Source organism: Pseudomonas sp. Sample_11 (assembly GCF_004307505.1).
Lineage (GTDB): Bacteria > Pseudomonadota > Gammaproteobacteria > Pseudomonadales > Pseudomonadaceae > Aquipseudomonas > Aquipseudomonas atacamensis.
Genome location: NZ_RCOD01000021.1, coordinates 1 through 57,671, shown reverse-complemented (window position 1 = coordinate 57,671; position 57,671 = coordinate 1). Strand labels below are relative to the sequence as shown.

Here is a 57,671-nt window from a genome sequence, read left to right as displayed (position 1 = left end):
ATGTAGATGATTTGAATATCATTGCACCGGATCGCGAAGCCAAAGACATTCTGAAGAAGTATCGAACGGCATTTTCGCAACCGAATATTCAACGATTGATGTCCAATACATCGACTTACATGATGCTCGACGATCATGAAATAGAAGATAACTGGCCCGCCAATGCAAAAGATGCGGACAAGGACTTGTATCGCAACGCCATGGCCGCTTATGAACTTTATCAAGCCAGCCACAGCCCGGTTTACGCATATAACAGCGAGGGCCAGATAGACCGGAATACCTTGAAGCATTATTGGTATCAGTTCGGCGACAGCGATATCGCCTGGTTCGTCACCGACAGCCGCACCCGACGCAACTTGTCTGAGGATGACCGGCGCATTCTCGACATCGAGCAGGAACAGGCCCTGCTGCAATGGCTGATCCATAGCCCGGCACGGGTGAAATTCGTGGTGACCAGCGTGATGTTCTATCCCGATCGCAAGTTCAACGGTGACGATGCCTGGAAAGCTTTTCCCGAGCAGCGTCTGCGGCTGCTGGAAACCATCCGCACTCACCGGATCAAGAACGTGGTGTTCGTCTCCGGCGACGTCCATGGCTCGCTGACCAGTCGCTTGAGTCACAGCGAGGACACCGATTTCGAAGTGCACACCATCGTGTCCTCGCCGTTGCACAACAGCAAATTGCTGCCGTATGCCAAGGCTTCAACGTTCATCCTCGATCAACCGCTGATGCGCACGGCAGCCGGGGATTATCGGCACGAGCTCACCAGTGCCGTGGTGAGTCAGGACAATTTTGCGCATGTGGTCGTTGAGGCTGACCGGATTCTGGTCGAGTATCACGATCGTGACGGCAAATTGCTGCAATCGATCAGCATGAAATTGCGTTGAGACCCCAAAAGATCGCAGCCTTCGGCAGCTCCTACATGAGGCGCATTCCCTTGTTGGAGCGTTGCAAGGCAGCGATCTTTTGTTCTTTTGCCCCAGACGCTGGAGAAATGTTCACTGCAGCCGACATATTCTTATAGCACTTGGCCTTCATCTCTCTTGTCAGTCGGTGCCGCAATGATGCAACCTTGCCGCAGCCAACAGACAAGAGGGCGAGAGCCCGGCGCATTCAGCATATTTCCAAGCGAGTTTCCTTCATGAAGAGCCAGCCCGATGCCGCCAGCCGTATGGCGGCCGAGGTAGTGACGCAGTTGCCGGTGCCCTCGCGGCTCGGCATGCTGCGTTTCGAGCGCTTGAATGAAGCCAGTTGGGCAATGCTGTTCCTCGATCCCAACTGCGAACGCCAGTTTGGCCAGCCGGCCGTCGAGCTCTGCGCACTGGTCGGCTCGCCCTACGCCAGCCTGATGGAGCCCGAAGCGCGCTATCAACTGCATGACGCGATCCAGCAACAACTGAGCAAAAGCGCGCATTACGTGGTGCGCTACACCCTGCACACCGCCGCCGGCGCGTTGAACATGCTCGAGCTGGGCGAAGCCTACAAACAGCACAACCGGCATTTGCTGCGCGGCTACCTGCTGGCCGTCGACGAGGTGTTCGACGAAACCCAGGCGCTGCCTTCGGTGGATCTGGAAACCCAGAACTCGCGCCTGCAAATCGCCCTTGAGCTGAACCAGCGTGCCCAGCAGGAACAACTGCAGCATCTGGAACGCGTGCGTGCCCAGCAGGATCTGATTCTGCTGCTCGCACGCCAGCGCTACAGCACGCACAACTCGCTGCAGGAAGCCGCCGAGCTGATCACCCGCTGCGCCTGCGATATCTACGAAATCGACTGCGCCAGCCTGTGGAACCTCGAAGGCCAGCGCTTGCTGCCGATCTCCGCCTACCACCGCGCGACCCAGGAATACATCCTGCCAGAGCCGATCGATATCAGCGGCTTCCCCGATTACATGGAAGCGCTGCACAGCAGCCGCGCCATCGATGCGCACAACGCCATGCACGACCCGCGCACCCGCGAGATGGCCGAGGCGATGCGTCCGCGTGACGTCAACGCCATGCTCGATGCCAGCATTCGCGTCGACGGCCAGGTAGTCGGCGTGTTGTGCCTGGAACAGACCGGCGTCACCCGCGCCTGGCAGTCCGACGAAATCGCCTTTGCCGGCGAACTGGCCGACCAGTTCGCACAAGTGATCAACAACCACAACCGCCGCACTGCCACCAGCGCCCTGCACCTGTTTCAGCGCGCGGTCGAGCAAAGCGCCAACGCCTTCTTGCTGGTCAACTGCGACGGCGTGGTCGAGTACGTCAACCCGAGCTTCACCGCGATCACCCAGTACACCACCGAGGAAGTCCACGGTCAGCGCCTGTCGGAACTGCCCGCCCTGGAAAATCTCAGCGAGCTGCTGTTCGATGCGCCCTCGGCGCTGGCCCAGAGCAACAGCTGGCAGGGCGAATTCAAGAGCCGACGCAAGAACCTCGAACCGTACTGGGGCCAGCTGTCGATCTCCAAGGTCTATGGCGATAACCGTGAGCTGACGCATTACATCGGCATCTACGAAGACATCACTCAGACCAAACTCGCGCAGCAACGTATCGAGCGCCTGGCCTACACCGACAACCTGACCAACCTCGGCAACCGTCCGGCCTTCATCCGCAATCTCGATGAGCGCTTCGCCCGCGACAGCGACACGCCGATCAGCCTGTTGCTGGTGGACATCGACAATTTCAAGCGGATCAACGACAGCCTCGGCCACCAGACTGGCGACAAACTGTTGATCAGCCTCGCCCGGCGCCTGCGCAACAGCCTCAGCCCGAGTGGCAGCCTGGCGCGTTTTGCCAGTAACGAATTCGCCGTGTTGCTCGACGACACCGACCTTGAAGCCGGGCAGCAGATCGCCAGTCAGTTGCTGATGACCCTCGACAAGCCGATGTTCGTCGATAACCAATTGATCAGCGTCACCGGCTCCGTCGGCCTGGCCTGCGCGCCGCTACACGGGCGCGATCCGCAAACCCTGATGCGCAACGCCGGCCTGGCACTGCACAAGGCCAAGGCCAACGGCAAACACCAGTTGCAGGTGTTCACTGAAGCGCTGAACGCCGAAGCCAGTTACAAACTGTTCGTCGAGAACAACCTGCGCCGCGCCCTCACGCAGAACGAACTGGACGTGTTCTACCAGCCCAAGCTGTGCCTGCGCAGCGGTCGCCTGCTGGGCATGGAAGCGCTGTTGCGCTGGAACCACCCGGAACGCGGCATGATTCGCCCGGACCAGTTCATCAGCGTCGCCGAGGAAACCGGCCTGATCATTCCGATCGGCAAATGGATCGCCCGTCAGGCCTGCCGCATGAGCAAATCCCTGACCGCTGCCGGCCTGGGCAATCTGCAAGTGGCAATCAATCTGTCACCGAAACAGTTCTCCGATCCGGATCTGGTCGCCTCGATCGCCAACATCCTCAGGGAAGAAGCGCTGCCGGCCAGTCTGCTCGAACTCGAGCTGACCGAAGGCTTGTTGCTGGAAGCCACCGAAGACACGCATTTGCAGCTCGACCAGCTCAAACGCCTGGGCCTGACCCTGGCCATGGATGACTTCGGCACCGGGTACTCGTCGCTGAGCTATCTGAAGAAATTCCCGATCGACATCATCAAGATCGATCGCAGCTTCATCCACGAAATCCCGGACAACCAGGACGACATGGAAATCACCTCCGCCGTGATCGCCATGGCCCACAACCTGAAACTCAAGGTCGTCGCCGAAGGCATCGAAACCGCCGAGCAACTGGCGTTCCTGCGTCGGCATCGTTGCGACGTCGGTCAGGGTTATCTGTTCGACCGTCCGATTCCGGGTGATGAGCTGATCAAAGCGCTCAAACGCTATCCGCGCGGCCCGCTCTGTCTCTAACCCCTCTACCCCATTCTCGCCATAACATGCCGCCCCCTGTAGGAGCTGCCGAAGGCTGCGATCTTTTGATCTGGTTTTTAAAAAGCAAAATCAAAAGATCGCAGCCTTCGGCAGCTCCTACATTGGGTAGTGATTAACTCGGCATCATTCGGCACACTGGCGGTCTGGCTTTTTACCTCCAACCTGACTGAGAGGAACGCTCATGGTTCTGCGCTCGGAAATTCTGGTGAACAAAAACGTGCTTCCAACCAAAGAACAAGCCCTGCCCGGCCGCGAAACCCCGATGACCCTGCCGGAAAAACACTTCGTCTTCGAAGACACCCCGCTGCTCGGTCCATTCTTTCAGGACGTCGACTTCGCGATTTTCGGTCTGGGTTGCTTCTGGGGCGCGGAACGACGCTTCTGGCAGCGCGAAGGCGTGGTCAGCACCGTGGTCGGTTACGCCGGCGGCTTCACGCCAAACCCGACGTACGAAGAAGTCTGCTCGGGCCTGACCGGCCACGCCGAAGTGGTCTTGGTGGTGTATGACAAGGCCCAAGTCAGCTATGAAGAGCTGCTGGCGATGTTCTGGGAACTGCACAACCCGACTCAGGGCATGCGTCAGGGCAACGACATCGGCACTCAGTACCGCTCAGTGATCTACGCGACCACCCCGGAGCAACTGGATGCGGCACTGAAAAGCAAAGACGTGTATCAGGCGGAACTGGCCAAGGCCGGTCTGGGTGAAATCAGCACCGAGATCGACCAGGCCCCGCCCGTGTACTTTGCCGAGGCGTATCACCAGCAGTATCTGGCGAAGAACCCTGAAGGTTACTGCGGGATTGGCGGCACCGGTGTGTGCATGCCGAACTAAAAGCTGCTAGCGGCAAGCTTCAAGCTGCAAGCGCTGTTTTCGCTTCAGCTTGTAGCTTGTAGCTTGTAGCTTCATTCCGCAATCAACCAATCCATCTGCCAGCCACCCTGAGTCTGCCCCAGCTTCTTCGACAACCACGGCAGCAACTCACGCAATTCTTCTTCCAGCCCCCACGGCGGATTGGCGATCGCCAGCCCGGAACCGTTCAGGCTGTTCGGCGTATCCAGCGGATGCACCAGCAACTCGACGCGCAGTAACTTCGGCGCACCGGTGCCTGCCAGGTCCTGATAGAAACGCCGCAGTGCACGCTGATCCTTCACCGGATACCAGATCGCAGCCACGGTCTGGCGCATGCGGCCGATGGCTTCTTTCATCGACGCCGCGCAACGCTGCATCTCGTCCAGTTGCTCGAACGGCGGATCGATCAGCATCACCGCGCGCTTTTCCTGCACCGGCAACATCGCCCGCGCCACGTGCCAGCCCTCGCCCAGATGCACTTTTACCCGACGATCGCCGGCCATGTTGTCCTTGAGCAACACGCCATCTTCGGGGTGCTTCTCGTTGAGCATCACCCGATCCTGCGGCCGCGTCAGGCGCCGCGCCAGCTCCGGCGAACCCGGGTAATAGCGCAACTGGCCATCCGGGTTCATCTCGTGCAGCACCTTCATATAGTCGGCAGTCAGCGCCGGCAGGTCCGGCTGATCCCACAACCGCGCAATGCCTTCCAGGTACTCGCCGGTGCGATTGGCCTGATCGCCCTGCAAGTCATACAGACCGATGCCGGCGTGCGTGTCGAGATAGGCAAACGGCTGCTCCTTGCGCGACATCAGGGCTATGAGGCGGGTCAAGGTCAGGTGTTTGAACACATCGGCGTGATTGCCGGCATGGAAGGCGTGACGATAATTCATGGCTGCTCCTGCGAGGGCCGCAAAGTTTACCTTTTACCGGGCGGCAAGTCAGGGGTTCGCAGCCGAGTGGACAAAAGCCTGCCCTCACTCCAACCCTCTCCGGAGGGAGAGGGGACTGATGGTGGTGATCTTGCGAGTTACATCGACCTGAATGATCGACGTGATCTCAGGCTTGGCCAAGCGTAGATAAGCGCCCAAGTCGCAAGTCGTCACACGACCAGTCCCCAGAAAGAACACCACCATCCAGGCTTGGCCAAGCGAAGTTCACCACTGAAGTCGCAGGTCGGCGTACATCACCCAGACAACTCGGTCAGTCCCCTCTCCCTCTGGGAGAGGGCCAGGGTGAGGGGCTTTGCTTTTATGGCGTTAAACTGGCTAACCATGAACGACAGGAAGTCAAAAACTCATGCGGTATCTCATCATCTGTTCACTCAGCCTTCTAAGTCCATACCTCGCCCTTGCCGACGAAACTCACGTTGAACAGGCACGCCAGACACTAAAGAACTACGGGCTGAGCCACTGCATTCTGAAGCCATTCAACGAACGCTCAGCGCTGGAAAAAGACATTGCGCTGTCCGCCAATGCCTATTCATTCATGGGCAACGGCCTACATTCCATCCTGCAAGATGAAGACACGCTGCAAGTGCTGCACGATCCCTATAAAGAAACACTGAGCTACATATCGGCGGCTTACCAGCAGACACCTTCACGCAGCAAACACTCAAATGAAAAAGTGGTGTTCCTGGCGTGCCTGAAGATCTACAACTCCGAAGCGTTCAACCGCTTTATCAAAACCCAAGATGCCTACATCTCTGACTGACCCCCCGATTTCAGTCAATCAAAAGATCGCAGCCTTCGGCGGCTCCTACATGGGATAGGCGCTCACTCTGCCGAAGGCTGCGGCCTTTCGATCTTCAGGCGGGCAAGCTGCGCAGGCGCTTGCCGATGACATCGAGCACATCACAGCCATCACGCAATGGGATGGCGCACAGCAGGGCGAAGTCGCTGAGGATCACGGAGTCGCATTCGATCGAGCCGCGCATGCACATGTTTTCCAGGACCTGGACCACGGCGCGGATGCGATAGTTGGCGGCGTCCATGAGGATGTCGAGGGGCACATGGGTGTCGACGAACAGGCTGGGCATGTCGCTGCAATTGCCGGTAAGGGCCATGAAGCGGTTGTCGGGGTGAGGGGTGATTTTTTCGTAGGGTGAATCAGTATGCTTATTGGTCATTTTCCGGGTCCCATGATTGATAAACGTGAGCCGCCATCACACCTTCCTACGGGTTAGGGTGGCAGCTGTGCGCGGGAGTAGGAACCGAGCAATCATGGACCTCGGCCACGCCGAAGCGTGCCCCACGCACAGCCGCCGCGAACGATCTTACGGACTTGAACCAAGTGCCGCAAAAAGCCAACGAACTGTAACGTCATGAATGCGGGGATCCTTCACCCTGCCACCGCTCTCGTGGCGACAACGAAAAGACTATCCCTGCAACTCACCGCGCACCAGTTCATGAAAACCGCCGCGATTCGAAGGAAACGTCCGAAGCGTTTGCCCCGAAATTTCACTCTGCCTCTGCCAGCAAAAACTCCAGAAGCGCCGATCGTGACGAATCTTCCGACATCGATAATTTGAAAAACTGCCCGACCTTGCAGCGCAAAACAGCCTCGGGAAACGCCTCGAACACGGCCGGTTGCTCCTCGCTCAGCCATTGCAAAGCATTGGCGATGCGTACGCTTGCATCAGTCTGCGCCAACAGCGATTGCGGCACGCTCCACCACGGAAAGACCCGCCCCGAAACCAGCGCACGGCCCCCGATTTCAATGGCCTGGCCATTGATCAAGGCTCGTGAAACGACTGGCAGCCATTGCGCGGGAATGACCTCGTCAGAGTGCAAAAGAGGCAGCAGAAACCGACCATCCCAAAAGCGGAAAAACACCGCTTTACCGTCCGGCATCAGCACTTGAGTCAGGCTGCGGAAATGTTCGACCAGCACTTCCAAATCTGCCGAAGACACCGCCAACCATCCCCAATCCCGGGATTCTGTTTCCGCCACCCAACGTAAAAACTCACTGTCTGCAGCGACAATTCCCACATAGGGCATCACCGCGTCCCACTCGGCATAAATGGTCTCGGCCCAGACTGGATTCGCTGTGCCCTGCCAAGCTTTGAATGCATTGGCGTCGCTGGCGCGGCTGAAAATGGCGAACAGTTGCTCCGACGCATGCAGCGGCTGCCGTGCCAGCCATTGTTCGGGTGTCAATTCCTCACGCTGCACAAACACCATCCTTACACCGCTCACACTCTTCGCAGAAAGGCGCATCACCTTTGAGACTCATGATCTGTGCAGCAGTGAGAATCGCCGCTGGCGCAGCGGCCAGTTTCTCCGGCAACCCCGGCACCACCGGCGCAGCACTGGTCGCCACCATTGGCGCGCCGCCCACAACAATCGGCACGCTGCTGAAAATTCCGCCGGGACCAATGTTGATCCACTGTCCCCCGGCCTGAATCGTCGCGCTCGCGCCGCCATCAATGACCACTTGCTGGCCTGCGCTGATATGGATCTGCGCCGAGGCGCTGGTGGCCTGGCTGTTCACCCGCACCTGCCGGTCGCCGAGCACGGACAAATGATCATCCTGCCTGACTTCGGTCTGGCGCTGGCCGTGGGTGATGCGTTGCTCGTCGGCCTTGAGTTCATGGCGAGCGGTGCCGGTGACCACCACATTGCGCTGATTATCGACCTGCAGCTGCTGGTCGTTGAGCACATGCTGGGTCCAGTTGCGCTGGGCACGCAGGTAGATTTCCTCGGCGCCTTTTTTATCCTCGATGCGCAGTTCGTTATAACCGCCACCGCCAGGGCTGCTCTGGCTGCGGAAGATACTGCGGGTCTTGTCTGCCGGCAGATCCAGCGGCACCGGGGTCGCCGCATTCGGCAGGCAACCCATGACCAGCGGCTTATCGGCATCGCCATCAATGAAGCCGACCAGCACTTCCATGCCGACTCGCGGAATCAACACGCTGCCGTAGTGATCGTGAGCCCAACCGGTCGCGACGCGCAGCCAGCAACTGGAGTGCTCGTTGAGTTCGCCATCACGATCCCAGGCCAGTTGCACTTTGACCCGTCCGTATTCATCGCAATGGATTTCCAGGTCTTTCGGGCCGGTGACCACGGCAGGTTGGTAGCCCGACATGCGCGGTTTTTCCGGGCACAGTGCCGGACGAAAGACCACGTCCCACGGCGTGGCGACGAAAGTATTGCGGTAGCCCTGGAAGGATTCGCCATCGCTGGTCACCGATTCCTCCAGCACCTGCGGCTGACGGCCGCGATGCTCGACACAGGTGAGCAACCACAGATCATTCCAGTCGCTGCGCGGATGCTCGGTGAGTTGCAGGAAATGCCCGCAGACCAATGAAGACTCGTCGCTGCTGCCCTCGGCCTGACGGTAATCGGCGACGTGCCGTTCCAGCGCTCGCCGAGTCAGCTGTTTGCCGGTTTCACGATCACTGAATTGGCCGGGGAAGTGATAGTCCTCCAGCACCGGACGCTGCTCGCCGTCACTGCGACTTTCCAGTGACAGCCGTGGTTTCTCGAAATTGTAGTCGCGCCGGGTGACAACGCTGGTGCGGGTTTCCACGCGCACGTTGAACCGTTGAATCGCCGGCGCGCCCGCCGACATGCCGCTGCCCGGCAGATACAGCGTTGGCGCGGGCAGCTTGGGGAACACGGTCTGGTCGTCGCCGAACACCAGCAAATGGCCTTCGGGGCTGTGTTGAAAATGGTAATGAATGCCGACTTCGGCACACAGACGCTGGATGAAGGCCAGATCGCTTTCGGCGTATTGCACGCAGTATTCGCGCTCCGGGTATTCGCTGCCCAGGCGAAATTCAAAGGCATCGCGCAGGATCGAATGATCCTTGAGGATCTGCGTGATGATCTGCGGCACGCTCTGATGCTGAAAAATCCGCTGGTTGATGCGATGCCCCAGATACGTCAGACGCGGGACAAGGCTGAGGTGATAGCGTGTCAGACGTTTCCCGGAATCGCCCTGCCCGACCTGATAAATCTGACCATGAATACCGCAACCCTGAGCATCGAAACTCAGAAACGCCTGACCATGCAGCAGGCTTTCCAGATCCAGGTCCGGCCGCTCGCTGACCAGTTCCAGCTCGAAGCGAAAGGGTTGGCTGATGGCTTCCCTGCCCGTGAACTCAAGGACCTTGAGGTCATGCCGGGCGCCTTCGAGGGTCAACGTGAAACGCGGTTGATTGGCAGGCGCGAACATCCGATGTCTCTCTGCAGTGTGAGGGCGGGCGATTCTGCATGAGGGGCAAGGGGTGCCGAGCAGGTGACGGGAAATTCAGATTTGCCCTACGTGGATTGCTGAAAGGACCTTTAGAAATTAGCACTTTGACTACAGACATTTCTTCAAGCCGGTCAGTGTCCCTGTGGGAGCTGGCTTGCCAGCGATGAGGTCGGCACATTCAACTTATCGCTGACTGACACACCGTCATCGCTGGCAAGCCAGCTCCCACAGGGTTCTTCAGTGTTCTTGAAGAACCACAGGCAACAAAAAACGGCCCGCTTCCTCTAGGAAGCGGGCCGTTTTCATGTGAGCCGAAGCTCAGTCCATCACTTGTTAAGATGGAAGTCTTTTTCCGCTGCCTCGAAACGCTCAACCATGCCGCGAGTCGGTTCACCCGCCTTGCTGACAAAGTAGATGGCCAGGCTGGCGAAGATGAAGCCCGGAATGATTTCGTACAGACCCAGCAGTTCGAAATGCTTCCAGACCACCACGGTGATCGCGCCGACCAGAATACCGGCCAGTGCGCCGTTGCGGGTCATGTCTTTCCAGACCACCGAAATCAGCACCACCGGACCGAATGCAGCACCGAAACCGGCCCAGGCGTAGGACACCAGGCCCAGTACGCGGTTTTCCGGGTTGGCAGCCAATGCGATAGCGATCAGGGCTACCAGCAGCACCATGGCACGACCGACCCAGACCAGCTCCAGTTGCGAAGCGGACTTGCGCAGGAAGGCTTTATAGAAGTCTTCGGTCAGGGCGCTCGAGCACACCAGCAACTGGCAGCTCAGGGTGCTCATCACCGCAGCCAGAATGGCCGACAGCAGTACACCGGCAACCCATGGGTTGAAGAGGATTTTCGCCAGTTCGATGAACACGCGCTCCGGGTTCTCGGTCACAGGACCGGCGACTTCCGGGTGCGCCGAGAAGTAAGCGATACCGAAGAAGCCCACCGCAACGGTGCCGCCCAGGCACAGGATCATCCAGGCCATGGAAATGCGACGAGCCTTGGCGATCGACTTCACCGAATCCGCCGCCATGAAACGCGCGAGGATGTGCGGCTGGCCGAAGTAGCCCAGACCCCAGCCCATCAGCGAGATGATGCCGATGAAGGTTGTGCCTTTGAGCATGTCGAAGTTGCTTGGATCTTGCGCTTCGATGGCGAGGAACGTGGTGTCAACGCCGCCTGTGGCCAGCAGGACGATGATCGGCGTAAGGATCAGCGCGAAGATCATCAGCGTGGCTTGTACGGTGTCGGTCCAGCTCACCGCGAGGAAACCGCCGATGAAGGTGTAGGCAATCGTCGCCGCAGCACCGGCCCACAGCGCCGTTTCATAGGTCATGCCAAACGTGCTTTCGAACAGACGGGCACCAGCGACGATGCCGGAAGCGCAGTAGATGGTAAAGAACACCAGAATCACGATCGCCGAGATAATCCGCAGCAAGCCGCTTTTATCTTCGAAACGGCTGGAAAAGTAATCCGGCAGAGTCAGGGCATCGCCGTTGTGCTCGGTCTGCACACGCAGACGGCCGGCGACAAACAGCCAGTTCAGGTAGGCACCGACGATCAGGCCGATGGCGATCCAGCTTTCGGACAGACCGGACATGTAGATAGCGCCCGGCAGGCCCATCAGCAACCAGCCGCTCATGTCGGAGGCACCGGCAGACAGCGCGGTGACGACGCTGCCGAGGCTGCGACCACCGAGAATATAGTCGGAAAGGTTGTTGGTGGAGCGATAGGCCATCAAGCCGATCAGCACCATTGCTGCGATGTAGATCACGAACGTGATCAGGGTTGGATTGCTTACGCTCATTGAGTTACGCCCTGGCTTTGTTTTTATGTAGCGGCGGTGGTGAACCGCTCGCAAACGACGACGTTTGGCAGACGATCCGGGATCCCGCGCATTTAAGACTGATGTTTCCCCAGGAAAGCCATCAGCCGATGCACCGGGTTATTCCCGGTTGCACCTTGGCGGCGAATGCTATGCAACAAAGCAAATAAGGTGCAACCAGTTTCGCGAGAATTAGTTGCACCCAGTCGAATTAATCGACGATCGCCCCGTTTTTGCTCCCTTTTGTGGCAGTCATGGCTCTTTGCTAGAAGCAAAAGCACCAAGCAGGAGCAGCACTTTCGTACCAGAAATTATTTCCTGACGAGCTGCGTATTATTCCGGCAAAAAAAGGGTTGCACCCGGTTGCACCTCATTCAACGCACGGCTAATCTTGCGGCCAGCTGATGCCACGCAACTGTGGCAACCATGAGGATAAAAATATGGCTACCACCACCCTTGGGGTCAAACTCGATGACCCGACCCGCGAGCGCCTGAAGGCTGCCGCAACCTCGATTGATCGCACGCCGCACTGGCTGATCAAGCAGGCAATTTTCAATTACCTGGAAAAACTCGAGGGTGGTGCAACCCTGACCGAGTTGAACGGTTTGACCGCCAAAGACGCCGATGACGCAGGCGAAGTGCAGACCGATCACGCTCACCAATGCTTCCTCGAATTCGCTGAAAGCATCCTGCCGCAATCGGTTCTGCGTGCTTCGATCACCGCCGCCTACCGCCGCCCTGAGCCGGAAGTGGTGCCGATGCTGATCGAGCAGGCGCGCCTGCCGGCACCGATGGCCGAAGCCACCAACAAACTCGCCGCGACCATCGCCGAAAAACTGCGTAACCAGAAAAGTGCCGGCGGTCGTGCGGGCATTGTTCAGGGTCTGTTGCAGGAATTCTCCCTGTCGTCCCAGGAAGGCGTGGCGCTGATGTGCCTGGCCGAAGCGCTGCTGCGCATCCCGGACAAAGGCACCCGCGATGCGCTGATCCGCGACAAGATCAGCACCGGCAACTGGCATCCGCACCTGGGCAACAGCCCTTCGCTGTTCGTCAACGCTGCGACCTGGGGCCTGCTGCTGACTGGCAAGCTGGTTTCCACCCACAACGAAGCCGGCCTGACCTCGTCGCTGAGCCGCATCATCGGCAAGAGCGGCGAGCCGATGATCCGCAAGGGCGTCGACATGGCCATGCGCCTGATGGGCGAGCAGTTTGTCACCGGCGAAACCATCGCCGAAGCACTGGCCAATGCGAGCAAGTTCGAAGCCAAGGGCTTCCGCTATTCCTACGACATGCTCGGTGAAGCGGCACTCACCGAAGTCGACGCGCAGAAATACCTGGCGTCGTACGAACAAGCGATCCATTCGATCGGCAAAGCGTCCCACGGCCGTGGGATTTATGAAGGCCCGGGCATTTCCATCAAGCTCTCGGCACTGCACCCGCGCTACAGCCGTGCGCAGTACGAGCGGGTGATGGACGAGCTGTACCCGCGTCTGCTGTCGCTGACCCTGCTGGCCAAGCAATACGACATCGGCCTGAATATCGACGCCGAAGAAGCCGACCGCCTCGAGCTGTCGCTGGATCTGCTCGAGCGTCTGTGCTTCGAGCCGCAACTGACCGGCTGGAACGGCATCGGTTTCGTCATCCAGGCTTACCAGAAGCGTTGCCCGTACGTGATCGACTACGTGATTGATCTGGCTCGCCGCAGCCGTCATCGCCTGATGATCCGCCTGGTGAAAGGCGCGTACTGGGACAGCGAAATCAAGCGCGCCCAGGTCGAAGGTCTGGAAGGCTATCCGGTCTACACCCGCAAGGTGTACACCGACGTTTCCTACATTGCTTGCGCACGCAAACTGCTGTCGGTGCCGGAAGTCATCTACCCGCAATTCGCCACGCACAACGCCCACACCCTGTCGGCCATTTACCACATCGCCGGTCAGAACTATTACCCGGGCCAGTACGAATTCCAGTGCCTGCACGGCATGGGCGAACCGCTCTACGAGCAGGTTGTCGGCAAGGTTTCCGAGGGCAAGCTGAACCGTCCGTGCCGCGTGTACGCACCGGTCGGCACTCACGAAACCCTGCTGGCTTACCTCGTACGTCGCTTGCTGGAAAACGGCGCGAACACTTCGTTCGTCAACCGCATCGCCGACCAGTCGATTTCGATTCAGGAACTGGTGGCCGATCCGGTGGCACAGATCGAGCAGATGGCCACCGTGGAAGGCGGTTTCGGCCTGCCGCACCCGCGCATTCCGCTGCCGCGTGATCTGTACGGTGCCGAGCGCGCCAACTCCAGCGGCATCGACATGGCTAACGAACATCGTCTGGCCTCGCTGTCCTGCGCCCTGCTCGCCACTGCACACAACGACTGGAAAGCCGCGCCGATGCTCGGTTGCGCCTCCAGCAACGAAACGCCGGTTGCCGTTCTGAACCCGTCCGATCACCGCGATGTGGTCGGTCACGTTCAAGAAGCTACCGTCGAAGACGTCGACAACGCCATTCAATGCGCGCTGAACGCCGCGCCGATCTGGCAGGCCACCCCGCCGGCCGAACGTGCTGCGATCCTGGAACGTGCCGCTGACTTGATGGAAGGCGAGATCCAGCCGCTGATGGGCCTGTTGGCTCGCGAAGCCGGCAAGACCTACGCCAACGCCATCGCCGAAGTCCGCGAAGCCGTCGACTTCCTGCGTTACTACGCAGTGCAGGCGCGCAACGATTTCAGCAATGACGCCCACCGCCCACTCGGTCCGGTGGTGTGCATCAGCCCGTGGAACTTCCCGCTGGCAATCTTCAGCGGCCAGGTCGCTGCGGCATTGGCCGCCGGTAACCCGGTACTGGCCAAACCGGCCGAGCAGACTCCGCTGGTCGCCGCTCAAGCCGTGCGCCTGATGCTCGAAGCCGGCATCCCGGAAGGCGTGCTGCAACTGCTGCCGGGCCGTGGTGAAACCGTCGGCGCCGGTCTGGTCGGTGACGAACGCGTCAAAGGCGTGATGTTCACCGGTTCCACCGAAGTCGCGCGCTTGCTGCAACGCAACATCGCTGGCCGTCTCGACAGTCAGGGCCGTCCGATTCCGCTGATCGCCGAAACCGGTGGCCAGAACGCGATGATCGTCGATTCCTCGGCACTGACTGAACAAGTGGTGATCGACGTGGTGTCGTCGGCCTTCGACAGCGCCGGCCAGCGTTGCTCGGCACTGCGCGTGCTGTGCCTGCAGGAAGATTCCGCCGATCGCGTCATCGAAATGCTCAAAGGTGCCATGGCTGAAAGCCGTCTCGGCAACCCCGAGCGTCTGTCCGTGGACATCGGCCCGGTGATCGACGCCGAAGCCAAGGCCGGCATCGACAAGCACATCCAAGGCATGCGCGACAAAGGTCGCAATGTTTACCAGGTGGCGATTGCCGACAGCGAAGAGGTCAAGCGCGGCACCTTCGTCATGCCGACCCTGATCGAGCTGGAAAGCTTCGACGAACTGCAACGCGAAATCTTCGGCCCGGTACTGCACGTGGTGCGCTACAAGCGCAAAGAGCTGGACCAACTGATCGGCCAGATCAACGCCTCCGGTTACGGCCTGACGCTGGGCGTGCACACGCGCATCGACGAGACCATCGCCAAGGTGATCGACAACGTCAACGCCGGTAACGTCTACGTCAACCGCAACATCGTCGGTGCCGTGGTCGGCGTGCAGCCATTCGGCGGCGAAGGCCTCTCGGGTACTGGCCCGAAAGCCGGCGGCCCGCTGTATCTGTACCGCCTGCTGTCGACGCGCCCTAGCGACGCAATCGAGCAATCCTTCGCTCGCGGTGACGCCATCGTCGCCCCGGACGTGCGCTTGCGCGATGCCATGAGCCAATCGTTGAACGCGCTGAAAGCCTGGGCCGACAACAACAAGTTCGCCGACCTGAGCACCCTGTGCGTGCAATACGCAGCGCAATCGCAGAGCGGCATCACCCGCGTGCTGGCTGGCCCGACCGGCGAGAAAAACAGCTACGCGATCCTGCCGCGCGAGCACGTGCTGTGCCTGGCGGAAGTTGAAGGTGATCTGCTGACGCAACTGGCGGCGGTGCTGGCAGTGGGCGGTTCGGCAGTGTGGCCGGAAACCGAGCTGAGCAAGGCGTTGTTCGCCCGTCTGCCGAAGGCAGTCCAGGCGCGGATCAAGCGTGTTGCCGACTGGAACAAGGACGAAGTGGTGTTCGATGCCGTGCTGCATCACGGCCACTCCGACCAGTTGCGCGGCGTCTGCCAGCAGATCGCCCAGCGTGGCGGCGCGATCGTTGGCGTTCAGGGCCTGTCTCAGGGCGAGACCAACATTGCCCTGGAGCGTCTGGTGATCGAACGGGCATTGAGCGTCAACACCGCTGCGGCGGGGGGTAATGCCAGCTTGATGACGATCGGATAAAAGCAGCTACAAGCTGCAAGCTGCAAGCTGCAAGCTGCAAGTAGAAGCCAACTGCTCTTACTTGCAGCTTGAAGCTTGAAGCTTGCGGCTTGTGCCGCCCCATCACCCTTATCTATCTTCCTTCCCCATTTTTATGGGCCTACCTAGACTGCGGCATACTTTCTTTAAGGTAGGCCGCCATGTCCGAGACGCTGCTCAGTTCCCGCAATCTGGCTTTCGAGCTGTACGAAGTCCTCGATGCCGAGGGCCTGACCCGGCGCGAGCGCTTTGCCGAGCACAATCGCGAGACCTTCGACGCCGCAATCGGCACCGCGCGCAACATCGCCGAAAAGTATTTCGCCCCGCACAACCGCAAGGGCGATGAAAACGAGCCGCGCTATGAAGATGGCCAGGCCATTCTGATTCCCGAAGTGAAACCGGCGGTGGATGCCTTTCTCGAGGCCGGCTTCCTCAACGCCGCACGCAGCTTCGAGGCCGGCGGCATGCAATTGCCGACCCTGCTGTCGCAAGCCTGCTTCGCGCACTTTCAGTCCGCCAACGCAGCATCGACCTCATACCCGTTCCTGACCATGGGCGCGGCCAATCTGATCGAGAGCTTTGGCAGCGAAGAGCAGAAACAGCGCTTCCTGCAACCTATGATCGACGGACGTTTCTTCGGCACCATGGCCCTGACCGAGCCGCATGCCGGTTCGTCACTGTCGGATATCCGCACCCGCGCCGAGCCTGCATCCGACGGCACCTATCGCCTGAAGGGCAACAAGATTTTCATTTCCGGCGGCGATCATCCGCTGTCGGAAAACATCGTGCACATGGTTCTGGCCAAACTGCCCGACGCCCCGCCGGGGGTGAAAGGTATTTCGCTGTTTATCGTGCCGAAGTTTCTGGTCAACGACGACGGCAGCCTCGGCCAGCGCAACGATGTGCTGCTCGCCGGCTTGTTTCACAAGATGGGCTGGCGCGGCACCACATCGACGGCGCTTAACTTCGGCGATAACGGCGAGTGCGTCGGCTATCTGGTAGGCAAACCGCACCATGGTTTGAGCTACATGTTCCAGATGATGAACGAAGCACGAATCGGCGTCGGCATGGGCGCGGTGATGCTCGGCTATGCCGGTTACCTGTATTCACTGGAGTATGCGCGTGAGCGGCCGCAGGGTCGCGTACCGGACAGCAAGGATCCGACGACGGCGCCGGTGGCGATCATTCAGCACGCCGATGTCAGACGCATGTTGCTGACGCAGAAATCCTACGTCGAAGGGGCTTTTGACCTCGGCCTGTATGCCGCGCGTTTGTTCGATGACACCACCACGCTGGAAACCGAAACCGAACGCAAACAGGCTCATGAGCTGTTGGACCTGCTGACGCCGATCGTCAAATCCTGGCCTTCGGAGTTCTGCCTCAAAGCCAACGAACTGGCGATCCAGATTCTTGGCGGCCACGGCTACACCCGTGAGTACCCCGTGGAGCAGTACTACCGCGACAACCGCCTGAACCCGATCCACGAAGGCACCCACGGCATCCAGTCGCTGGATTTGCTTGGGCGCAAACTGGCGCAGAACGGTGGCGCCGGTCTCAAGCAGCTGATTCGATTGATCGCCAACACGGCCGAACGTGCCACTGCGTACGATTCGTTGACCACCCTGCGCGAACCGCTGGAAAAACTCGTTGCCCGCCTGCAAACAGTGACCATCGGCCTGCTCACCGATCTGGCCCAAGGCAAGGTCAACAGCAGCCTGGCGAACTCGGCGCTGTACCTGAAAGTGTTCGGTCACGCAGTGATCGGCTGGCGCTGGCTGGAGCAGGCGATCCGCGCCGAGGAAGGCCTGGCCAAAGGGAATGCGGCGGATGTCAACTTCTATAAGGGCAAGTTGCAGGCGGCGCGGTATTTCCTGACATGGGAAGTGCCGGGTTGCCAGCATGAGCTGGACTTGCTGGAGGCGCGGGATGATACGTGTCTGGCGATGCAGGACGCGTGGTTCTAAAAGCAAAAGATCGCAGCCTTCGGCAGCTCCTACAGGAAACGCATTCCAATGTAGGAGCTGCCGAAGGCTGCGATCTTTTGATCTTGATCCTTTAGCTCAACTTGAACCCACCCATCTGCCGCGCCAGATCATCCGCCAGTTTCTGCAACATCTGGCAGTCTTCGCGACAAGCCCTGACCTCCCCCGCCGTCGCCCGTGCCAGATCGGAAATCCCCTGCACGTTGCGGTTGATCTCTTCAGTCACCGCGGACTGCTCTTCGGTTGCCGTCGCCACCTGATGGTTCATATCGCTGATGCGCTCGACCTGGCCGGTGATCGCCGTCAGCGACGCACCGGTGCGCTGGCTCGATTCAACCCCGGTGCCGGTCGCGGATTGGCCGGTGCGCATCGAAGACACGGCGTTCTCCGCGCCTTGCTTGAGGCTGCCGATCATCAGCTGGATCTCATCGGTCGAGGCCTGGGTCCTGCGCGCGAGGGTGCGCACTTCATCGGCGACCACCGCGAAGCCACGGCCCATGTCGCCAGCGCGGGCGGCTTCGATGGCGGCGTTGAGTGCCAGCAGATTGGTCTGTTCGGAAACGCCACGAATCACCGCCAGCACCGAATCGATCGACGCCACTTGCTGCGCCAGCTCACCCACCGCCCCTGCCGCCACGCCGATCTCATCGGACATGCTTTCGATATGACGGATCGAGCCACCGACCACTTCCCGTGCCTGCAACGCCTCATCGCGCGCGGTTTGCGAGGCAAGCGCGGCGTTGCCAGCGTTCTGCGCGATTTCCTGCACGGTCAGGCCCATTTCGTGGACGGCGGTGGCTACCATGTCGGTCATTTCCTGCTGCCGGCCGGAACGCTCGGCGGTGTTGTCCACCACCGTCGCCACTTGCCCCACGGCCGTGCGCAGGCGCTCGCTGGTGGTCAGCACTTCACCGATCATCGCGCGCTGGCTGTCGAGGAAACGGTTGAAGCCGCGCGCGAGGTCGCCCAGCTCATCGGCACGGCTGGAATCTAACCGGTGAGTCAAATCTCCACCACCGCTACCGATGGCCACCAGCGCCCGTGTTACTTGTCGAATCGGTCGTACCAGCCCCTGCGCCAGCCACACCACCAACGCCAGGCAGACCAGCGCCACCACCAGACCGATGCCGCCACTCATCCACATCGCTTTCCGTGCTTCGGCGTAGATCTGCGACTGCGGCACTTCGGCCACCAGCGTCCAGCCGAGATCGCGCAGCGGCAGGCTGAAGGCGAGGAAGTCTTCACCGTCGCGCTGGAAGCTACTGTTGACCGCCTCCTTGTGCCCCATCAGCGCTTGCGCCGCATTGGCGCCGATCTGCTCGGTCAAGGTGCGTTTACCGCTGAACTGCGCCTCAGGATGGACCTGAATCAAACCGTCGGAACGCACGAGATAGACCTTGCCGCGTTCACCGAAACTGAAGTTGTGGATCAGCTCCGACAGCTCTTTCATGCTCAGCCCCAGCCCGGCGACACCGACGACTTTGCCGGCCTGCTCGACCTTCAGATCGATGAACAAGGCCAGCTCGCCCGTGGCGCCGTCGTTGTCGATATTCAGCGTGCGCGGCTGATTGCTGTCGAGAAAGGAATAGAACCAGGCGTCGGCCGGTTTCGCGCGACTGAGGGTGCGGTCCAGGCCTTTTTCAGTGATGTAGTGATTGGATTCGGTGCCGATAATCAGCGCAGTGAAGGCCTTGTGTTCGGCGCGGATGCCTTCCAGATACTGCGCGAAGAGCGCAGTTTTGCTGCTGTCCTCGCCTGTCGCCAGCCAGTCACGCACCATGGTGTTGCTGGCGATGTCCTTGGCGGCGGTGAGCGGCTGCACGAGGATGCGTTCGATATCGTTGCGCGTCGCTTCGATACTCGACGGCAGCGCTTGTTCGACCAGATAGCTCTGGGCGAGGCGGTTGACCACCAGGGTATAAATGCCAACCACAATCACGATGCTGATCAGCAGGGCCGCGCCCATGCCGAGAATCAACTGCCACTGAATACTGCGTCGCCACCACTGCATGGAGCACCCCCAAGGAATAAGTGGCCGAAACACTGCAACAGCCGTGCCGATTGTATACATGCCAACCGACAATCTATTCCCTGGTTGTGCGCAACCTCATCAGCCCTGACTGATGGTCTTGGCAATCGTCTCGACCGTGGCGCTGACTTGCTCTTGATAACGCTCGAGTTCTTCTTTGTGCTGCTTTTTCATTTCGATCTGCTGCGAGCATAGATTCATCGCCGCGAGCACCAGCAAACGGTCGCCGATCAGCGTCGGGTATTTGCGCTTGGTGTCTTCCAGCGCTGCCTTGAGCATCATCGCCGCGTCCAGCAGGGTCTGTTCTTCCCCGGCCGGTGCCTTGATCGAATAGTCCTCGCCGAGAATGGAGATGACTTTTACCCCTGCTGTGCCGTGGTTCATGCGCTGACAGGACCGGCATTGACGCGATCAACCAGCGCCTGAATGCGCGCGGCGGTGGCGCCGTGTTTTTCTTCCTGTTCCATCAGGTTCAGTTGCAGGTTTTCGTTTTCATCCTTGGCCTGGGCCAGTTCCGTGGACAGGGTCTGGTTGGTCTGCAGCAAGGTCTGGTTCTGTTGCACCAGGTCGCTGACGAGCTGTTCCAATTGGCTGAGGGATGCTTCCAACATTTTGATCTTCCAAGCGTTTTTCAAAGGGCGCGTACGATAAAGAAAAGTCACCACGGATGCCAGGGTTAAACCGGCGCAAGGCCTTGATTTTCCTGGGTGGCGAAGCTTCTCGCGAGTTTAAAAGACTGTGATTGATCGATCTGGTTCCTGCACTTCGTCGCTCAAGCCTGTCTGCGACAAATACGCACACCACCTCAAGACTTTAGTCGTATGACCGATAAGTCACCCATACAGCAGTCTCAGCCCGCATGGATGCGGCCCTTTTCGGTATCCGCCCATGTCCCTTCGCAATATGAATATCGCCCCACGGGCGTTCACCGGCTTCGCCCTGATCGGCGGCCTGATGTTGATCCTCGGCGTGTTTGCGCTGAACCAGATGAGCAAGATCCGCGCGGCCGGCGAAGACATCGCTACCGCCAGCGTGCCGTCGATCAAGGCTCTGGACGAATTCACCCAACTGACCCTGCGCCTGCGCGTGCTGTCCTATCGTTTGCTGATCAATCGCGAACCCGACGTGCAGCAGAAAACCATCGAACTGTTCGACCTGCGCAATCGCCAGATCGCCGATGCGCAACGCGCATACGAGCCACTGATCGAAGGCCCGCAGGAGCGTGCGGCGTACGATCAGTACGTGCAGTTGCTGGCGCAGTACCGTCAGCTTGAAGAGCGCATGAAAACCCTGTCGCGCAACAACCAGATCGCCGAGTTGCAACAGATGCTCAACAGCGATTTGCTGAGCAATTCGGAAGCGGTGAACACCGCGCTGGCGCGCTTGCTGGAGATCAACACCCAGCAGATCGCCGAGACTGATCAGGGTGCGAAGGATCAGTACTCGCTGTCGTTCAATCTGGTGGTGACCCTGCTGGTGATCGCCAGCGGCCTGACCCTGCTGTTCGCCTGGTTGCTGACCGTGAGCATTACCAAGCCGATTTCCAAGGCACTCGAGGCGGCGGAAACGATCGCCGAAGGCAACCTGACCCAGCCGATCCATGTCGATGGCCAAGATGAAGCCGGGCGCCTGCTGGCGGCGATGGCGAAGATGCAATCGAAGCTGCGCGACACCCTGCAGCGCATCTCCGGTTCGGCCACACAGCTTGCGTCTGCTGCGGAAGAGCTGAACAGCGTCACCGATGAAAGTGCTCGCGGCCTGACCCAGCAGAACAACGAAATCGAGCAGGCCGCCACTGCGGTCAATGAGATGACCAGCGCCGTCGAAGAAGTCGCGCGCAACGCGGTCAGCACTTCGGAAGCCTCGAAAAACGCCACCACTTCGGCGGGCGACGGCCGTGATCTGGTGCAGGAAACCGTCAGCGCCATCGAACGCATGAGCGCCGATGTGCAGAGCACCGCGTCCTTGATCGGCGACCTGGCCAATGAATCCCGCGACATCGGCAAGGTGCTCGACGTGATTCGTGGCCTCGCCGATCAGACCAACCTGCTGGCATTGAACGCAGCAATCGAAGCGGCCCGTGCCGGTGAGGCCGGTCGTGGTTTTGCCGTGGTGGCCGACGAAGTGCGCGCCCTGGCCCATCGCACCCAGCAGTCGACCAGCGAAATCGAACGCATGATCGGCAGCATCCAGAGCGGCACCGAACACGCCGTGGATTCGATGCGCAACAGCACCGAGCGCGCCGAATCGACCTTGAATATCGCCCGTGGCGCCGGGATGTCGCTGGACACCATCAACAGCGCCATCGTCGAAATCAACGAGCGCAACCTGGTCATCGCCAGCGCTGCCGAAGAGCAGGCGCAGGTGGCGCGGGAAGTCGATCGCAACCTGGTCAATATCCGCGATCTGTCGGTGCAGTCGGCAACCGGCGCCAATCAGACCAGCGCGGCGAGCAATGAGCTGTCGCGCCTGGCGCTGGATTTGAACAACATGGTTGGGCGGTTCAGCCTGTAACACTCCTCGCTGGAGCTTCCCCTGTGGTGAGGGGATTTATCCCCGTTGGGTGGCGAAGCCGCCCCAAAAGCAGCGTATGCGGTTCCCTTTAAGGATCCGCGTACAGCGGTTTTACGACGGCTGCGCCGCCGAACGGGGATGAATCCCCTCGCCACAGTCATCACTCGCCGCATTTCCAGAGTGATTCTGCACAAAAGCTTTTTGACAGCATCACATTTCAACAGGTTAGAATCGCTGGCACGCAGACTGCATGGTCAGTTTGTGCCTCGTCTTTACGCTTCCGGAGTACTGCCTTTGAATGCGACGACCATCAACAGCCTGTTCTTGATCGGCGCGTTGCTGGTAGGCGCAAGCATTCTTGTCAGTTCTCTTTCTTCACGTCTCGGCATTCCGATTCTGGTCATCATTCTCGCGGTCGGCATGGCGGCCGGGGTCGATGGTGGCGGGATCATTTTCGATAACTACCCGACGGCCTATCTGGTCGGCAACCTCGCCCTGGCAGTGATCCTGCTCGACGGCGGCTTGCGTACGCGAGTGTCGAGTTTCCGCGTGGCGTTATGGCCGGCGCTGTCGCTGGCCACGGTCGGGGTGTTGATCACCACCGGGCTGACCGGCATGGCCGCTGCGTGGCTGTTCGACCTCAATCTGATTCAGGGCCTGCTGATCGGCGCCATCGTCGGCTCGACCGACGCCGCTGCGGTGTTCTCGCTGCTCGGCGGTAAAGGCCTCAACGAACGGGTCAGCGCCAGTCTGGAAATCGAATCCGGCAGCAACGACCCGATGGCGGTGTTTCTCACCGTGACCCTGATCGACATGCTCGCCAGCGGCGAAACCGGCCTGCACTGGAGCCTGCTGACCCACCTGATCCGCGAGTTCGGCATCGGTGGCGTGATCGGTCTGGGCGGCGGCTGGGTGATGCTGCAACTGGTCAACCGCATCAATCTCGCCGCCGGGCTCTATCCGATCCTGATCATTGCTGGCGGTCTGGTGGTGTTCGCGCTGACCAACGCCTTGCACGGCAGTGGTTTCCTCGCCGTGTACCTGTGCGGTCTGGTGATCGGCAACCGCCCGGTGCGTAGCCGCCACGGCATTCTGCACATGCTCGACGGCATGGCCTGGCTGGCGCAGATCGGCATGTTCCTGGTGCTGGGCCTGCTGGTCACGCCCCACGATCTGCTGCCGATCGCCCTGCCCGCCCTCGGTCTGGCGCTGTGGATGATTCTGTTCGCGCGGCCGCTGTCGGTGATGGTCGGCCTGCTGCCGTTCAAGGCCTTTCACGGTCGCGAAAAAGCCTTTATTTCCTGGGTCGGCCTGCGCGGCGCGGTGCCGATCATTCTCGCGGTATTCCCGCTGATGGCCGGGCTGCCGCAAGCGCAGTTGTATTTCAATCTGGCGTTCTTCATCGTGTTGGTGTCGCTGCTGGTGCAGGGCACGAGCCTGCCGTGGGTGGCCAAGCTGCTCAAGGTGACGGTGCCGCCGGAACCCGCGCCGATTTCCCGGGCGGCACTGGAAGTGCACGTCACCAGCGAGTGGGAACTGTTCGTTTACAAGCTCGGCGCGGAGAAATGGTGCATCGGTTCGCCCCTGCGTGAGCTGAAAATGCCCGAAGGCACACGCATCGCGGCGCTGTTTCGTGGTCAGCAACTGCTCCATCCGTCGGGTAGTACGGTGCTGGAAGTCGATGATTTGCTGTGTGTTATTGGCCATGAACACAACTTGCCGGCCCTCGGCAAACTGTTCAGCCAGGCACCGCAACGCGGCCTCGATCTGCGTTTCTTCGGCGACTTCGTGCTCGAAGGAGACGCCCAGCTTAAAGCGGTTGCAGCGCTGTATGGCTTGCCGGCCGAAGGCATCGATCCGGACATGACTCTGGGCGCGTTCATCGCGCAAAAAGTCGGGGGTGCCCCCATCGTCGGCGACCAGGTGGAGTGGAACAACACCCACTGGACGGTGGCGGTCATGGACGGGAACAAGATCGGCAAAGTGGGCGTCAGATTCCCCGAAGGAAGTCGCCCGGGCCCCGGACTCTTCCTCTAAACTGCTCCCACTCTCACTTGCTTGACCGGTCTCTATGCCTACCCTGCGCTCCTTTTTCGCCGCGGCCCTGCTGGGCCTCAGTCTTGTCGTCGGCCCGCTGCATGCTGCCGAACCACCGTCCAGCGATGCCGTGCAGGCCAGCCTCGACAAGCTGGCCGACAGCAAACTGCCGGACGCCGACAAGAAGACCCTGCAGACCGTGCTGCAGAACACCCTCAATCAGCTGAACAACCAGCGTGATTACGAGCAGAAACTGATCGATCTCAAGCGTCAGCTGGCCAACGCGCCGAAGCAGACGATTGAAAATACCCGCGAACTCAGCCGCCTCAAGGCCACCGCACCGGTGCCGGTCGCGCAGCGTTTTCCGAAGGAGTCGATTCAGCAACTGGAGCAGATCCTTACCGATCGCTCGACCCAGCAGAGCGATCTGCAAAAAGCCCTGGCCGAAGCCAACAGCCTGATCATCACCGCGCAGACTCGCCCCGAGCGCGCTCAGGCGGAGATTTCCGCCAGCCAGACGCGCATCCAGCAGATCAACACCATCCTCAAATCCGGCAAGGACACCGGCAAAACGGTCACCGCCGAACAGCGCGACCAGTTGAACGCCGAACTCGCCGCACTCAATGCGCTGATTCCACTGCGCCGCCAGGAACTGGCCGGCAACACCCAGTTGCAGGATCTGGGCAATGCCCAGCACGATTTGCTCTCGGAGAAATCCGATCGCCTCGACCGCGAGATCCAGGAACTGCAAACCCTGATCAACCAGAAACGTCTGGCGCAGTCGCAGGAAACCGTTACCCAGCAATCGATCGAAGCGCAGAAGGCCGGCGGCAGCAGCCTGCTGGCGAGCGAGAGCGCGACCAACCTCAAGCTTTCCGACTATTTGCTCAAGAGCACCGACCGTCTCAACGAAGTCACGCAGCAGAACCTGCAGACCAAACAGCAACTCGACACCCTGACCCAGAGCGATTCGGCGCTGGACGAGCAAATCAACGTGCTCAAGGGCAGCCTGCTGCTGTCGAAAATCCTCTATAAACAGAAGCAGGCGCTGCCGCACTTGAAGGTCGACCGCGACCTCGCCGACCAGATTGCCGATATTCGCCTGTATCAGTTTGATGTCAGCCAGCAGCGGGAGCTGCTGAGCAACCCGGCGACCTACGTCGACAATCTGCTGGCCACGCAGCCGCCGGAGCAGGTCACCCCGCAGTTGCGCAAGAGCCTGCTCGATCTGGCCAACACCCGCGCTGATCTGCTCGAGCGGCTGAACCGCGAGTTGAGCGCGATGCTCAACGAATCGATCACCCTGCAGCTCAACCAGAAACAATTGCTGAGCACCGCGCAAAGCCTGCGCGCGACCCTCGACGAACAGATGTTCTGGATCCCCAGCAACAAACCGCTGGACGTGGAATGGATGCGCGGTGTGCCCGAGCGCCTGGAGCGGCAGGTCAACACCCTGCCCTGGGCGTCGAGCCTGAGCGAACTGACTGACGGCCTGACCCAGCGCCCGCTGCTGTTCCTGCCATTGGCGCTGCTGATCGGCGCCCTGTTGTGGCGACGCAAGGCGCTGTACGGAAGACTCAACAAGGTTCACCAGGACATCGGCCACTTCAAGCGCGACAGCCAGTGGCACACGCCGCAGGCGATTCTGATCAACATCCTGTTGGCAATGCCGGTGGCGCTGGGTCTGGCGCTGTGCGGCCTGGCCCTGCAGATCGACGCGCGCGGGCAGAACGCCAATATGGGCGCGGCGCTGTTGCAGATGGGCCAGGCCTGGCTGGTGTTCTACACCGCATACCGGATTCTTGCGCCGGGTGGCGTGGCGGAATTGCACTTCCGCTGGGAAAAACCGCAAGTCGAGTTCCTTCAGGGCTGGGTGCGTCGACTCGGCCTGGTAGTAATGGCGCTGGTCGCCGTGGTAGCCGTCGCCGAGCTGCAACCAGCGGCGCTGGCCGATGACGTGCTCGGCATGCCGGTGGTGCTGACCTGCTACGCCTTGATGGCGTGGCTGCTCAGTCGCCTGCTGATCAGCAGCCCGACGCACCAGAACGCTTCGCTGTTCCGCAAAGCCGTTGGGGTGATGTTCACCCTGCTGCCGATCGCGCTGTTTGTCGCGGTGTGCTTCGGCTACTACTACACCGCGCTGAAACTCAGCGACCGCTTGATCAATACCCTGTACCTGCTGATGTTCTGGCTGGTGATCGAGGCCACCTTCGTGCGTGGCCTGAGCGTTGCCGCGCGGCGTCTGGCTTACCAGCGCGCGCTGGCCAAACGGCAGGCGGCGAAAGAGGCTGGCGACGGCGAAGCGGTGATCGAAGAGCCGACCCTGGACATCGAAAAGGTCAACGAACAGTCCCTGCGCCTGATCCGCCTGGCCCTGCTCGGCGGTTTCATCGCGGCGCTGTACTGGGTCTGGTCGGACCTGATTTCGGTGTTCTCGTATCTGGACAACATCACCCTTTACGAATACACCAGCGGCACCGGCGCCAACATGAGCATGGTGCCGATCAGCATCGGCGACATGCTCGGCGCGCTGATCATCATCGGCATCACCTTCGCGCTGGCGCGCAACTTGCCCGGCCTGCTCGAAGTGTTCGTGCTGTCCAAGCTCAATCTGGCCCAGGGCAGCGCTTATGCAACAACCACGCTGCTGTCCTACGTGATTGCCGGCGTTGGTTTCGTCACCACCCTGTCGACCCTCGGCGTCAGTTGGGACAAGTTGCAGTGGCTGGTGGCGGCGCTGTCGGTGGGCCTCGGTTTCGGTATGCAGGAGATCTTCGCCAACTTCATCTCCGGCATCATGATCCTCTTCGAACGCCCGGTGCGAATCGGCGACACCATCACCATCGGCAACCTCTCGGGCACGGTGAGCAAGATCCGCATCCGCGCCACGACCATCACGGATTTTGACCGCAAGGACATCATTGTCCCGAACAAGACGTTCATCACCGGGCAACTGATCAACTGGTCGCTGACCGACACCATCACCCGCGTCACGCTGAAACTCGGCGTCGATTACGGTTCGGATCTGGACCTGGTCAAGGAACTGCTGCTCAAAGCGGCCCGGGAGAACCCGCGTGTGCTCAAAGAACCTGAGCCGCACGTGTACTTCCTCAACTTCGGCGAAAGTACCCTCGACCACGAACTGCGCATGCATGTGCGCGATCTCGGTGACCGCAACCCGGTGCTGGATGAGGTCAACCGCTTCATCAATCGCGAGTTCAAGAAGCAGCACATCAACATCTCGTTCCGGCAGATGGAGGTTTATCTGAAGAACCTGCACGGCCAGGAATACAAGATGGTGCCTGTGGAACCCGAGAACAAAACCATCGTGCCGATCGTCGACGGGCAGAAACCGTCGCAGGAACCGCCACCGAGCAAACTCGACTAACCGACATGGTCCCAGCAGAATGCTCGGACATTCTGCTGGAGCCGGCCCGTGAAAGCCCTCGACGAACTGACTTTCGACAACCGCTTTGCCCGCCTGGGCGACGCGTTCTCCGCGCACGTGCTGCCCGAACCGATCGACAATCCGCGTCTGGTGGTCGCCAGCCCGGCCGCTCTGGCCTTGCTTGATCTCGATGCGGCCAGCGCCGAAACCGAAGAATTCGCGCAACTGTTTGGCGGCCACAAGCTGTGGGCCGACGCCGAGCCACGGGCGATGGTGTATTCCGGCCATCAGTTCGGCGGTTATACCCCGCAACTGGGCGACGGGCGCGGCCTGCTGCTGGGCGAGGTGTACAACAACGCCGGCGAGCATTGGGACCTGCACCTCAAGGGCGCCGGACAGACGCCCTTTTCGCGCATGGGCGATGGCCGCGCGGTGCTGCGCTCATCAATTCGCGAGTTTCTCGCTTCCGAAGCGCTGTACGCGCTGAACATCCCGTCTTCACGGGCCGCCTGCGTGATTGGCTCCGACACGCCGGTCTGGCGGGAAAAGCAGGAACGCGCGGCGATGGTGCTGCGTCTGGCGCCGAGCCATATCCGCTTCGGCCACTTCGAATATTTCTACTACACCAAGCGCCCCGAGCAGCAGAAACAGCTCGGTGAGCATGTGCTGGCGATGCATTTCCCCGAATGCCTCGAACAACCTGAACCGTATCTGGCGATGTTTCGCGAGATCGTCGAGCGCAACGCCGAGCTGATCGCCAAGTGGCAGGCTTATGGCTTCTGCCACGGCGTAATGAATACCGACAACATGTCGATCCTCGGCATCACCTTCGACTTCGGCCCGTTCGCCTTCCTCGATGACTTCGACGCGCATTTCATCTGCAATCACTCCGATGATCAGGGCCGCTACTCGTTCAGCAATCAGGTGCCGGTGGGCCAGTGGAACCTCAGCGCCCTCGCCCAGGCACTGACGCCGTTCATCAGCGTCGAGGCCCTGCGGGAAACCCTCGGCTTGTACCTGCCGCTGTTCCAGGCGCACTACCTCGACCTGATGCGCCGCCGCTTCGGCTTCACCACCGCCGAGGACGACGATCAGCAACTGCTGGAAAACCTGCTGCAACTGATGCAGAACAGCGGCGTCGACTACACGCTGTTCTTCCGCCGCCTCGGTGAAGAGTCAGCCGAACAGGCCATCGCCCGCCTGCGCGACGATTTTGTCGATATCAAAGGTTTCGATGCCTGGGGCGAACGCTACGTCGCCCGGGTCGGCCGCGACGGCAATGCCGATCAGGCACAACGCCGCGCACGGATGCATGCCGTCAATCCGCTGTACATCCTGCGCAATTATCTGGCGCAAAAGGCTATTGATGCGGCGGAACAAGGGGATTATGCCGAGGTACGCCGACTGCATGCGGTGCTGAGCAGACCGTTCGATGAGCAGCCGGGAATGGAAAGTTACGCCGAGCGACCGCCGGAGTGGGGAAAGCATTTGGAGATCAGTTGTTCTTCGTAGGCGCTTCAGCTTAGCGGGTCGATTGCACTGATTACACGGTCGACGATGTCAGACATTGTCACGTCATCCAGTCGCTCGATGAATTTGGCCGTGCCGTCTCGTACCCGTTGTTCTATGTCAAAACTGCGAACCTGATTACACACCGCTACACCATTGGTTTCGTGGCCAGTAATGGCGACCGCCAAACCCATATTCCGGCTGAAATTCCCACCGCCAGTAACAGGCACCGTCATGCTCACGCCCAATGCGTTGATCTCTCTGGGCGTGATCACCACAAAGCGATGTCTGTTCATCATCTCCCGCCCCGCCACTGGGTTTGGATCAATCCAGTAAACGTCACCCCGCTGAGGGGGCTGTCGGCGCACCATCAACCCAGCTCCCGGCCGACAGAATCACCTTCAAGGGTCTCGCTAGTCTGGGCGTTAAGTTTCTGCAATTCTTCTGCGCCTTCGAGTAGCTCTGACAAACTATAACGCTTACGCGTAGCGGCTACGGCTGGACGAGCAATCAGTTCGCCATCGACCACATTCAGCTCTAGCTGTGCGCCAACCTCCAGATGCAACAACTTTAAAAGCGTGGGCGGAATCGTAATGACGGCAGCGCCGCCTTGGCGGCGTATCTTGGAAGTTACGGACATTATGTCGCTCCGATTTGATGCATAGGAATCATCGACTCCTGGATTAGTGCAACAAAAGTAGCACGCAGATAAAGACAAAGCGATCTTCTCACGACAAGCGTAAAACGCCGAATTGGTCTTCAGACTAGCCATCGATCCCGGAACGGTTTTGAGAAAAATGTGAGCAGTTGCGACATTGATAAGTTGGCAGATCGACTCCAAATCAGTTCTATAGACTGCCTATCAGAGAACCAATCATGACCACCCCACTCCTCATCCCCTGCCCCTCCTGCAACGGCCTCAACCGCATCCCCGCCGAGCGCCTGGCTGACCAGCCCAAATGCGGGCGCTGCAAGTCTGCGGTGCTGTTGAGCAAACCCTTCGAACTCAAACAAGGCGATTACGCCAGTCAGATCAAGGGCGATCTGCCGTTACTGGTGGATGTCTGGGCGGACTGGTGCGGGCCGTGCAAGTCGTTCGCGCCGGTGTTTGAGCAGGCTGCGGCGCAGTTGGCGGGCAAGTGTCGGCTGGCCAAGCTCGACAGCGAGGCGAACCAGCAGTTGTCGGCGCAGTTGGGGATTCGCTCGATTCCGAGTCTGATTCTGTTTAAAAACGGCAGGGAAGTGGCGCGGCAGAGCGGTGCGTTGCCATTGCCGCAGTTGATGGCGTGGCTGCGTAGCCAAGGCATCTGACCCAACACAGACCACCCTGTGGGAGCGAGCCTGCTCGCGAAGGCGGTCGATCATTCAGCGCCGATTTTGAATGTGCCGGCCTCTTCGCGAGCTGGCTCGCTCCCACAGGATTTGCGTGTGAGTGGGAAATCAGTGGTCTTCCAGCAGATTGTGTAGTTCCACAAACTGCTGGGTCAGCTTGTGCCGTGGATCGAGGTGGATCAGCGGCATGCTGGCCTGGTGTGACTCGCGCATGCGCACCGAACTGCTCAGGTACACCGGCAATACCGGCAAGCCTTCGGCGATCAACTCGTCGAGAATCTGCTGCGGCAGGCTGGCCCGCGCCTGAAACTGATTGACCACGATACCTTCGACTTCCAACCCTTCGTTGTGGTCGTCCTTCAATTCCTCGATCTCGGCGATCAGTCCGTACAGGGCCTGACGTGAAAAGCTGTCGCAGTCAAAGGGAATCAACACGCGATCCGCGGCAATCAGCGCCGATACCGCATAAAAATTCAGTGCCGGCGGGGTATCCAGATAAATCCGGTCGTAGTCCTCGGACAATTCGTCGAGCAACTTGCGCAGCTTGTTGATCTTGTGTTTCGCCTCGAGCTTGGGCTGCAGGTCGGCCAGCTCGGCGGTGGCAGTAATGATGTGCAGGTTATCGAACGGGGTTTCGTAGATGTCCGCCTGATTCTTTTTCGAGAACGGCCCGGACGACAGCGTCTGTTTGAAGAAATCGGCGATGCCCATCGGGATATCGTCGCCGGTGAGCCCGGTCAGATACTGAGTGGAATTGGCCTGGGCATCGAGGTCGACCAACAACGTGCGATAACCCTCGCTGGCGCTGACCGCCGCCAGATTGCAGGCGATGCTGGATTTGCCCACGCCACCTTTCTGATTGAACACCACGCGCCGCATGACCAAACCTCCGTGTATCAAAGAATGACCGAGTGTAGTTGGCGGTGACTGCGCTTCGCTACCTTCACCGACATGGACTACGTCGTCAGGTGTAAAAATCGACGCCCAGGCATGGAAAAAACCGCCAGCCATCCCAGAGACACCTGACAGACACGCCGCGTCAAATCTGGATAATGGCCAAGTGATAGCCATGCAGCGAACCGCTCGGTACATTTTGTTGGGCAAAATGTAACCAACATTTGCTACACACCCGTCGCACCGGGATAATGCGCGCCACCCGGCGCCCTGCGCCAAGCCAAGCCTGCTGCGGCGCTGGCGACTCAACGCGTCAACGAAAGCCCGCAGGGGCGGGATGAATGTCCGTGATCAACTTCAACATCGCCCAATGGCGCGCGTGGGCCCCGGGGCTCGACAGCGTGGACGCCTGGCAGGCCTGGAGCCGACAACCGGTCGTGCTGCAGAGCAGTGATGCCGCGCCCGATGTGTCGTTTCTGCCGGCCATGCAACGCCGTCGCCTCAGCCGCCTGGCGCGGATGGCCTTCAGCGTTGGCTGGCCGCTGGCCGAAGGCCGGGACCATCTGCCGCTGGTGTTCGTCTCGCGGCACGGCGAAACCCCACGCACGTTTGAAATCCTCCGCGATCTGGCCACCGAACAGCCCTTGTCGCCGACCCAATTCAGCCTTTCAGTGCATAACGCGATCATCGGTTTGTGGTCGATCATGCGCGGTGAAACCAGCGAAATGACCGCCCTCGCGGCGGCTGGCGATGGCCTTGAACACGGCATGCTCGAAGCGGCGGCATTGCTTGATGAAGGCGCCCCGGCGGTGCTGCTGGTGATCACCGAAGAACAACCGCCCGAGGCGTACTCGCAATGGGTCGATGACGTGCCGTTCCCTTACGCGCTGGGTTTATTGCTCACACCCGGTACCGACTGGCGGCTGACCCTGAACAGCAGCACCGAAACCCGGTCCAAGGCGCACTGGCCGCACGCGCTCAACCTGCTGCGAACCCTGCTCGGCCAGCAAACTGACTGCCAACATGCGTGGAAAAATCGTGTATGGACCTGGCATCGCAACCCGTGACCGCCAAACACCGCGACGCCTACTACTGGCGCCTGCTGGCCACTGCTGCGAGCTTCGCCTTGTTCGGGCTCGGCGGGCTGTGTCTGCGCCTGCTGGTATTTCCGCTGCTCGGCTGCCTGCCCGGTGACGCGCTGGTCCATCGCCTGCGCGCGCGGCGTACGGTCAGTCGCTTGTTCTGGTTTTTCGTGCGTTTCATGGCCCGCACCGGCGTGCTCACTTACGACATCGAGGGTGCCGAGCGCCTCGGTCGGCCAGGGCAGATGATCATCGCCAACCACCCGTCGCTGATCGATGTGGTGTTTCTCATCGGTCTGGTGCGCCACGCCAATTGCGTAGTGAAGAAAACCCTCTGGGAAAACCCGTTCACCCGTGGCCCGCTGCGCCGTACCGAGTACATCAGCAACGACGGCAGCATGGATATGCTCGACGCAGCCGCGCAGTCGTTGCAGGACGGCCAGACCCTGATCATCTTCCCCGAAGGCACGCGCACCCAGCCGGGGCAGGCGCCGGCCTTTCATCGGGGCGCGGCGGCGATTGCCCTGCGCGGTGCGAAAATCGTTACCCCGGTGATCATCAAGGTCAGCCCGACCACCCTGACCAAAGCCGAGCCGTGGTATCGCATCCCCCATCGCCGCGTGCACTTCAGTTTTCGCGTGGGGGCCGATATAGACCCACAGACCTTCGCCGCGCAAGGCCCCGCACCGCAGGCCTCGCGCAAGCTCAACGATTATTTGCATGACTATTTCATTAAGGAGCTCGCCGCAGATGAGCGATCAGAACACCGCTAGCCTGATGCGTGACATCAAACTGCTGATCATCGACGCCTTGGGCCTCGAAGACATCAGCCCCGAGGACATCGGCGACGAGCAGACATTGTTCGGCGAAGGCCTCGGCCTGGACTCCGTGGACGCGCTCGAACTGGGCCTGGCGATCCAGAAAAAATACGGCATCAAGATCGACGCCGATGCCAAAGACACCCGCAACCATTTCACCGACGTGGCCAGCCTTGCGGCATTCGTCACGGCAAAACAGGCAGCTTGAGACCGGACCATGCAAACTCGTGACGATATTTTCAACACCCTGCGCGATGCCCTGGTCGAGCTGTTCGAGCTGGATCCGGCCCGCGTGAGCATGGACGCCAATCTGTATCAGGATCTGGAAATCGACAGCATCGATGCCGTAGACCTGATCGATCACATCAAACGCCAGACCGGCAAGAAAATCGCCGCCGAAGAATTCAAATCGGTGCGCACCGTCGGAGACGTGGTCGAGGCGGTGTTCCGTCTGGTTCAACCGGCCGCATGAGCCGACTGATCGGCCTGGGCCTGCTGCTGGCCGGTCTGCTGTACCCCTTTGCGGTGTATTTCGGCATGGAGCATTTCGCCCCGTGGCAATTTGCACTGCTGCTGGGCAGCCTGTGGCTGGCGCGCGCCCTGACCGGCGAACGCAAGCCCGGCAGCCTGTGGATGGCGTGCGTGGCGATGGTGTTCTGCCTGCTGCTGGCGGTGTTCGACAGCACGCAGCTGCTGCGCTGGTACCCGGTGCTGATCAGCGCATTCATGCTGGTGCCGTTCGGCGCCAGCCTGAAATACGGCCCGCCAATGGTCGAGCGTCTGGCGCGCTTGCGCGAGCCGGAACTGCCGGAGGTTGCCATTCGCTACACGCGCAAGGTGACGCTGGCCTGGAGCGTGTTTTTCTTCTGCAACGGTTTGTGCGCCGCCCTCCTCACCCTGTGGGCGCCGCTGGATTGGTGGATGTTGTACACCGGCCTGATCTCCTATGGATTGATCGGCCTGATGTTTGCCATTGAATGGCTGATACGACAACGGGTAAGAGGCCGTACATGAATTGGATAAAACTTGAGCAGCTGTTGCTCAAGGCACTGCCGGCACGGGCGATCTGCCAGGCGCCGGCACTCGATCACACGCAACTGCGAGCGCAGGCCTTGAGCGTCGCCGCGGGTCTGCAAAGCCGAGGCGTGAACAGGCTGGCCGTGCATCTGGAGGATGCCGCCGACCTCGCCATCGCCCTGTTCGGCGCGTGGCGTGCCGGCGTCAGCGTGTTGCTGCCGGCGGATCTGCAAGCGCAGACGCGTCAGCGCTGGTCGCAGGAAGTCGATCTATGGCTGACCGATCAACCGGATGACGCCCAGTTGCACAACTTCACTCAGCCCGGCCTGGCCGGTGCACAACTGGATCTCGATCAATGCCGCCTGAGCCTGTGCACTTCCGGCTCCAGCGGCGAGCCCAAGCGCATCGACAAGACCCTGCGCCAATTGGCCAACGAGGTCGAAGCGCTGGAACAGTTGTGGGGCGCAGACCTCGATGACGCCTGCATCATCGGCAGTGTCGCCACGCAACACATCTATGGCCTGCTGTTTCGTGTGTTGTGGCCATTGTGCGCCGGGCGCCCGTTCGTGCGCCGGCAACTGGCGTTCTCCGAAGACTTGCAGCGCGCCAGCCGCGAATACCCGGCCTTCGCCTGGGTCGCCAGCCCGGCGCTGCTCAAGCGCATGGGCGACAACCTCGACTGGCAAGCCCTGAGCGCGGTGCGCCGGGTGTTTTCCTCCGGGGGCGCGTTGCCGTCGGAAGCGGCGCAAAGCCTGCACCAGCGCTTGCAACAATGGCCGACAGAAATCCTCGGCAGCTCGGAAACCGGCGGCATTGCCTGGCGTCAAGGCGAGTCGTTGTGGCAGCCGTTTGCTGGCGTCGAACTGAGCCAGGACAGCGACGGCGCCCTGCTGATCGCCTCGCCTTACCTGCCTGCTGGCCATGTCGAACACAGCGCTGACGCCGCGCGCATCGCCGCCGATGGTCGCTTCGAGCTGCTGGGGCGTCTGGACCGCATCGTCAAACTGGAAGAAAAACGCATCTCGCTGCCGATGCTTGAGCATGCCTTGGCAACCCATGACTGGGTCGCCGAGGCGCGCCTCGGTGTCGTGCAGGAAAACCGCGCTTCGCTTGGTGCGCTGCTGGTGCTCAGCGAATCGGGTCTGTTCGCCCTGCGCGAGCACGGCCGCCGTGAACTGACCGAAACCCTGCGCAAACATCTGAGCCAACATTGCGAAGCCCTCGCCCTGCCCCGACGCTGGCGCCTGCTGCGGCAAATGCCGTTGAACAGCCAGGGCAAACTGGCGCAAGCCGACGTCGAAGCGCTGCTGCTGGCCGCACGGCCGAAAGCCCCCGAAGTGCTGGAGCAGCGCGCAAGCGACGGCGAATGGAGCCTGCAACTCAGCGTGCCGCCGGATCTGGCCTACTTCAGCGGACACTTTCCCAAGGCACCGGTTTTGCCCGGCGTGGTGCAGGTGGAATGGGCGCTGAATCTGGGTCGGCAGTTGCTGAAGCTGGACGGCGCGTTTGCCGGAATGGAAGTGCTGAAATTCCAGCAACTGGTGCGCCCGGGTGATGAAATCCAGCTGCATCTGCGTTTCGATGCCGAGCGCGGCAAGTTGTACTTCACCTATCGCAACGACACGGCGACGTGTTCCAGCGGACGCATTCTCCTGGGGCCTGCCCATGCATAACCCCTGCGCCGTAATCCCGGTGTACAACCATGAAACCGCGATCACCACCGTGGTCGATGCCCTGCTCGCACAAGGTCTGCCGTGCATTCTGGTGGACGATGCCAGCGAGCCGTCCTGCGCGCGGGTGCTCGACACCCTGGCCGAGCGTGACAGGGTTTTCCTGGTGCGCCTGACGGCCAATCAGGGCAAGGGCGGCGCGGTGATGACCGGTCTGCGCGAAGCCTCGCGTCTGGGCTACAGCCATGCCTTGCAGGTCGATGCCGACGGTCAGCACGATTTGCACGACGTCGCGCGCTTCGTCGGCGAATCCCGCGCCCATCCCGAGGCGATGATCTGCGGCTATCCGCTGTTCGACGAGAGCGTGCCGAAAGGGCGTTTGTACGCGCGCTACCTGACCCACGTGATGGTGTGGATCAACACCCTGTCGTTGCAGATTCGCGATTCGATGTGCGGCTTCCGTGTTTATCCGCTGGCGCCGACTCTGGCGGTGATTGACTCGGCCAAGGTCGGCAAGCGCATGGATTTCGACTCGGACATCCTCGTCCGTCTGGCCTGGCGCAATCAGCCGATGCGCTGGCTGCAGACCAGCGTGCATTACCCGTTGGACGGTGTATCGCACTTTCGCCTGTTCCACGACAACGCGCTGATTTCCAGCATGCACACGCGGCTGTTCTTCGGCATGTTGCTGCGTTGGCCGCTGATCCTCTGGCGGCGGTGGAAACCATGAGCGAAGAAGTCGACAAGAAGCACTGGGCCGACCGCGAAGAGCGCGGCAGTTTCCTGCTGATGAAATTCACCGCGTTCGCCGCCAAAGTCCTCGGCCGCCGCCTGCTCAGTCCGTTGCTGTATGGCATCGTCCTGTATTTTTTCCTCTTCGGCCGCGTCGCCCGGCGCAGTGCCTGGCAGTACCAGCAGCGGCTGGCCGAGTGGAGCCGGCGCGACGACTTGCGCCCGAGCCACTGGCGGGTGTTTGGCCAGTTCATGACCTTTGCCGATTCGCTGCTCGACAAGCTCGACGTGTGGAACGGCAAGCTGAGCATCGAGCAGATCGAAATCATCGACCCGGCGCTGCTGCGCAAGCAGTTGCGCGGTAGTCGCGGACAACTGCTGGTCGGCGCGCATCTGGGCAATCTCGAAGTGTGCCGGGCGCTGGCGGAGATCGGCGAAAAGGTCACCATGAACGTGCTGGTGCACACCAAGCACGCCGAGCAATTCAACCGCTTGCTTGGCGAGGCCGGGGCGACCAATCTGCGCCTGATCCAGGTCAGCGAACTCGACCCGGTGATCATGCTGCAACTGCATGAACGACTGGAACGCGGCGAGTGGCTGGCGATTGCCGGCGACCGCGTGCCACTGCATGGCGGGCGCAGCGTGACGGTGGATTTTCTCGGCCATCCGGCGCCATTTCCGCAAGGCCCGTGGTTGCTGGCCGGCCTGCTCAAGTGCCCGGTCAATCTGCTGATATGCCTCAAGCAACCCGACGGCCACTATCGCCTGACCCTCGAACCGTTCGCCGACGCGGTGGTGTGGACACGCCGCGAGCGCGAGCAGGTCATTCATCAGTGGGCCACTCGCTACGCGCAGCGCCTGAGTCACTATTGCCTCGAAGCCCCGCAGCAATGGTTCAACTTTTACCCTTTCTGGAAGACCGATGACGACGCCAACCCATGAGCCGGTAACCTTCGGCGAACGCCCTTTGCGCATCGAAGACGTGCTGGCCCTGGCCAACCGTCAGGCGCCCGTGCACTTGCAGGCTGACGCCGACTATCGCGAGCGCATCGCCAAGGGCGCGCGGTTTCTCGATTCGCTGCTGGACAAGGAAGGTGTGATCTACGGCGTCACCACCGGTTACGGCGATTCCTGCGTGGTCGCGGTGCCGCTGCATCACGTCGAGGCGCTGCCGCGTCATCTCTACACTTTTCACGGCTGCGGCCTAGGCAAACTGCTCGACGCGCAGGCCACCCGCGCGGTGCTGGCGGCGCGTTTGCAGTCGTTGTGTCACGGCGTTTCCGGGGTGCGCGTCGAACTGCTCGAGCGTCTGCATGCGTTTCTCGAATACGACATCCTGCCGTTGATTCCCGAAGAGGGTTCGGTCGGCGCCAGCGGCGATCTGACGCCTCTTTCCTATGTCGCCGCAACCCTGTCCGGCGAGCGCGAAGTGCTGTTCCGTGGCGAACGTCGTCAGGCTGCCGACGTGCATCGCGAGCTCGGCTGGAAACCGCTGGTGCTGCGTCCGAAAGAGGCGCTGGCGCTGATGAACGGCACGGCGGTGATGACCGGCCTCGCCTGCCTGGCTTTCGCCCGCGCCGATTACCTGCTGCAACTGGCCACGCGCATCACCGCGCTGAACGTCGTCGCGCTGCAAGGCAACCCGGAGCACTTCGACGAGCGTCTGTTCGCCGCCAAACCGCACCCGGGGCAGATGCAGGTCGCCGCGTGGCTGCGCAAGGATCTGGCGATCGACGCGCCAACCGCGCCATTGCATCGTCTGCAGGATCGTTACTCGCTGCGTTGCGCGCCGCATGTGCTCGGCGTGCTGGCCGACAGCCTGAACTGGCTGCGCGGCTTCATCGAAACCGAGCTGAACAGCGCCAACGACAACCCGATCATCGATGCCGAAGCCGAGCGTGTTCTGCATGGCGGGCACTTCTACGGCGGGCACATTGCGTTCGCCATGGACAGCCTGAAAAACCTCGTGGCCAACGTCGCCGATCTGCTCGATCGGCAATTGGCGTTGCTGGTCGACGAGCGCTACAACCACGGTTTGCCGAGCAACCTCTCCGGCGCCCCGGCCGAGCGGGCCATGATCAACCATGGCTTCAAAGCCGTGCAGATCGGCACCAGCGCCTGGACCGCCGAAGCGCTGAAAAACACCATGCCGGCCAGCGTGTTCTCGCGCTCCACCGAATGCCACAACCAGGACAAGGTGAGCATGGGCACCATCGCCGCCCGTGATGCGATTCGCGTGCTGGAGCTGACCGAACAGGTCGCCGCCGCCACGCTGCTCGCCGCCAATCAGGGCGTGTGGCTGCGCGCTCAAGCCGCCGATGCGCGTCCGCTGCCGCCGGCACTGGCGGCGATGCACGAAGAACTCGGCAAAGACTTCCCGCCGGTCATCGAAGACCGCGCGCTGGAAGGCGAACTGCGCCTGTGCCTGCAACGCATCGCCGCGCAACACTGGAGGCTGCATGCGTAGTGCCGGAGTGCTTCATGCCGATACCGAGATTCTGGTGCCGTTTTTCGACGTCGACACCATGCACGTGGTCTGGCACGGCCATTACGTCAAATACCTCGAAGTCGCGCGCTGCGCGCTCCTGGACAAGATTGGCCACAACTACACGCACATGGTCGAGTCGGGTTACGCCTGGCCGATCATCGACCTGCAACTGCGCTACGTGCGCAGCGCGGTGTTCGGCCAGCGGCTGAACGTGCGCGCCAGCCTGATCGAGTGGGAAAACCGTCTGAAGATCAACTATCTGATCAGCGACCTGCAGACCGGCGAACGCCTGACCCGCGCCAGCTCCGTGCAGGTCGCTGTCGAAGTCAGCAGCCGCGAGATGCAACTGGCTTCACCCAAAGTCTTCACCGATGCCGTGGAAAGGATGCTGCGATGAATGTGTTTTTCAGAAGCCTTGGCGCACTGACGCTGCTGGCCGTGTCGTCATGGGCCAATGCCTTCGACCTGCAACAACTGAGTGAGCAACTGGCGAAACCGGATGTTATCCACGGCCAGTTCATTCAGGAAAAACACCTGCGCGCCCTGCCGCAGCCGCTGATCAGCAAGGGCAGCTTCGTCCTCGCGAAAAATCATGGCTTGCTGTGGCTGTTGAAAACTCCGCTGCAACAGGATTACCGCATCACCGCCAATGGCATCGCCCGCCGTGACAGCAACGGCTGGCAACTGCTGCCGAACAAGAGCGCCGGCGCCGAGCAGAACCGTTTGTTCCTCGCCGTGCTGCAAGGTGACAGCAGCGGTTTGCAGCGGGATTTCGAACTGGCCCTGAGCGGCACGGCGCAGCAGTGGCAACTGACCCTGACGCCGCGTTCGATGCTGCTCAAGCAAGTGTTCAAGCAGATCAATATCGATGGCGGCGCCCTTGTGCAAACCATCGAGCTGCTGGAAACCCAGGGCGACAGCACCCTGCTGCGCATGCAGGACAGCACGGCCGAGCAACCCCTGAGCGAAGCGGAGCAACATGACTTTGCCGAGTGAACGCAGGCTGCCCTGGCTGTTTCTGAGCCTGCTGCTGGCCGTCGTCGCGCTGGCTGCCTGGCAGTGGCGCGACGGTGCGCCGCTGTCGGCCAATCTCATGGAGCTGGTACCCGGGACCAGTCCAGACGCGCTGGAAGTGCGCGCCGAACAGCGCATGCAAGAACCGCTCAATCGCGAAATGCTGGTGCTGGTCGGTCACGCCGATCGCCAGCAAGCACTGAACATGGCTCAGCAACTGGGCGAACAATGGCAGGCCAGCGGTCTGTTCGAAACCGTGCAATGGAATCTGCAAGCCGACTTGCCGGCGCTGCGCAAGCAATTGCTGCAAGGGCGTTTGGCGATGCTCTCGGCGGATGATCGGCAGCTACTCAGCGAGCACCCCGACGCGTTCATCCAGCAGCGGGTGCAGGCGCTGTTCGATCCGTTCAACGGCTTCACCCTGGTGCCGAGCCAGGACGACTGGCTGGGCCTGACCGGGCGCATCCAGAACAGCCAGCCGAAACACGGCGCGGTGCAACTGGACATTGGCAGCGGCGCATTGGTCGCCGAGGCCGACGGCAAGAGCTGGGTGATGCTGCGTGCGCGCACCACCGGCAATGCTTTCGACATGAACCTGCCGCTGCAAGTGGCAGAGCTGCTCCAGCACAGCCGCGAGCAAGCGGCGCAAAGCGGCGTGCAGTTGCTCGCCGCCAGTGGCCTGCTCTATGCCGCCAACGGCCAGCAACAGGCTACTCGCGAGATGACCTGGGTCGGCGGTGGCGCGACGGTCGGCATTCTGCTGTTGCTGCTGTTGGCGTTTCGCCGCTGGGGCGTGCTGCTGGCATTTGTTCCAGTGCTGGTCGGCATGCTGTTCGGCGCGGTGGCCTGCGTGGCGCTGTTCGGTCACATGCATGTGATGACGCTGGTACTCGGCTCAAGTCTGATCGGCGTTGCCGTCGATTACCCACTGCACTATCTATCCAAGAGCTGGAGCCTCAAGCCCTGGCACAGCTGGCCGGCCCTGCGCCTGACGTTGCCGGGGCTGACCCTGAGCCTGATCACCAGCGTCATCGGCTATCTGGCGCTGGCGTGGACGCCGTTCCCGGCATTGACGCAGATCGCCGTGTTCTCCGCTGCCGGCTTGCTCGGTGCGTATCTGTCGGCGGTCTGCCTGCTGCCGGCGCTGCTGAAAAATGTCCAACTGCGCCCGGCGCAATGGCCGCTGCGCCTGGCCGAACGCCTGATTCATCTGCGTGAGGCGCTGCTCGGTTGCATTCGCACGCCCGCGCTGCTGGCCCTGCTGATCGCCTTCTGCGTCGGCGGCCTGATGCAGTTGCAGAGCAAAAACGACATCCGCCAATGGGTCGGCGCGCCGCAGCATCTGACCGACGAAGCGCAGACCATCGCGCGCATCACAGGGTATCAACCGACCAGCCAGTTCTTCCTGATCCGCGCGGCCAATCAGGAGCAATTGCTTGAGCGCCAGGCAGCGCTGAGCGAGCGCCTGCAGCAACTGGTCAACCTCGACAAACTGCAAGGCTATCTGGCCCTCGATCAACTGGTCAGCGCGCCGAGCCAGCAACAGCAAGTGCGCGAATCACTGAACAAGCTGCCGTCATTCTGGCAACCGCTGCTCGATCTCGGCGTGCCAGTGACGGCGTTGCAAAACGAATTGCAGCAATTGCAGACCCTGCCCGCCGAAGACATCGACGCCGCGCTGGCCGGCCCGCTCGGCGAGCCGTATCGCACACTGTGGCTTGGACCGACTGAAGACGGCGTCGCAGCGATGACCAGTTTGCAGGGCTTGAACAATCCGTCGTTGTTGCGCGTGCAAGCACTCGATTTGCCGGGGGTGGTGCTGGTCGATCGCCTCGGTGACCTGAACAAGGTGTTTGCCGCCACGCAGATCAGCGCTGCCGAACTGAAACTGGCCTCCTGCGTGTTGATCGTGCTGGTGCTGATGCTCCCGTTCGGCCTGACTGGCGCACTGCGCATCGTCGCCCTGCCACTGCTGGCGGCGCTGTGCAGTCTGGCCAGCCTTGGCTGGCTCGGTCAGCCACTGACCCTGTTCAGCTTGTTCGGCCTGTTGCTGGTGACGGCGATCAGCGTCGATTACGCAATCCTCATGCGCGAACAGGTGGGCGGCGCGGCGGTAAGTCTGCTCGGCACCTTGCTCGCCGCCGTCACCACATGGCTATCGTTCGGCCTGCTGGCGGTCTCCAGTACGCCGGCGGTGAGCAATTTCGGCCTGTCGGTAAGCCTCGGCCTGGCGTTCAGCTTCATGCTCGCGCCGTGGGCCGGGCGCCATGAACCGGCTGCGGAGACAAGCGCATGATGGTCTTCGGCTTCTGGTTGCTGGCCTTGGCGCTGTTTGCCCTGGCGACTCGTGTCGGCCGTCACTTCGGCCTGATTCCGATCGTCAGTCAGTTGCTGCTGGCGAGCTTCGGTTTGCCGCTGCTGATGTACTTCTGGATCGAACCGGGCTGGCAGCTCAGCGGCGCACAACTGATCGCCCCGGGCTGGTTGAAAAACCTCTACAGCCTGAGTTTCGCCTTGCTGCTCGGGCACATCCTCAGCGATGTCATCGATCTGCGTCTGGATCGCCAGAGCGTAAAAATCGCTGTGCCGAGTTTCGCTGTGCCGTTCGCTTGCGGGCTGGCGGTTGCGTACTGGTTGCTGCCAGCGCAGCCGTGGCTCAATGCACTGGCCATCGGACTGGTCTTCGCCATAACGGCGATCCCGGTGCTGTACCTGTATCTGCGTCACATCGATTACCCGCCCGCTGCCACACGGCGTCTGGTGCAAACCGCGATCCTTATCGATCTGACCTGCTGGACGCTGTTCGGCCTCGCCCAGGGCAGCCTGCACTTGAGCAGCCTGTTGCTGCCCGTGGCCATGGCCGGCGTGCCACTGCTTTTGCACCTGCTGCGCGTGCGTCGCCCGCTGACCTACAGCCTCGGCTTCTTCGCCCTGCTGGTCATGGCCGAGCATTACAAACTCAACGCGCTGATTTTCGGCATCGGCTATCTGCTGTGCATGGCGCTGCTGAAAGTGCCGTTGGTGCTGCCGTTGCCGGCACGCTGGATGAGCCGCTTGCAGACGTGGATCGCGATCCCGCTGATCCTCACGTTCGGTATCGTCCAGATCGACGTGCACAGCGCCCTCGCCAGCCTTGGCGCCGGGCAGTGGGCGGCGCTGCTGCTGTTGCCGATTGCCAGTAAACTGCTGGGCAACTGGCTCGGCCTCGGTTGGGCGGGCGCCTCGTTCGCTGGCGCCAGCCGCTGGCGCGAAAGCGTGCTGCTGAACATTCGCGGCCTGAGCGAAATCGTCTTTCTCAATCTGCTATTGCAACAACAGCTCATCACCCCGGCGCTGTATTTCGCGCTGATGCTGATGGGCCTGATCGCGACGCTGCTGCCGGCCCTGATCGGCCTGCATCGCGCGCCCCTGAATCTGAACAGTCCCTTGCCCCGGAGCTCACGTGCCAATCGTTGAAATGGAATCCCGTCAGGTCGTGATCATCGGTGCCGGCCCGTCCGGCGCTATCGCCGCTGCCCTGCTCAAGCGCAAGGGCCACGATGTGCTGGTGCTTGAGCGCCAGCACTTCCCGCGCTTCTCCATTGGCGAAAGCCTGCTCAGCCACTGCCTGGATTTCGTCGAAGAAGCCGGCATGCTCGACGCCGTCAACGCCGCCGGTTTCCAGCGCAAGACCGGCGCGGCGTTTGCCTGGGGCGAGCGCTACAGCGCTTTCGATTTTGGCGACACCTTCACCGCCGGCAAGCCGACCACGTTCCAGGTGCAGCGCGCCGATTTCGACAAGTTGCTGGCCGATCAAGCAGCATTGCAAGGTGCGGAAATCCGTTATGGCGATGCAATCGTCAGCGTCGATTTCGATCAGACGAAACCACTCCTTGACGTGCGCCGCGAAGATGGCAGCGAGTACCGCGTCGAAGCCGATTTCGTCCTGGACGCCAGCGGCTACGGCCGCGTGCTGTCGCGCTTGCTCGACCTCGAAGCGCCTTCGAATTTCCCGGTGCGCCAGGCGGTGTTCACCCATGTCGAAGATCACATCGACAACCCGGCGTTCGACCGTGAAAAGATCCTCGTCACCACCCATCCCGAGCATCGCGATGTGTGGTTCTGGACCATCCCGTTCAGCAACGGCCGCTGCTCGGTGGGCGTGGTCGCGGCTGAGGAACATTTCCGGGGGCGCGATAGCGACCTCGATGTCTGCCTGCGCAGCTTCATCGCCGAGACGCCAAGCCTCGCCGGGGTTCTGAACAACGCGGTCTGGGACACTCCGGCGCGCACCCTCGGCGGCTACGCGGCCAATGTGAAAACCCTGCATGGCCCGGGCTTCGCGCTGCTGGGCAACGCCGCAGAATTCCTCGATCCGGTGTTCTCCTCCGGCGTGACCATCGCCATGCGTTCGGCGAGCATGGCTGCCGGCGTGCTGCACCGTCAGTTGCAGGGTGAAACGGTGGACTGGCAAAGCGAATTTGCCGAGCCGTTGAAACGCGGCGTCGACACGTTCCGCTGCTACGTCGAAGGCTGGTACGCCGGCACCTTCCAGGACGTGATTTTCTACGAGGACAGCCAGGCGGAAATTCGCCGGATGATCTGTTCGATCCTCGCCGGTTACGCCTGGGACGAGCGCAACCCGTTTGTCAGCGAAGCGCGGCGCCGGCTGAAGATGATTTCCCAACTCTGCGCGCAGGACGCCTCATGAATTACCTGAGCGACAGCTACGTCGAGGAAACCCGCTTCGGTCTCTGGTTCCTGCGCAGCCACACCTGGCAGCACCACGTGCTGCGCGTGGCGATCAATGATCTGCGTGGATTATTCAGTGAGCCGCTGCCGGAACGTCCGGTGCTGCTGGACGCCGGTTGCGGTCAGGGCAAGTCGTTCGGCCACCTGCGCCAGACCTTCGCCCCGCAGCGCCTGATCGGCGTCGACGCCGACCCGCACAGTTTGCAACTCAGCGCCGAAGAGGCCACGCGCCTGGGCATGCCAGTCGAGTTGATCGGCAGCGATTGCGCCACGCTGAACGTCGCCGATGCCAGCGTCGACCTGCTGTTCTGCCACCAGACCTTCCATCATCTGGTCGAGCAGGAAAAGGCCTTGGCCGAGTTCTATCGCGTGCTCAAGCCGGGCGGCTATCTGCTGTTCGCCGAGTCCACCGAGGCTTACATTGATACCTGGGTGATTCGCTGGCTGTTCCGCCATCCGATGCACGTACAGAAGAGCGCCGCTGGCTATCTGCAGATGATCCGCAAGCAGGGCTTCGAGTTTGCCGAGCGCAATGTGTCCTACCCGTATCTGTGGTGGAGCCGGTCGAAGGATTTTGGTTTGCTGGAGCGGTTGGGGTTGAGCAAACCCAAGCCATTCGGTGAGCGTGAAGAGACGCTGGTGAATGTCGTCGCGCGCAAGCCGCTTGCAGGGGCTATCTGATGCGCCACTTTCGGCATGAATACATTGGTCCCTGTGGGAGCTGGCTTGCCAGCGATGGCGGTGTGTCAGTCAAAAAAAATGCTGGATGTGCCGACGCCATCGCTGGCAAGCCAGCTCCCACAAGGTTTGTGGTGTGGCTAGTATTGCTGCTATTTGCCTTGCTCAGCGCCTGCGCCGGCCAGCCACCGCTGCCAGCGGCCAACCCGACATTGCCACTGCCGCTGCAACTGCACATCGAGCGCGAGCAGGCCGGGCAGCGTCAGGACTGGCTGCTGGTGATCCAGCGCGAAGGCGCCGGCACGCGCTGGTCGATGATGGATCCGCTGGGCATTCCCCAGGCCCGCCAGCAACTGATCGACGGGCACTGGCAGGCCGACGGTCTGTTGCCGCCGAACCCGGAAGCTCGGGAGCTGTTCGCCGCATTGCTGTTCGCTTTGACGCCTTCCGCCGAACTGCTGGGCAATTATCCCGACGCCCGCCAACAGGCCGATCAGCGTTCACTGCCGGCGCGCTGGAACATCCGCTATTCACAACCGTTGAGCTTCCAATTGAATCTGCCCCAAGGCCCGCACTATCGCGTTTCCCAGTTAGGTGAATCGACGCCATGACCGCTTACCTGAATGCCCTCGGCGTGATCTGCGCTTTGGGCCGAGACAAGTCTGAAGTCGCGCGCAATCTGTTTGCCGGCGACTGTTCGGGCATGCGCCGCGAGTCCGGCTGGGTCGCCGAACGTGAGCTGCCTGTGGCCGGCGTACACGGTGAATTAGCGCCGATCCCGGCCGAACTGATCGAGCACAGCAGTCGCAACAATCAGCTGCTGCTGGAAGCCGCGCTGCAGATTCGAGACGACATCGATCGTGCGATCCAGACCTTCGGCCGCGAGCGCATAGGCGTGGTGCTAGGCACCAGCACCTCGGGCATCGACGAGGCCAGCCGGGGTCTGGCGCATTACATCCGCGAACAGCAATTTCCTCCCGAGTACGACTATCGCCAGCAGGAACTCGGCGCCCCGGCGAATTTTCTCGCCGAATGGCTGCAACTGAGCGGCCCGGCCTACGTGATTTCCACTGCCTGTACCTCCAGCGCCCGCGCGCTGATGAGCGCCCAGCGCCTGCTCGATCTGGGCCTGTGCGACGCGGTACTGTGCGGCGGCGTCGACAGTCTGTGCAAGCTCACGCTGAACGGTTTCTCTTCGCTGGAAGCCGTTTCAGATGAACGCTGCAATCCGTTTTCCGCCAACCGCAACGGCATCAATATCGGCGAGGCGGCGGTACTGTTCGTGATGAGCAAACAGCGCGGCAAGGGCCCGGGAATCGCCCTGCTGGGTGCGGGCGCCAGCTCGGATGCGCACCATATTTCCGCACCGGAGCCGAGCGGTCGCGGCGCTCTGCAAGCGATGCACAAAGCCCTTGGCCGCGCGCATCTGCAAGCCGGGCAAATCAACTACCTGAACCTGCACGGCACCGCGACCCAGCACAACGACGCGATGGAAAGTCTGGCGGTCGCGGCGCTGTTTCCCCAAGGCGTCGCCTGCTCGTCAACCAAGCCGCTGACCGGTCACACCCTCGGCGCGGCTGGCGCGCTGGAAGCGGCGTTCTGCTGGCTGAGCCTGAGTGCCGAAAACCCTGAACAGGCGTTGCCGCCACACATCTGGGACGGCCAGGCCGATCCCGCGCTGCCGCCACTCAAGTGGGTGACCGCGAGCGAACGCCTGACGTCCATTGCACCGCGCTACCTGATGAGCAACTCGTTTGCCTTCGGCGGCAACAACGTCAGCCTGATTATCGGAGACGCACCATGAGCCACTGGCCGCTCGCCGAACTGCTGCCGCATGCCGGCGACATGATCCTGATCGACGCCATCGAGCGCTTCGATGACGAGCAGATTTTCACCCGCCTGACGGTCAAGCCCGATGGCCTGTTCAACCTGCCCGACGGCAGCCTGCCGGCGTGGGTCGGCGTCGAGCTGATGGCGCAGAGCGTCGCCGCTTTCGCCGGTTGCCACGCCCGGCAAAAAGGCAATCCGCCGGAGCTCGGCTTTCTCCTCGGCACGCGCAAATTCGAGTGCAACGTCGAAGCCTTTGCGCCCGGCAGCGAGCTGACCATCCACGGCCTGCGCTCACTGGAAGACGACAACGGCATGGGCGTATTCGAATGTCACATCCACGGTGACGGCATTCATGCCAGCGCCCGCCTGAACGTGTTCCGTCCGCCGCAAGCCAACCAATATCTGCAACAGACAAAGGAGTCGCACGATGACTGAATCCGTACTGGTCACCGGCTCCAGCCGTGGCATCGGCCGCGCCATTGCCTTGCGTCTGGCGCAAGCCGGGCACGACATCGTCCTGCATTGCCGCAGCGGCATGACCGAAGCCCAAGCGGTGCAGGCCGAAATCGAAGCACTGGGCCGCCGCGCGCGCATCCTGCAATTCGACGTCGCCGACCGTGAAACCTGTAAAAGCATTCTCGAAGCCGATGTCGAAAGTCACGGTGCCTATTACGGCGTGGTGCTCAACGCCGGGCTGACCCGCGACGGCGCGTTTCCGGCGCTGAGCGATGACGATTGGGACGTGGTCCTGCGCACCAACCTCGACGGTTTCTACAACGTTCTGCACCCGGTGATGATGCCGATGATCCGTCGTCGCGCGGCCGGGCGCATCGTCTGCATCACCTCGGTATCGGGCCTGATCGGCAACCGTGGCCAGGTCAATTACAGCGCCTCGAAGGCCGGCGTAATCGGTGCGGCAAAGGCGTTGGCGATCGAGCTGGGCAAGCGCAAAATCACCGTTAACTGCGTCGCCCCTGGCCTGATCGACACGGCCATGCTCGACGAAAACGTGCCGGTGGAGGAGCTGATGAAAATGATCCCCGCGCAACGCATGGGCACCCCTGAGGAAGTGGCCGCTGCGGTGAATTTCCTGATGTCGGCGGAAGCCTCGTACATCACCCGCCAGGTGCTGGCGGTCAACGGAGGCCTGTGCTGATGAAGCGCGTCGTCGTCACCGGCATGGCCGGCATCACCTCGCTGGGCAGCGACTGGCCGACCATTGCCGGCAATTTCGCGGCCAATCGCAGCGGCATTCGTCGCATGGACGAGTGGGATCGCTTCACTGAGCTGAACACGCGTCTGGCCGGGCCTATCGATGATTTTCTCGTACCGTCGCACTGGACCCGCAAGCAGTTGCGCAGCATGGGCCGGGTTTCGCGACTGGCGGTCGGCGCAGCGGAAAAGGCTCTGGCCGATGCTGGCCTGCTCGGTGACGAATCAATCAAGGACGGGCGCATGGGCGTCGCCTGTGGTTCATCTACCGGTAGCACTGACGAGATCAAAGCGTTCGGCAACATGCTGCTCAACTCGGTGGCCGAGGGCCTGAACGCCAACTCCTATGTGCGGATGATGCCGCACACCACCGCCGCCAATATCAGTATTTTCTTTGGCCTCACCGGGCGCCTGATCCCCACCTCCAGCGCCTGCACCAGCGGCAGCCAAGGCATCGGCTACGCCTACGAAGCAATCAAGTTCGGCCGCCTGCCGTTGATGCTCGCCGGCGGCGCCGAAGAACTGTGCCCGACCGAAGCCATGGTGTTCGACGCGCTCTACGCCACCAGCCTGAAAAACGATGCACCCCAGACCAGCCCTCGCCCGTACGACAAGGGCCGCGACGGTCTGGTGATTGGTGAAGGTGGCGGCATGCTCGTGCTTGAGGAGCTGGAACACGCCCTCGCCCGTGGCGCGCACATTCACGCGGAAATCGTCGGTTTCGGCAGCAACGCCGACGGCCAGCACACCACCCGCCCGGAACAGATCACGATGCGCCGCGCCATGGAACTGGCCCTGGAAGATGCCGGCCTCACCCCGGACGCCATCGGCTATGTGAACGGCCACGGCACCGCGACTGAACAGGGCGACATCGCCGAAACCCTGGCCACCAGCAGCCTGTTCGGTGAGCACATGCCGATCAGCTCGCAGAAGAGTTTTCTCGGCCACACCCTCGGTGCCTGCGGTGCGCTGGAGTCATGGTTCAGCATCGAGATGCTCAACAGCGACCGCTATGTGCACACCTTCAACCTCGACGAGGTCGACCCGCACTGCGGCAAGCTCGATTACCTGCGCGGCGAATTCCGTCAGATGCATCACGACTACGTGATGAACAACAATTTCGCTTTCGGCGGCGTCAACACCTCGTTGATCTTCCGCCGCTGGGCATAACCGAATCAATCCAGGTCAAGGAGACCTACATGCACTTCAAAAAACTCGCCGCCGTCACCCTGCTGCTCTGCGCCCTGCCAGCGATCAGCCAGGCACGCGACACGGCGGTCTACCTGCCATTCGACAAAGCCGTCGCCGAAGCCACCCGCTCCGGCAAGATCGATGGCAGCGTGAAATTCTATCTGGCCGGCAACACCCCGGCCGGCAAAGTCACCGTGGTCAGCCCCGACGCCGTGACCAACAAGAAAACCAACGCCTTCAACAAGTCCGACGAAGTCGCCTGCGAATGGGTCGCCCAATCGGCAATCATCAGCCTGCACCAGGCCGCGAAAAACGCCGGCGCCAATGCCGTGACCAACATCGTCAGCTTCTACAAGCGCAACGAGCGCAAGGACGCGCAAACCTACGAATGCCACGCCGGCGCGATCATGGCGGGCGTTGCGCTGAAGGGTGATCTGGCGAAGGTTCAGTAAACGCCAGAAATGACAAAGGGCGCCGTTTGGCGCCCTTTTTTTTGCGGTGATTGAACAGCATCTACACTCGCTGATGCAGGTCGCAGCACCATAACCTGCCCTCGCAGTCTCTTTCACCGTCAAAGGAGATGACCATGCAAGTGAAAGCCCTGATGGCCGCTGCGCTTATCGCCCTGCTGCCCAGTGCCAGCAATGCCACCAACCTCATGTACATGCCTTTCGAAACCGTGCTGTCGGACGCCATTCGCGCCGGTCGGCTGGATGGCAGTGTTAAGTTCTACCTGATCGGCAACGGGCCGCAGGGCACTCAGCAGTTGCTGCGCCAAGGGGTGGTCAGTGATTTGAAAACCAACGGTTTCAACAAGAGCGACCAGGCTTCGTGTGAATGGGTGTTGCAGTCGAATCTGATCAAATTGCAGGCTGATGCCAAGCGGGTCGGGGCGAATGCGGTTGTGAATATCGTCAGTTACTACGACCAGCATGTGCGCAAGGATTTGAATACGTACGAGTGCCGGGCAGGAGTTTTTGTTACCCGGGTGGCTTTGAAGGGGGATTTGGTGCGGTTGCCCTGAAATCTGTGATGTTTGGGCCGACGCCTTCGCGAGCAGGCTCGCTCCCACCTTGGAATGCGTTTCCCTGTGGGAGCGAGCCTGCTCGCGAAAGCGCCAGCGGCCTTCACACCGTCAGGGGCTCGACCTTGCGCGTCAGCAGTTCGACAAACGCCTTGGCCATCGGTGATTTCTGATCTTTGCGCTGCACCAGCCAAACCGCCGAAATTGCTTCGGGATCGAGCAACGGACGGTAGACCACGCCGTCGATGCGCATGCGTTGGTAGGACGCTGGCAGCACCGATACACCCAAGCCCGCCGCCACCAGACCGATGATGGTCATCGCCTCGCCAGCCTCTTGGGCGAAGTGCGGGCTGAAGCCGGCGTCACGGGCCAGACTGAGCAGTTGTGCATAGAGCCCGCTGCCATAACTGCGCGGAAAAAACACGAACGGTTCCAGCGCCAGCGCCGAGAGAAACAGGCCTTCGTCGCTGCCTTGGGCCAACGGATGCTTGGAACTGAGCACCGCCACCAATGGCTCGCGCATCAACTCCACAACACTCAGTGAATCCGGCAATCCGAGCGGGCGCATGATGCCCACCTCGATCGACTCGTCCACCAAGGCATCGGCGACCATGGTGCTGCTCATTTCGCGCAGATTCAGATGCACCGCCGGAAAGCGCTGACGAAAGGAAAAAATCGCCTGCGGAATGGTCGAGTTGAACGGTGCAGACGAGGTGAAGCCAATCTTCAACTCACCCAGCTCGCCAAGTTGCGCACGGCGGGCGACATCCGCTGCCTTGTCGACTTGTGCCAGCACCAGCCGCGCCTCCTGCAGAAACAACCTGCCCGCCTCGCTCAATTCCACCCGACGATTGGTCCGTTCGAACAAGCGCGCGCCGAGCTGTTGCTCCAGCGCCTGAATCTGCTGGCTCAGCGGTGGCTGGGAGATGCCCAGCACCTGTGCGGCCCGGCCAAAATGCAGTTCTTCGGCGACGGCGATGAAGTAACGCAGATGACGCAGTTCCATAGGATTACCATTAGGTCGCTGAAGCTATCAAACAGGTCGAACAATATATTGGATAGAAACATTAGCCAGCTATATGATTTTTTCATTGCCTGCCCGGCTGTGCTTTCCGAGGTCTGAAGTGAAAACTGCTGTCGCGCCCCTTGCCCACGAAATCCCGCCCGCAGCCGACGACGATGCCCTCGCCGAGCTGCAGGAGATCTACATCGAAAAAGGCACGCCGGCCTTCATGCGCACGGTGCTGGCACTATTCTGTGGCGGCTTTGCGACGTTCGCGCTGCTCTATTGCGTGCAACCGATGATGCCGCTGCTGTCCCACGAATACGGGATCAACGCGGCGCAGAGCAGCCTGATCCTCTCGGTGGCGACCGGCATGTTGGCCTTCGGTCTGCTGATCACCGGGCCGATTTCCGACCGCATCGGCCGTAAACCGGTGATGGTCGCCGCACTGTTCGCTGCCGCGTTGTGCACCATCGCCAGTTCGATGATGCCGAGCTGGCAAGGCGTGCTGATCATGCGCGCATTGATCGGCCTGTCATTGAGCGGCCTGGCAGCGGTGGCGATGACCTATCTGAGCGAAGAAATCCATCCACAGCACATCGGCCTGGCAATGGGTTTGTACATCGGCGGCAACGCGATCGGCGGGATGAGCGGACGGTTGATCACCGGCGTGCTGATCGACTTTGTCAGCTGGCACACGGCGATGCTGGTGATCGGCGGTCTGGCGCTGGTCGCAGCGGCGGTGTTCTGGAAGATCCTCCCGGAGTCGCGCAACTTCCGCGCTCGCTCGCTGCACCCGCGCAGCCTGCTCGACGGCTTCACCATGCACTTTCGCGACGCCGGCCTGCCGCTACTGTTTCTTGAAGCGTTTGTGCTGATGGGCGCGTTTGTCACGCTGTTCAACTACATCGGCTACCGCTTGCTGGCGGCGCCGTACAACCTCGATCAGGTATTTGTCGGATTGCTCTCGGTGGTGTATCTGTCGGGGATCTACAGCTCGGCGAAAATCGGTTCTTTGGCGGACAAGCTGGGGCGACGCAAAGTGCTCTGGGCGACCATTGCACTGATGTTCGCCGGACTGGCACTGACCATGTTCACCTCGTTGTTGCTGGTGATCGTCGGCATGCTGGTGTTCACCTTCGGCTTCTTCGCCGCGCACTCGGTGGCGAGCAGCTGGATCGGCCGGCGCGCGTTGACCGCCAAGGGTCAGGCGTCGTCGCTGTATCTGTTCAGTTATTACGCCGGTTCGAGCATTGCCGGGACGGCGGGCGGGGTGTTCTGGCATCTGGGTGGGTGGAATGGGATCGGGCTGTTTATTGGCGCGTTGTTGCTGATTGCCCTGCTGGTGGCGTTGAAGCTGGCGAAGTTGCCGCCGCTTGGCGGTGTCAAAGCTTAAAAGCAAAAGATCGCAGCCTTCGGCAGCTCCTACAGGGAAACGCAAATCCCGATGTAGGAGCTGCCGAAGGCTGCGATCTTTCGATCTAAAATAAGCCCGGCATTTGGCCGGGCGTTTTTTATTGGGCGCTGATCACTCGTGATACTGCGCCGACAGCTCATGCACCGCACGCAGGAACGCGCCGGCATGTTCCGGATCGACTTCCGGCGTAATGCCGTGGCCAAGGTTGAACACGTGGCCGCTGCCCTTGCCGTAGCTGGCGAGGATGCGCCCGACTTCAGTGCGGATCGCTTCCGGTTTGGCGTAGAGCACGGTCGGGTCCATGTTGCCTTGCAGCGCGACCTTGTCGCCGACGCGGGCACGGGCGTTGCCGATGTCGCAGGTCCAGTCAAGGCCGAGGGCGTCGGCGCCGGCTTCGGCGATGCTTTCCAGCCACAGGCCGCCGTTCTTGGTGAAGAGGATCACTGGCACTTTGCGTCCGTCGTTCTCGCGGATAAGGCCGCTGACGATTTTCTTCATGTAGGCCAGGGAGAATTCCTGATACGCCGCCGCCGACAGGTTGCCGCCCCAGGTATCGAAGATCTGCACCGCTTGTGCACCGGCCATGATCTGGCCGTTGAGGTACGAAGTCACCGACTGCGCCAGTTTGTCGAGCAGCAGGTGCATGGCTTGCGGATTGTCGTAGAGCATCGCCTTGGTCTTGCGGAAGTCTTTCGACGAGCCGCCTTCGACCATGTAAGTCGCGAGGGTCCACGGGCTGCCGGAGAAACCGATCAGCGGCACACGTCCGTTCAGCTCGCGACGGATGGTGCTGACCGCATCCATCACGTAGCCGAGGTCTTTGTGCGGATCCGGGATCGGCAAGGCTTCGATATCGGCCATCGTGCTGACGACTTTCTTGAAGCGCGGACCTTCACCGGTCTCGAAGTACAGACCCTGGCCCATGGCATCGGGAATGGTGAGGATGTCGGAAAACAGGATCGCCGCGTCCAGTTGCGGATAGCGGTCGAGCGGTTGCAGGGTGACTTCGCAGGCGAATTGCGGATTCATGCACAGGCTCATGAAGTCGCCGGCATGGGCGCGGCTGGCGCGGTACTCCGGCAGGTAGCGACCGGCCTGGCGCATCATCCACACAGGGGTGACATCAACGGGTTGCTTGAGCAGGGCGCGGAGGAAACGGTCGTTCTTCAGGGCAGTCATGTCGGCATCCGGAAAAAAAGTGCGGGCATGGTCTCAAAAGACAGCGGCAAGCAGCAAGCTACAAGCGGCAAGTTAAAAGCAGGATTGCTTTGTAGCTTGCCGCTTGAAACTTGAAGCTTGCCGCTGGCGTCGTCAGACGCCCAGATAATCGAGGATCCCTTCAGCCGCATTGCGCCCTTCGAAGATCGCCGTCACCACCAGGTCGGAACCGCGCACCATGTCGCCACCGGCGAAGATTTTCGGGTTGCTGGTCTGGTGCTTGTACTGACCTTGCTCGGGCGCAACAACGCGGCCCTGGCTGTCGGTCTGGATCTCGAACTGTTCGAACCACGGCGCCGGGCTCGGGCGGAAGCCGAAAGCGATAACCACGGCGTCGGCCGGGATGATCTCTTCGGAACCCGGGATCGGCTCAGGGCTGCGACGGCCACGGGCGTCCGGTTCGCCGAGACGGGTCTCGACCACTTTGACGCCTTCAACCTTGTCTTCACCGACGATGGCAATCGGCTGGCGGTTGTAGAGGAATTTCACGCCTTCTTCCTTGGCGTTCTTCACCTCTTTGCGCGAGCCGGGCATGTTCGCTTCGTCACGACGATAAGCGCAGGTCACCGATTTGGCGCCCTGACGGATCGACGTGCGGTTGCAGTCCATCGCCGTGTCGCCGCCGCCGAGCACCACAACCTTCTTGCCTTTCATGTCGACGAAATCTTCCGGCGACTTTTCAAAGCCCAGGTTGCGATTGACGTTGGCGATCAGGAAGTCCAGCGCGTCATAAACGCCTGGCAGGTCCTCACCGGCAAAACCGCCCTTCATGTAGGTGTAGGTGCCCATGCCCATGAACACTGCATCGTATTCGGCGAGCAGTTGTTCCATGGTCACGTCTTTGCCGACTTCGGTGTTGAGGCGGAACTCGATGCCCATGCCGGTGAAGACTTCGCGACGATTGCTCAGCACGGTCTTTTCCAGCTTGAACTCGGGGATGCCGAAGGTCAGCAGGCCACCGATTTCCGGGTTCTTGTCGAACACCACCGGAGTTACGCCGCCACGCACCAGCACGTCGGCACAACCCAGACCCGCCGGGCCCGCGCCGATGATCGCCACGCGTTTGCCGGTCGGCTTGACCTTGGACATGTCTGGGCGCCAGCCCATGGCGAACGCGGTGTCGGTGATGTACTTCTCGACCGAACCGATGGTCACCGCGCCGAAGCCGTCGTTGAGGGTGCAGGCACCCTCGCACAGACGATCCTGCGGGCACACCCGGCCGCAGACTTCCGGCAGGGTGTTGGTCTGGTGCGACAGCTCGGCGGCCTGAAGGATGTTGCCCTCGGCGACCAATTTGAGCCAGTTTGGAATGAAGTTGTGCACCGGGCACTTCCATTCGCAATACGGGTTGCCGCAACCCAGGCAGCGGTGGGCCTGATCGGCCGACTGCTGGGGTTTGAACGGTTCGTAGATTTCAACGAACTCTTTCTTGCGTTGACGCAACAGTTTCTTCTTCGGATCCTTGCGCCCGACATCGATGAATTGAAAGTCGTTACTGAGACGTTCGGCCATCTTCAAAACCTCATAACAGCAGCTTCAAGCTACGAGCTTCAAGCTGCAAGAAAATCACTCTGCAGGCACATCGCGCACTGCTGTTAACTTGCGGCTTGTAGCTTGCCGCTTGCAGCTGCGTCGTTACTGCGGACTCGCACGAGTGCTTGAGAGCAGAGATTTCAAGCTCGCTGCCTTCGGTTTGACCAACCAGAAACGACGCACGTAATCATCGAGGTTCTCGGCGAGTTCACGACCCCACTCGCTGTCGGTTTCGGCGACGTACTCGTTCAGCACGTTCTGCAGGTGGCTGCGATAGGCTTCCATCGCCTCGCCGCTGATCCGCTGGATCTCCACCAGTTCGTGATTGACCCGGTCAACGAAGGTGTTGTCCTGATCGAGCACGTAGGCGAAACCACCGGTCATGCCAGAACCGAAGTTGTAACCGGTCTTGCCCAGCACGCAGACGAAACCACCGGTCATGTACTCGCAGCAGTGATCGCCAGTGCCTTCCACGACGGTGTGGGCACCAGAGTTACGCACGGCGAAACGCTCGCCTGCGGTGCCGGCGGCGAACAACTTGCCGCCAGTGGCGCCGTACAGGCAGGTGTTGCCGATGATGGCGCTTTCCTGAGTCTTGTAGACGCTGCCCTTCGGCGGCACGATGACCAGCTTGCCGCCGGTCATGCCTTTGCCGACGTAGTCGTTGGCGTCGCCTTCCAGGTACATGTTCAGACCGCCGGCGTTCCACACACCGAAGCTCTGCCCGGCCGTGCCTTTGAAACGGAACGTGATCGGCGCCTTGGCCATGCCCTGGTTGCCGTGCTTGCGCGCGATTTCGCCGGAGATCCGGGCGCCGATCGAACGGTCGCAGTTGCAGATATCCAGCTCAAACTCGGCGCCGCTGAGGTCGTTGATCGCCGACGAGGCCAGCTCGACCATCTTCTCCGCGAGCAGACCTTTGTCGAACGGCGGGTTGCGCTCAACGCCGCAGAACTGCGGTTTGTCCGCCGGGATGTGATCGCTGCCCAACAGCGGCGTCAGGTCCAGGTGATGCTGCTTGGCGGTCTGGCCTTCGAGGATTTCCAGCAGATCAGTGCGACCGATCAGCTCTTCGAGGGAGCGCACACCCAGTTTGGCCAGCCACTCACGGGTTTCTTCGGCGACGTAGGTGAAGAAATTCACCACCATGTCGACGGTGCCGATGTAGTGATCCTTGCGCAG

Annotated in this window: 48 protein-coding genes and 1 pseudogene (1 of these 49 running past the window's edge); 34 read left to right on the top strand and 15 right to left on the bottom strand. The window is 61.2% G+C overall.

Features of this window, described 5'->3' with window-relative positions; translation table 11 throughout:
- From D8U60_RS04585 to msrA, 3 genes are all read left to right on the top strand, one after another.
- Positions 1 to 887 carry the 3' portion of an alkaline phosphatase D family protein gene (locus tag D8U60_RS04585; RefSeq protein ID WP_130899569.1) on the top strand. The gene continues 511 nt to the left of window position 1, outside the view, so 887 of the gene's 1,398 nt are visible here — the last part of the coding sequence; its start codon lies off the left edge, out of view; its stop codon occupies positions 885 to 887.
- A 254-nt stretch (positions 888 to 1,141) separates the two neighbouring features.
- On the top strand, positions 1,142 to 3,838 hold the full coding sequence (locus D8U60_RS04580) for a GGDEF and EAL domain-containing protein (RefSeq protein ID WP_122699824.1): 2,697 nt from the start codon (positions 1,142 to 1,144) through the stop codon (positions 3,836 to 3,838).
- Between the two features lie 202 nt (positions 3,839 to 4,040).
- A complete protein-coding gene (gene msrA / locus D8U60_RS04570) occupies positions 4,041 to 4,691 on the top strand; it encodes a peptide-methionine (S)-S-oxide reductase MsrA (RefSeq protein ID WP_122881215.1) in 651 nt (216 codons plus the stop codon).
- Between the two features lie 71 nt (positions 4,692 to 4,762).
- Here the strand turns inward: msrA and rlmJ are convergent, their stop codons facing one another.
- Complete coding sequence (gene rlmJ / locus D8U60_RS04565) at positions 4,763 to 5,599, bottom strand: 23S rRNA (adenine(2030)-N(6))-methyltransferase RlmJ (RefSeq protein ID WP_122508537.1); 837 nt, start codon at positions 5,597 to 5,599, stop codon at positions 4,763 to 4,765.
- Positions 5,600 to 6,005: 406 nt separating this feature from the next.
- On the opposite strand from rlmJ, the gene D8U60_RS04560 reads away from it, so the two are divergent.
- Positions 6,006 to 6,419: a hypothetical protein gene (locus D8U60_RS04560; protein ID WP_130899568.1), complete on the top strand. Its 414-nt coding sequence runs from the start codon at positions 6,006 to 6,008 to the stop codon at positions 6,417 to 6,419.
- 94 nt (positions 6,420 to 6,513) lie between these two features.
- On the opposite strand, the gene D8U60_RS04555 is transcribed toward D8U60_RS04560, so the two are convergent.
- From D8U60_RS04555 to putP, 4 genes are all read right to left on the bottom strand, one after another.
- Entirely contained in the window at positions 6,514 to 6,834 is a 321-nt protein-coding gene (locus tag D8U60_RS04555; RefSeq protein ID WP_130899567.1) for a hypothetical protein, read from the bottom strand.
- A 331-nt stretch (positions 6,835 to 7,165) separates the two neighbouring features.
- Positions 7,166 to 7,879, bottom strand: coding sequence for a DUF4123 domain-containing protein (locus tag D8U60_RS04550; RefSeq protein WP_130899566.1), 714 nt, complete (start codon positions 7,877 to 7,879; stop codon positions 7,166 to 7,168).
- On the bottom strand, positions 7,869 to 9,884 hold the full coding sequence (gene tssI / locus D8U60_RS04545; RefSeq protein WP_130899565.1) for a type VI secretion system tip protein TssI/VgrG: 2,016 nt from the start codon (positions 9,882 to 9,884) through the stop codon (positions 7,869 to 7,871). The genes D8U60_RS04550 and tssI overlap by 11 nt, the downstream gene beginning before the upstream one ends.
- Positions 9,885 to 10,231: 347 nt before the next feature.
- Entirely contained in the window at positions 10,232 to 11,716 is a 1,485-nt protein-coding gene (putP, locus tag D8U60_RS04540; protein ID WP_016772011.1) for a sodium/proline symporter PutP, read from the bottom strand.
- Positions 11,717 to 12,174: 458 nt separating this feature from the next.
- On the opposite strand from putP, the gene putA reads away from it, so the two are divergent.
- Both putA and D8U60_RS04530 read left to right on the top strand, forming a co-directional pair.
- Positions 12,175 to 16,128, top strand: coding sequence for a trifunctional transcriptional regulator/proline dehydrogenase/L-glutamate gamma-semialdehyde dehydrogenase (gene putA / locus D8U60_RS04535; protein WP_130899564.1), 3,954 nt, complete (start codon positions 12,175 to 12,177; stop codon positions 16,126 to 16,128).
- Between the two features lie 179 nt (positions 16,129 to 16,307).
- A complete protein-coding gene (locus D8U60_RS04530) occupies positions 16,308 to 18,110 on the top strand; it encodes an acyl-CoA dehydrogenase (RefSeq protein WP_130899563.1) in 1,803 nt (600 codons plus the stop codon).
- A gap of 91 nt (positions 18,111 to 18,201) precedes the next feature.
- Here D8U60_RS04530 and D8U60_RS04525 read toward each other — a convergent pair whose 3' ends face one another.
- The 3 genes from D8U60_RS04525 to D8U60_RS04515 all read right to left on the bottom strand — a co-directional run bounded on the left by D8U60_RS04525 (position 18,202) and on the right by D8U60_RS04515 (position 20,768).
- Entirely contained in the window at positions 18,202 to 20,139 is a 1,938-nt protein-coding gene (locus D8U60_RS04525) for a methyl-accepting chemotaxis protein (protein WP_130899562.1), read from the bottom strand.
- A 99-nt stretch (positions 20,140 to 20,238) separates the two neighbouring features.
- Positions 20,239 to 20,541 (bottom strand): cell division protein ZapA, encoded by a 303-nt coding sequence (locus D8U60_RS04520; RefSeq protein WP_039756738.1) that lies wholly within the window; start codon positions 20,539 to 20,541, stop codon positions 20,239 to 20,241.
- The gene (locus D8U60_RS04515; protein ID WP_016772015.1) at positions 20,538 to 20,768 is read right to left on the bottom strand and encodes a hypothetical protein; all 231 of its coding nucleotides are present in this window, start codon (positions 20,766 to 20,768) and stop codon (positions 20,538 to 20,540) included. Before D8U60_RS04515 ends, D8U60_RS04520 begins: the two co-directional genes overlap by 4 nt.
- A 277-nt stretch (positions 20,769 to 21,045) precedes the next feature.
- Here D8U60_RS04515 and D8U60_RS04510 point away from each other — a divergent pair, with 277 nt between their 5' ends.
- From D8U60_RS04510 to selO, 4 genes are all read left to right on the top strand, one after another.
- Complete coding sequence (locus tag D8U60_RS04510; RefSeq protein WP_122611047.1) at positions 21,046 to 22,671, top strand: methyl-accepting chemotaxis protein; 1,626 nt, start codon at positions 21,046 to 21,048, stop codon at positions 22,669 to 22,671.
- A gap of 294 nt (positions 22,672 to 22,965) precedes the next feature.
- Positions 22,966 to 24,708 (top strand): potassium/proton antiporter, encoded by a 1,743-nt coding sequence (locus tag D8U60_RS04505; protein WP_024011302.1) that lies wholly within the window; start codon positions 22,966 to 22,968, stop codon positions 24,706 to 24,708.
- Positions 24,709 to 24,742: 34 nt separating this feature from the next.
- Positions 24,743 to 28,096, top strand: coding sequence for a mechanosensitive channel MscK (gene mscK / locus D8U60_RS04500; RefSeq protein WP_130899561.1), 3,354 nt, complete (start codon positions 24,743 to 24,745; stop codon positions 28,094 to 28,096).
- Between the two features lie 48 nt (positions 28,097 to 28,144).
- Complete coding sequence (selO, locus tag D8U60_RS04495; RefSeq protein WP_130899560.1) at positions 28,145 to 29,608, top strand: protein adenylyltransferase SelO; 1,464 nt, start codon at positions 28,145 to 28,147, stop codon at positions 29,606 to 29,608.
- Positions 29,609 to 29,613: 5 nt separating this feature from the next.
- Here selO and D8U60_RS04490 read toward each other — a convergent pair whose 3' ends face one another.
- Positions 29,614 to 29,976, bottom strand: coding sequence for a type II toxin-antitoxin system PemK/MazF family toxin (locus tag D8U60_RS04490; protein WP_122881224.1), 363 nt, complete (start codon positions 29,974 to 29,976; stop codon positions 29,614 to 29,616).
- On the bottom strand, positions 29,976 to 30,245 hold the full coding sequence (locus tag D8U60_RS04485; protein WP_008077592.1) for a hypothetical protein: 270 nt from the start codon (positions 30,243 to 30,245) through the stop codon (positions 29,976 to 29,978). Before D8U60_RS04485 ends, D8U60_RS04490 begins: the two co-directional genes overlap by 1 nt.
- A gap of 236 nt (positions 30,246 to 30,481) precedes the next feature.
- Between D8U60_RS04485 and trxC the strand changes: the two genes are divergently transcribed.
- A complete protein-coding gene (trxC, locus tag D8U60_RS04480) occupies positions 30,482 to 30,916 on the top strand; it encodes a thioredoxin TrxC (RefSeq protein ID WP_122611051.1) in 435 nt (144 codons plus the stop codon).
- Between the two features lie 129 nt (positions 30,917 to 31,045).
- Here trxC and D8U60_RS04475 read toward each other — a convergent pair whose 3' ends face one another.
- Complete coding sequence (locus D8U60_RS04475) at positions 31,046 to 31,816, bottom strand: ParA family protein (RefSeq protein WP_016772022.1); 771 nt, start codon at positions 31,814 to 31,816, stop codon at positions 31,046 to 31,048.
- 356 nt (positions 31,817 to 32,172) lie between these two features.
- On the opposite strand from D8U60_RS04475, the gene D8U60_RS04470 reads away from it, so the two are divergent.
- From D8U60_RS04470 to D8U60_RS04365, 22 genes are all read left to right on the top strand, one after another.
- Positions 32,173 to 32,898 carry a beta-ketoacyl synthase chain length factor gene (locus D8U60_RS04470; protein WP_130899559.1) on the top strand — a complete coding sequence of 242 codons (726 nt, stop codon included), beginning with the start codon at positions 32,173 to 32,175 and terminating at the stop codon, positions 32,896 to 32,898.
- A complete protein-coding gene (locus D8U60_RS04465) occupies positions 32,874 to 33,686 on the top strand; it encodes a lysophospholipid acyltransferase family protein (RefSeq protein WP_016772024.1) in 813 nt (270 codons plus the stop codon). The genes D8U60_RS04470 and D8U60_RS04465 overlap by 25 nt, the downstream gene beginning before the upstream one ends.
- Complete coding sequence (locus D8U60_RS04460) at positions 33,664 to 33,939, top strand: phosphopantetheine-binding protein (RefSeq protein ID WP_122699832.1); 276 nt, start codon at positions 33,664 to 33,666, stop codon at positions 33,937 to 33,939. Before D8U60_RS04465 ends, D8U60_RS04460 begins: the two co-directional genes overlap by 23 nt.
- 9 nt (positions 33,940 to 33,948) lie before the next feature.
- Positions 33,949 to 34,203: an acyl carrier protein gene (locus tag D8U60_RS04455; protein ID WP_016772026.1), complete on the top strand. Its 255-nt coding sequence runs from the start codon at positions 33,949 to 33,951 to the stop codon at positions 34,201 to 34,203.
- Positions 34,200 to 34,745 (top strand): hypothetical protein, encoded by a 546-nt coding sequence (locus D8U60_RS04450; protein ID WP_130899558.1) that lies wholly within the window; start codon positions 34,200 to 34,202, stop codon positions 34,743 to 34,745. Before D8U60_RS04455 ends, D8U60_RS04450 begins: the two co-directional genes overlap by 4 nt.
- Positions 34,742 to 36,421 carry an acyl-CoA synthetase family protein gene (locus D8U60_RS04445; protein ID WP_130899557.1) on the top strand — a complete coding sequence of 560 codons (1,680 nt, stop codon included), beginning with the start codon at positions 34,742 to 34,744 and terminating at the stop codon, positions 36,419 to 36,421. The genes D8U60_RS04450 and D8U60_RS04445 overlap by 4 nt, the downstream gene beginning before the upstream one ends.
- Positions 36,414 to 37,148, top strand: a complete 735-nt coding sequence (locus tag D8U60_RS04440; RefSeq protein WP_024011292.1) for a glycosyltransferase family 2 protein — start codon at positions 36,414 to 36,416, stop codon at positions 37,146 to 37,148. Before D8U60_RS04445 ends, D8U60_RS04440 begins: the two co-directional genes overlap by 8 nt.
- Entirely contained in the window at positions 37,145 to 38,092 is a 948-nt protein-coding gene (locus D8U60_RS04435) for a glycosyl transferase (protein ID WP_130899556.1), read from the top strand. The genes D8U60_RS04440 and D8U60_RS04435 overlap by 4 nt, the downstream gene beginning before the upstream one ends.
- Positions 38,073 to 39,617 carry an aromatic amino acid ammonia-lyase gene (locus D8U60_RS04430; RefSeq protein ID WP_130899555.1) on the top strand — a complete coding sequence of 515 codons (1,545 nt, stop codon included), beginning with the start codon at positions 38,073 to 38,075 and terminating at the stop codon, positions 39,615 to 39,617. The genes D8U60_RS04435 and D8U60_RS04430 overlap by 20 nt, the downstream gene beginning before the upstream one ends.
- Positions 39,610 to 40,035, top strand: coding sequence for an acyl-CoA thioesterase (locus D8U60_RS04425; protein ID WP_056787385.1), 426 nt, complete (start codon positions 39,610 to 39,612; stop codon positions 40,033 to 40,035). Before D8U60_RS04430 ends, D8U60_RS04425 begins: the two co-directional genes overlap by 8 nt.
- Positions 40,032 to 40,634, top strand: a complete 603-nt coding sequence (locus D8U60_RS04420) for an outer membrane lipoprotein carrier protein LolA (protein WP_130899554.1) — start codon at positions 40,032 to 40,034, stop codon at positions 40,632 to 40,634. Before D8U60_RS04425 ends, D8U60_RS04420 begins: the two co-directional genes overlap by 4 nt.
- Entirely contained in the window at positions 40,618 to 42,948 is a 2,331-nt protein-coding gene (locus tag D8U60_RS04415) for an MMPL family transporter (RefSeq protein ID WP_130899553.1), read from the top strand. Before D8U60_RS04420 ends, D8U60_RS04415 begins: the two co-directional genes overlap by 17 nt.
- Positions 42,945 to 44,108 carry a sodium:proton antiporter gene (locus tag D8U60_RS04410; protein WP_123444006.1) on the top strand — a complete coding sequence of 388 codons (1,164 nt, stop codon included), beginning with the start codon at positions 42,945 to 42,947 and terminating at the stop codon, positions 44,106 to 44,108. The genes D8U60_RS04415 and D8U60_RS04410 overlap by 4 nt, the downstream gene beginning before the upstream one ends.
- A complete protein-coding gene (locus D8U60_RS04405; RefSeq protein ID WP_123444007.1) occupies positions 44,095 to 45,342 on the top strand; it encodes an NAD(P)/FAD-dependent oxidoreductase in 1,248 nt (415 codons plus the stop codon). The genes D8U60_RS04410 and D8U60_RS04405 overlap by 14 nt, the downstream gene beginning before the upstream one ends.
- Complete coding sequence (locus D8U60_RS04400; RefSeq protein WP_130899552.1) at positions 45,339 to 46,064, top strand: class I SAM-dependent methyltransferase; 726 nt, start codon at positions 45,339 to 45,341, stop codon at positions 46,062 to 46,064. The genes D8U60_RS04405 and D8U60_RS04400 overlap by 4 nt, the downstream gene beginning before the upstream one ends.
- Positions 46,064 to 46,672, top strand: a complete 609-nt coding sequence (locus tag D8U60_RS04395) for a hypothetical protein (protein WP_177435437.1) — start codon at positions 46,064 to 46,066, stop codon at positions 46,670 to 46,672. The genes D8U60_RS04400 and D8U60_RS04395 overlap by 1 nt, the downstream gene beginning before the upstream one ends.
- Positions 46,669 to 47,865, top strand: a complete 1,197-nt coding sequence (locus D8U60_RS04390; protein WP_130899551.1) for a beta-ketoacyl-[acyl-carrier-protein] synthase family protein — start codon at positions 46,669 to 46,671, stop codon at positions 47,863 to 47,865. Before D8U60_RS04395 ends, D8U60_RS04390 begins: the two co-directional genes overlap by 4 nt.
- Complete coding sequence (locus D8U60_RS04385; protein WP_073471610.1) at positions 47,862 to 48,326, top strand: hotdog family protein; 465 nt, start codon at positions 47,862 to 47,864, stop codon at positions 48,324 to 48,326. Before D8U60_RS04390 ends, D8U60_RS04385 begins: the two co-directional genes overlap by 4 nt.
- Complete coding sequence (gene fabG, locus D8U60_RS04380; protein ID WP_130899550.1) at positions 48,319 to 49,047, top strand: 3-oxoacyl-ACP reductase FabG; 729 nt, start codon at positions 48,319 to 48,321, stop codon at positions 49,045 to 49,047. The genes D8U60_RS04385 and fabG overlap by 8 nt, the downstream gene beginning before the upstream one ends.
- The gene (locus D8U60_RS04375; RefSeq protein WP_122611062.1) at positions 49,047 to 50,273 is read left to right on the top strand and encodes a beta-ketoacyl-ACP synthase; all 1,227 of its coding nucleotides are present in this window, start codon (positions 49,047 to 49,049) and stop codon (positions 50,271 to 50,273) included. Before fabG ends, D8U60_RS04375 begins: the two co-directional genes overlap by 1 nt.
- 29 nt (positions 50,274 to 50,302) lie before the next feature.
- Complete coding sequence (locus D8U60_RS04370; RefSeq protein WP_130899549.1) at positions 50,303 to 50,746, top strand: excinuclease; 444 nt, start codon at positions 50,303 to 50,305, stop codon at positions 50,744 to 50,746.
- 134 nt (positions 50,747 to 50,880) lie between these two features.
- Positions 50,881 to 51,318, top strand: a complete 438-nt coding sequence (locus tag D8U60_RS04365; RefSeq protein WP_130899548.1) for an excinuclease — start codon at positions 50,881 to 50,883, stop codon at positions 51,316 to 51,318.
- Positions 51,319 to 51,421: 103 nt separating this feature from the next.
- Here D8U60_RS04365 and D8U60_RS04360 read toward each other — a convergent pair whose 3' ends face one another.
- Positions 51,422 to 52,324 (bottom strand): LysR family transcriptional regulator, encoded by a 903-nt coding sequence (locus D8U60_RS04360; protein ID WP_024011277.1) that lies wholly within the window; start codon positions 52,322 to 52,324, stop codon positions 51,422 to 51,424.
- 118 nt (positions 52,325 to 52,442) lie between these two features.
- On the opposite strand from D8U60_RS04360, the gene D8U60_RS04355 reads away from it, so the two are divergent.
- The gene (locus D8U60_RS04355; RefSeq protein ID WP_130899547.1) at positions 52,443 to 53,717 is read left to right on the top strand and encodes an MFS transporter; all 1,275 of its coding nucleotides are present in this window, start codon (positions 52,443 to 52,445) and stop codon (positions 53,715 to 53,717) included.
- A 132-nt stretch (positions 53,718 to 53,849) separates the two neighbouring features.
- Here D8U60_RS04355 and hemE read toward each other — a convergent pair whose 3' ends face one another.
- From hemE to gltB, 3 genes and pseudogenes are all read right to left on the bottom strand, one after another.
- Positions 53,850 to 54,917, bottom strand: coding sequence for a uroporphyrinogen decarboxylase (gene hemE, locus D8U60_RS04350; protein WP_056787355.1), 1,068 nt, complete (start codon positions 54,915 to 54,917; stop codon positions 53,850 to 53,852).
- A gap of 132 nt (positions 54,918 to 55,049) precedes the next feature.
- Positions 55,050 to 56,468, bottom strand: coding sequence for an FAD-dependent oxidoreductase (locus tag D8U60_RS04345; RefSeq protein WP_039757038.1), 1,419 nt, complete (start codon positions 56,466 to 56,468; stop codon positions 55,050 to 55,052).
- Positions 56,469 to 56,591: 123 nt separating this feature from the next.
- Positions 56,592 to 57,671 (bottom strand): annotated as a pseudogene (gene gltB / locus D8U60_RS04340) (glutamate synthase large subunit); the annotation flags it as partial.

Coding starts and splice junctions, on each gene's coding strand:
- D8U60_RS04370 (WP_130899549.1), top strand. CDS start 50,303: ATGCACTTCAAAAAACTCGCCGCCGTCACCCTGCTGCTCTGCGCCCTG.
- D8U60_RS04430 (WP_130899555.1), top strand. CDS start 38,073: ATGACGACGCCAACCCATGAGCCGGTAACCTTCGGCGAACGCCCTTTG.
- D8U60_RS04560 (WP_130899568.1), top strand. CDS start 6,006: ATGCGGTATCTCATCATCTGTTCACTCAGCCTTCTAAGTCCATACCTC.
- D8U60_RS04465 (WP_016772024.1), top strand. CDS start 32,874: ATGGACCTGGCATCGCAACCCGTGACCGCCAAACACCGCGACGCCTAC.
- rlmJ (WP_122508537.1), bottom strand. CDS start 5,599: ATGAATTATCGTCACGCCTTCCATGCCGGCAATCACGCCGATGTGTTC.
- D8U60_RS04460 (WP_122699832.1), top strand. CDS start 33,664: ATGAGCGATCAGAACACCGCTAGCCTGATGCGTGACATCAAACTGCTG.
- D8U60_RS04445 (WP_130899557.1), top strand. CDS start 34,742: ATGAATTGGATAAAACTTGAGCAGCTGTTGCTCAAGGCACTGCCGGCA.
- D8U60_RS04580 (WP_122699824.1), top strand. CDS start 1,142: ATGAAGAGCCAGCCCGATGCCGCCAGCCGTATGGCGGCCGAGGTAGTG.
- hemE (WP_056787355.1), bottom strand. CDS start 54,917: ATGACTGCCCTGAAGAACGACCGTTTCCTCCGCGCCCTGCTCAAGCAA.
- mscK (WP_130899561.1), top strand. CDS start 24,743: ATGCCTACCCTGCGCTCCTTTTTCGCCGCGGCCCTGCTGGGCCTCAGT.
- msrA (WP_122881215.1), top strand. CDS start 4,041: ATGGTTCTGCGCTCGGAAATTCTGGTGAACAAAAACGTGCTTCCAACC.
- D8U60_RS04395 (WP_177435437.1), top strand. CDS start 46,064: ATGCGCCACTTTCGGCATGAATACATTGGTCCCTGTGGGAGCTGGCTT.
- D8U60_RS04530 (WP_130899563.1), top strand. CDS start 16,308: ATGTCCGAGACGCTGCTCAGTTCCCGCAATCTGGCTTTCGAGCTGTAC.
- D8U60_RS04440 (WP_024011292.1), top strand. CDS start 36,414: ATGCATAACCCCTGCGCCGTAATCCCGGTGTACAACCATGAAACCGCG.
- D8U60_RS04450 (WP_130899558.1), top strand. CDS start 34,200: ATGAGCCGACTGATCGGCCTGGGCCTGCTGCTGGCCGGTCTGCTGTAC.
- D8U60_RS04385 (WP_073471610.1), top strand. CDS start 47,862: ATGAGCCACTGGCCGCTCGCCGAACTGCTGCCGCATGCCGGCGACATG.
- fabG (WP_130899550.1), top strand. CDS start 48,319: ATGACTGAATCCGTACTGGTCACCGGCTCCAGCCGTGGCATCGGCCGC.
- D8U60_RS04375 (WP_122611062.1), top strand. CDS start 49,047: ATGAAGCGCGTCGTCGTCACCGGCATGGCCGGCATCACCTCGCTGGGC.
- D8U60_RS04555 (WP_130899567.1), bottom strand. CDS start 6,834: ATGACCAATAAGCATACTGATTCACCCTACGAAAAAATCACCCCTCAC.
- D8U60_RS04490 (WP_122881224.1), bottom strand. CDS start 29,976: ATGGTGCGCCGACAGCCCCCTCAGCGGGGTGACGTTTACTGGATTGAT.
- D8U60_RS04525 (WP_130899562.1), bottom strand. CDS start 20,139: ATGCAGTGGTGGCGACGCAGTATTCAGTGGCAGTTGATTCTCGGCATG.
- D8U60_RS04345 (WP_039757038.1), bottom strand. CDS start 56,468: ATGGCCGAACGTCTCAGTAACGACTTTCAATTCATCGATGTCGGGCGC.
- D8U60_RS04420 (WP_130899554.1), top strand. CDS start 40,032: ATGAATGTGTTTTTCAGAAGCCTTGGCGCACTGACGCTGCTGGCCGTG.
- tssI (WP_130899565.1), bottom strand. CDS start 9,884: ATGTTCGCGCCTGCCAATCAACCGCGTTTCACGTTGACCCTCGAAGGC.
- putA (WP_130899564.1), top strand. CDS start 12,175: ATGGCTACCACCACCCTTGGGGTCAAACTCGATGACCCGACCCGCGAG.
- D8U60_RS04435 (WP_130899556.1), top strand. CDS start 37,145: ATGAGCGAAGAAGTCGACAAGAAGCACTGGGCCGACCGCGAAGAGCGC.
- putP (WP_016772011.1), bottom strand. CDS start 11,716: ATGAGCGTAAGCAATCCAACCCTGATCACGTTCGTGATCTACATCGCA.
- D8U60_RS04415 (WP_130899553.1), top strand. CDS start 40,618: ATGACTTTGCCGAGTGAACGCAGGCTGCCCTGGCTGTTTCTGAGCCTG.
- D8U60_RS04520 (WP_039756738.1), bottom strand. CDS start 20,541: ATGAACCACGGCACAGCAGGGGTAAAAGTCATCTCCATTCTCGGCGAG.
- trxC (WP_122611051.1), top strand. CDS start 30,482: ATGACCACCCCACTCCTCATCCCCTGCCCCTCCTGCAACGGCCTCAAC.
- D8U60_RS04425 (WP_056787385.1), top strand. CDS start 39,610: ATGCGTAGTGCCGGAGTGCTTCATGCCGATACCGAGATTCTGGTGCCG.
- D8U60_RS04510 (WP_122611047.1), top strand. CDS start 21,046: ATGTCCCTTCGCAATATGAATATCGCCCCACGGGCGTTCACCGGCTTC.
- D8U60_RS04390 (WP_130899551.1), top strand. CDS start 46,669: ATGACCGCTTACCTGAATGCCCTCGGCGTGATCTGCGCTTTGGGCCGA.
- D8U60_RS04400 (WP_130899552.1), top strand. CDS start 45,339: ATGAATTACCTGAGCGACAGCTACGTCGAGGAAACCCGCTTCGGTCTC.
- D8U60_RS04455 (WP_016772026.1), top strand. CDS start 33,949: ATGCAAACTCGTGACGATATTTTCAACACCCTGCGCGATGCCCTGGTC.
- D8U60_RS04470 (WP_130899559.1), top strand. CDS start 32,173: ATGTCCGTGATCAACTTCAACATCGCCCAATGGCGCGCGTGGGCCCCG.
- D8U60_RS04475 (WP_016772022.1), bottom strand. CDS start 31,816: ATGCGGCGCGTGGTGTTCAATCAGAAAGGTGGCGTGGGCAAATCCAGC.
- D8U60_RS04410 (WP_123444006.1), top strand. CDS start 42,945: ATGATGGTCTTCGGCTTCTGGTTGCTGGCCTTGGCGCTGTTTGCCCTG.
- D8U60_RS04365 (WP_130899548.1), top strand. CDS start 50,881: ATGCAAGTGAAAGCCCTGATGGCCGCTGCGCTTATCGCCCTGCTGCCC.
- D8U60_RS04485 (WP_008077592.1), bottom strand. CDS start 30,245: ATGTCCGTAACTTCCAAGATACGCCGCCAAGGCGGCGCTGCCGTCATT.
- D8U60_RS04515 (WP_016772015.1), bottom strand. CDS start 20,768: ATGTTGGAAGCATCCCTCAGCCAATTGGAACAGCTCGTCAGCGACCTG.
- D8U60_RS04360 (WP_024011277.1), bottom strand. CDS start 52,324: ATGGAACTGCGTCATCTGCGTTACTTCATCGCCGTCGCCGAAGAACTG.